A 57,671-nucleotide genomic window follows, 5' to 3' on the forward strand; every position below is an offset into this window, starting at 1 on the left:
CGTCGTGCGTCAGGCAAACTGGAAAAGGCTTCCACAATGGCAAGCGTTCTCATAGCTCGATAAGAAAAATTCGTTGAGCTTTAGCTTACTGGATTTCACCCTCTCTGTCTAGAATGAAATAGCCCTGACACCATCGTGATACAACTTTCCTAAATATGTGTGGATGGCTCGGTAAAAACTTTAACTCTGTTCAATGGGAGACTTTCTCTGAATCAGAGTTGCTAATTGTCCTTTCTTCAATGCTAGGACAGCGGTGTTGTTGCTGTTTTGGCTATCAGTAAAGTGCAAAATAACAGGATGATGAAACGATACCTCACCATGCCAAATATTTTGCCGTTAAAGTATTCGGTTTTAATTTTAGCAAATGCCGAAAATGCCAAATACTTCTACGGCAAATATCTTTTTCCATTTTGAGTGACATCGCTATTTCCTAGGGCACCCAAATTTAAAGTCCTGGCAAGGAGTTCTGAAAGTTGCGAGGACCTGTATAACTCGATAAATCAGCCAGTTTCTCTAAAGATTTCACACCTGGCTCGATCAATTTACCGTTGACTTCCCAGCTGGGGTAGCTTTGAATCCCTGCCTTTTGGCAGATTTCTGCCTGCTTCTGTGGCTCTTTGGGATCGGCGCACTCAATGTAATTGATTTGGCTGAATGCCTCTTTACCAAACAATTGCTTTTGATCGTGGCAGTGAGAACACCAGAAAGCACCGTACATCTTAGCTCCTGCTTCTTTGAGATGTTTCGCTAGAGCAACTTCTGCAACGCTAGAGACGGTGGTAATGGGAAACGTTTGCGATCCGGTAGTGGCGGAACCACCACCGGAAGCGACGGGTGACTTCACAGTGGCATAGACGCCCAGAGTACTAATCAGCGCTACCATTCCCACGACGATGCCAGTAAAAAATAGTTGTCCCCAGTCCTCCCAAGCGCGACCGATCAAGGTCAGCACTAACAAGCTAAGGGAGAAGAAAGCGGAGGCAAGACAGTAGAGACAAACAGCTTTGATTTCAAATGCCAGTAAATACATCAAGTAGCCGCTGAAAACCGTCATAGCGGTGCCACCGGCAAATAATAGCATCCATGTCCAGTTGTCCAGTTGAGAGTGCAGGTCTTTCTTTTCAACTGGGTTCACTGCCATCGGAGCGAGGGCGAAAGCAACCATGCTGACATAAGCCAGCAAGCCAAACAAAGTTAAGGGAAGACCAAAGACGCTGGCGTAGGGGCTGGAGAGGACTTGATTGCAACCGCTGGTGGGGCAGGCAGCAGAGCCTCCTGCTAGCTTGACTACGGTTAGATAGCCTGTTACTAAGGCACCTAAAATAGCGATCGCCGCAATCAGCAGACGGGACCAGCGATGAATCCAGGGAGTAGAACGTCGGCGGCTCATGTCAAAACTGAGGTAGGAGGACACAGAAGTGAGAATCGAAAACTGAAGATGTGAAACTATCGCCAGTTAGAGGACTCAGTAAAAAATTTGGGGATGTTAGTTTTTTGGAGTTAATTAGAAAACTAACAACTAAAAACTAACAACTAACAACTAATAAGTGACCGAAGAAACTGGCTTGGGTTCCGCTTTGGCGGCAAAACTGCGTCGGGTTGCTTCCACAAATTGGCTGACCCGAATCGGATCGATGGGCTGCTCGATCCGCCCGTGGCGCTTGAGAGAGCTGGAAACAATCACGCCATCTGCGGCTTGCATCAGTGTAGAAATATTTTCCCAGTTGGCACCACTGCCGATAAATACGGGCGTCCCGTTGGCAGCGGCGGTTGCCAGTTCCAAGTCTTCCAGACTGGGAGGGCTACCCGTCGCCCAGCCACTTAAAATGACGCCATCTGCTAAACCCCGCTCAATCGTCTCTTGCACTGCTGTGGTTAGATTTGGGGAACCTAAGGGGCGACCGTGCTTGACTAAGACATCTGCCAAAATTTTTACATTGCTGCCCAATTCTCGACGGTAACGGAGCAATTGATGCGCCTCTCCCTCAATCAGCCCTTGGTCAGTTGCCATGACGCCGGTGAGGACGTTGACGCGGATAAACTGAGCGTGGACGCAGGATGCAATGGCGATCGCGCTATGAGCATCATTGCGTAATACATTAATGCCCACAGGTAACGTCACCAAATTCATCAGCCGCTGCACAATCAGTGTCATCGCACTAACGACCGCTGGATCTACCTGGTTTTTAGTAAAAGGGGCGTCGAAGAAATTTTCCACAATAATGCCGTTCACGCCGCCCGCTGCCAACGCTGTCGCTTCCTGCTCAGCTCGATCGATAACCGTTTTCAGGCTACCTCCCCAGCGGGGAGATGTCGGCAGCGGCAGAAGATGAACCACGCCAACGATGGGATTCGGTGTCTTGAAGATTTGATTTAAGTCCACTTGTCTACCTGAAAACACCGGCGAATTCTTGCTACACCTGTCGGTTATTCTCCTCCAAGCGGCAAAAATGGCAGTGAAATGAATCGCATCTCGGATGATGCCATTCTAGAATTTTATCTAGAATGGAGACCGGGGAAGATACCACTATCCAGTTCCCTACTCTGGTTGGTGAGTGGAAGATAGATTCTTTAACTGCTCATCTCCCATCTCCATACCCCATCCCGATCCTCCCAGTTTGAGACTCACGTCCCACTGGGCAGTACACTGCTGTGCCTAAAATAGGGTATAATATTTTGGCTTCAGCTTTTCACAGATTTTCTTTAGCCGTATCTAAACCGCATGGGCAATAAGCCAACAATTGCAATTTCTCACTTGGGCTGCGAAAAAAACCGTATTGATACCGAACATATGTTGGGTCTATTGGTACAAGCAGGGTACCAGGTAGACAGTAATGAAGAATTAGCAGAATATGTTATAGTTAATACATGTAGTTTTATTGAGGCTGCAAGGGCAGAGTCTGTCCGCACCTTAGTAGAACTGGCGGAAGCGAATAAAAAGATTGTAATCACAGGCTGCATGGCGCAGCACTTCCAGGAGCAGCTGCTGGATGAATTGCCAGAAGCGGTTGCCGTGGTGGGCACCGGCGATTATCACCAAATCGTCGATGTGGTTCAACGAGTGGAAGGCGGCGAACGGGTCAAGCAAGTTTCAGAGCTGCCGACCTACATAGCCGATGAAACAACGCCTCGCTACCGCACGACATCGGAAGGTGTCGCGTACCTACGGGTAGCGGAAGGATGTGATTACCGCTGTGCGTTCTGCATCATTCCCCATCTCCGGGGAAATCAGCGATCGCGCTCCATTGAATCCATCGTCGCCGAAGCCCACCAGCTAGCATCCGAAGGAGTCCAAGAGTTAATTCTCATCTCCCAGATCACCACCAACTACGGTCTGGATATTTACGGGAAACCGAAACTGGCGGAACTTCTACGGGAATTGGGAAAGGTTGACATTCCGTGGATTCGGATGCACTATGCCTATCCCACTGGCTTAACACCAGCTGTCATTGAAGCAATTCAGGAGACTCCTAACGTATTGCCTTATTTGGATTTGCCGTTACAGCACTCCCATCCGGAAATTCTCCGCGCCATGAACCGACCTTGGCAGGGACAGGTAAACGATCAAATTATTGAGCGGATTAAAACAGCCCTGCCTGATGCCGTGCTGCGAACCACGTTCATTGTCGGGTTCCCTGGCGAAACGGAAGAGCATTTTGCACACTTGCTACAGTTCGTCCAGCGCCATGAATTTGACCATGTAGGTGTGTTTACTTTTTCCCCAGAAGAAGGAACCCCTGCCTACACCTTGCCCAATCAACTGCCCCAAGAAGTCATGGATATCCGCAGGGATGCCTTGATGGAAGTTCAGCAGCCAATTTCCTTGAGAAAAAATCAAGCTTGTGTCGGCAAGATGGTTGATGTCTTGATTGAGCAAGAACATCCAGAGACTGGGGAACTAATCGGTCGATCTGCCCGATTTTCTCCGGAGGTAGACGGATTAGTCTACGTCCAAGGCGACGCCCCATTGGGGTCGATAGCATCGGTGGAAATTACAAGCACTGACATCTACGACCTGTATGGTCATGTCGCCAAGCCCGAAGCATGAAGAATGACAACTCAAGAATGAAGGCTGAAGAACCAAGGCAAATATTAATTCATACTTCAAACTTCATACTTAAAAACTTCATACTTCGCCATTTACAATTCTCGAACACTAACAACTAACAACAAATTATGACCCTTTCGTTCACAAGCCTAGGCCTTTCAGAAGCTCGCATTCAGCAACTAGAAAAACTAGGCTTTACTGCACCCACCCAAATTCAATCCCAAGCCATTCCTCATCTGTTGGCTGGTCGGGATGTGGTGGGACAATCCCAAACCGGAACCGGCAAAACAGCAGCTTTTTCGCTGCCGATTTTGGAACGGCTCGATATTAAAAATCCCGCAGTCCAATCGCTGATTTTGACGCCAACGCGAGAATTAGCTCAGCAAGTCGCTCTGGCAATTCGCAGCTTTAGCAGCGATCGCCGGTTGGGCGTGCTGACAGTATATGGCGGTCAAGCCATTGACCGGCAAATCCAGCGCCTAAGACAGGGCGTTCAGATCGTGGTCGGAACCCCAGGACGGGTGATTGATTTGCTCCAGCGGGGGGATCTCAAGCTCGATCAAGTCAACTGGTTGGTATTGGATGAAGCCGATGAAATGTTGAGCATGGGCTTTATTGACGATGTGGAAACTATCCTCAAGCAAGTCCCCGCCGAACGTCAGACGGCATTTTTCTCGGCGACAATGCCGCCAACCATTCAAAAATTGATTGCGAAGTTCCTGCGATCGCCGATGAACGTCTCCGTCGAGCAGCCCAAAGCCGCTCCCTCCCGGATTAACCAGTTGGTGTACATGGTGCCCCGTGGCTGGTCAAAATCTCGCGCCTTGCTGCCCATCCTAGAACTGGAAGATCCCGAATCTGCCTTAATCTTCGTGCGGACGCGCAAGACAGCCGCTGAACTGACCAACCAACTGCAAGCTGCCGGTCACAGTGTAGACGAGTACCACGGCGACCTCAATCAACAAGCGCGGGAACGGCTGCTGATGCGGTTCCGGCAACACCAGGTGCGCTGGGTAGTCGCCACAGATATTGCGGCGCGGGGTTTAGACGTTGACCACCTGAGCCATGTGATCAACTATGATCTGCCCGATAGTGTGGAAAGCTACATCCACCGGATCGGTCGCACGGGTCGCGCTGGTAACGCAGGAACAGCCATTTCCCTGATTCATCCAATGGATCGACGGAAGTTGGTGCTAATTGAGCGCAAAGTCCGACAAACCCTGAAAATTGTCCAAATTCCCACACGGGCGGAGATTGAAGGGCGGCGTCTGGAAAAACTGCAAGCTCAAGTACGCGAAGTATTGAGCGGAGAGCGTATGGCTTCGTTCTTGCCCGTCGTGGCGCAACTGAGCGAAGAATACGACGCCCACGCGATCGCAGCAGCAGCACTGCAAATGGTGTACGACCAAACTCGTCCCTCTTGGATGTCAAGCGAACAAGAAATGCCAATGGACGATCGTGGAATGTCTAGCAAGCCAAGGCTGATCAAGCGTTCCAACCCAGAAGCTAAAAGCGAGAACATAGAAGTCAGAAGGCAGAAGCCCGAAGAAATCCGCAATTAAGTAGCGTAGGTAGCGAAAATTTCTCCTAGCTTCTGTTTAAAGAGAGAGAATAAGTGACAGGGGTGAACTTCTCCCCGTCCCCCTCTCCATTTTGAAAAGAGTGGGTTTAGTTCAAGGGTCAGTTTCTAAAGACAGGCTCTGGATCAAACCCACTCCTACAATCCCCTTTCCCCTCTCTGACTCCTGTGGCTTTAACTGTATCTGCTGCGAATTCCCCTGCCCTAAACAACCCTGTTGGACGGCAGTCCTGGCCTGGACTGATTCAGGCATACCGGCAATATCTGCCGGTGACGGACACAACGCCGGTCGTGACGCTGCTTGAGGGCAATACCCCGCTGATCCCGGTTCCCGCGATCGCTCAGATTGTGGGTAAACAGGTGCGCGTGTTGGTGAAGTACGACGGTCTCAATCCCACTGGTAGTTTCAAAGACCGGGGGATGACGATGGCGATTTCTAAGGCAAAGGAAGCGGGTGCCAAAGCCGTCATTTGTGCCAGTACCGGCAACACTTCAGCCTCTGCCGCTGCCTATGCCCGTCGGAGCGGAATGCGGGCGTTTGTACTGATTCCCGATGGCTACGTGGCGCTAGGCAAGTTAGCTCAGGCGTTACTGTATGGGGCCGAAGTTTTGGCAATTAAGGGAAATTTTGACCGGGCGCTAGAAATCGTGCGGGAGATGGCCCAAAGTTACCCCGTGACGCTGGTGAACTCGGTAAATCCCTATCGATTGGAAGGACAAAAAACTGCTGCTTTTGAAGTGGTAGAAGCGTTAGGGAATGCTCCAGATTGGCTGTGCATCCCCGTAGGTAATGCCGGAAATATTACAGCATACTGGATGGGATTTTGTCAATACCATCAGGAAGGGAAATGCGATCGCTTACCCCGAATGATGGGATTTCAAGCGGCTGGTGCATCTCCTCTGGTTACGGGTCAGGCGGTGGCTCATCCAGAAACCCTGGCAACCGCCATTCGCATCGGCAACCCCGTTAACTGGGAACGCGCGATCGCCACTCAACAAGCCAGCATGGGTCAGTTCAACGCGGTGACAGACGCCGAAATTCTAGAAGCCTATCGTCTCTTGGCATCCGAAGAAGGTATTTTCTGCGAACCGGCTAGTGCGGCTTCCGTTGCTGGGTTGCTGAAAGTAAAAGATCAAGTGCCCGCAGGCGCTACCGTGGTGTGCGTCCTGACCGGGAATGGTTTAAAAGACCCAGATACGGCAATTAAACACAGCGAAAATTCGTTTAAACAGGGAATTGAGCCAGATTTAGCGACCGTGGCTCAGGTGATGGGATTTTGAGCAGTTAGGCTCGGTTTCATCGCTTATTTCTGGCTTGTGCGCTCCCTCCAAACCTCCCTGATGAAGGCGGCAAGGAGGAAACTGCACGCGCTTTAAGCTTTTTGTCCGGGATTGCGCCCCTCCTCTTCTCCAGAAGACGGAGGGGTTTGTTTGTTGTTTTTGCTAGCTTGAGTACTAACCCCTACCCACTGACCGCGAGGAGCCGACTGACCTGAATTTGCCGCTGGTTGGCGGGTTATGCGCTCTCGGCTAAGCCGATCGAGGGTATCCCCAATCGCCGTAGTTAAACTTCTGCGGGTTTGTGCATGATTGGTCTGCTCAGATTTTAAAGCCTGGGCAAGGCGATCGCGCTCGACCATCGCCTCGGTCAGTTTCGCTTTCAAATCCTCCAGATTTTCTAGTTGTTCTACTTCGGCACGAATCGCCTCCACAGCACCCGGATCGTCCTCTGTGGGTTGCGGTGAACTCTGGAGTTGCCGTAGTTGGCTTTTGAGCTTTTCAATCTGTTGTTGAGCTAGCTTTGCCTCAGTTCGGCGTTGCTGCGCTTCTGTGGTGTACAGTTGACGCCAGTTTGCCGCACTTTCCAAAGCCGCATCGCGATCGCGCTCTAACTCTGCTAGCTGCTGTTTCAGCGTCTTAATTTCAGCCAACCACTGCGCTACCTCGTGGGTCATCAAAAACGACTCCTCATCGGTTACAACGATCAATTTTTAACAAAATTTGCCTGTTTGTAATAGACACTATCGATAGTTTGACAAAACCCCTGTAACCTTAGTAGTTGATTTGGCACAGTATAGAAAACGTTGTATACGGAATCAAACAATAATGCGCTCGTTCTTAGCCCATGCCGCTCTTAGAGGCTCCTCAATCCGTTTTTTCCGTTTCTTTCGACATCTCAGCTGGGCAACCTTAAAGAAAACCTTCCAGCGCGTAGGCCAACGGCGGTTAACCGGGCTTTCGGCAGAAATGGCCTACAACGCCATGTTAGCTTTGTTTCCAGCCATTTTGGCAATCTTGACGGCAATCGGTCTGTTTCAATCTTCATCAAACACTTTTGAAGGATTGGCTAAGCAATTGAGTGAAATTGCCCCCCAAGAAGCTCTTTTCCTCATTGAAGGTTTTGCCCACGAAATCAGTCAATCGCAAAATCAAGGGCTGTTTTCCCTCAGCTTCGTTGCTGCTATTTGGGCTTCTTCTGGGGCGTTGAGTGCTGCCATGACCGCCCTCGATCAAATCCATCAGATTCCTCCAGAACAAACACGACCCTTTTGGAAAGCCAAGTTAATTTCTATCGGTCTGACGATTGGCACCATTGTGCTACTGATCATTGCTTCCTTTTTAGTGTTTATTAGCGACCTGATTGTGAAGCTATTAATCAGCCAAAGTGGATTATTAGAATTGTTGAGTATTTGGCGGCTTTTTAGCTGGCCTTTGGCATTAGGCATCGTCGCCTCAGCCTTTGCCTTCATCTATCGCTATGGTCCCAGTCGCTGGGTTACTGGAACTCCCATTATGCCAGGAGCAATTTTGGCGGCGGTCTCCTGGGCTATCATATCAGGTTTATTTCGGCTTTACGTCTCTAACTTTGGTAATTACAACAAAGCCTATGGTGCAGTGGGTGCCGTTATTGTTTTAATGCTATGGCTGTATATGAGTTCTCTGGTACTCCTGATTGGCGATCAGTTAAACGTTACGGTGGGAGAGTCTATGCAGCACCACAGCAAGGCGTAATTAGCGTCTTTAGAGACATCGGCACCAGAATCAAAAGCTGGGTAAATCAAGATTTAAACTTTTTCTGTGTACTTCATTGAGGGAACCTCCGGTGTTTCCTCCTCAATGCGGATTTGCACTTCTTTGATATATGAACTCATGTAGGACATCAGCGCATAAATGAACAGAACCACACCTACCATCTCCAAGCATTCTTCCAGGTTCGACATCAGCATATATACGATTGCCTGTATTGTCTGCTTGCTTGAGGTGGCTCCCCAAATTAAACGACTATAGTTAGATACGTAAAATCCACTCACTATCTCCATGCCAATCGAGCCTCCAACAAAGACACCTCCGGCAATCAGAAATAAACGCCGTGTCTTTGCGGGAAGATGGGCGAGAAATTTTAAAAAGAATAGTAAGACAAGAACTACAAAAGCGATGCCGAAAAGTACCCAAGTATAGTATAAAAATCCGGTAGCTTTGAATGAATCTCGAAGTGGCTCAATCGTCTTTTCATGGAAACTCAGCCATTCGTCCGCCGATAAAAGTAGAAAAAGAATCGACAGAGCGCCCCAGTGGAACGCATAGCGATCGCTTTCCGTTTTCTTAGCGTAGGTAATAATCGCTAGCAAAATTGAACAAAGTAATAACAGCGATGCTGAAAACAACGCCGGAAAATTTTTCTCGCGATCGACGTTGAATAGCTCTACTAATTTATTCAACCATAAGAGCTTATAGCCTTGCTGGTACAGGAAGTGCCTAGTTAACTGACTGGCAAGGCTGGCAAAAATGAAACCCAGCACTGCGAAGCTCAGAAATTTCCTGGCTTTCTTTGGAGAGATGAAAAACTGCATTTTGAAACCTCTCTTAAAAAATTTAAGGTCGGTAAAACGGAGGATTGAAAAATCTCCCCTCATTTTTAGAGTGCTATTTGAGTGCTAATTGCGATTAAAAAGCAGGAAGTAGGTGCGATTTCTCCGCTGGCGATCGCTATATCCAGCACAACGGACACGAGGTGGCGCTCGTGTTTTTGTAGAAGCCCCGCGTTGGAATGATTAACAATAAGTTAATGATAGATTAAGCAAGATTTAACGAAGTGTCAAGTCAAAGTCTGTTGAGATTTCTGCCAAAGTATGGACACTGGCACCCAAAAGTGTTGCTAGGTTTGCTTTTCAGGAAAGTTTGGCTCTGAACTATTAATAATTAAAATAATAATTAAAACTAAGCTCTATCAAAAGCAAAAACCACCTTGTACTTTTGGGTAGAAGGTGGTTTGAGAAAGTAATTAGAAGTGGAGCCTACGGGAATCGAACCCGTGTCCAAATTGGGTATTAACCTATCGCTCATTCACAGGTTTAGCCTATCTAATCCTCAAGGCGGGAACCATCCATTATCCCGGATGACAGGATTCTCTGATGAGGTCTTAGCTAGCAAATCTACCAGAGACAACTTGCTATCGCATCCGTTGGGGTTGTTCTGTAGCCCTTAACGGAGTCAGACTACAGACGCTCAGAAACCTATGAGAGGTTTTTAGGCAACTACAGCTGCCTGACGAGCGAATGCTACGATGTTATTTTTCGCAGTTACTTTTTTTTGAGTCCAGTATTAACGAGAGAAGACTCACTCTCGACCTGAATCACGGGGCAGCGTTCGCCAACCTGTCGAAACCATTAAGGCCCCCTGTCTTACATATCCTATTATAGTTATTTGTTGAAGCAGTGACTGGATTTAGGAAAGTTTCCAGAGAGATTTTTGGGGTGTAATAGCCGAACGATTAAGTTCGGTTTAATAGCGGTTGGCATCTCAAATTGAGAGGGAAAGGCGATCGCTGTCAACTGCAAACGTCGATCCAAGCAGTAGCTAATTATCCTTCTGCTTGTCCAGCTTGTTCTGCTTGTCTGGTTTAGACTTCTTTTCCGATTCCGGTTGGGGTTGAGTTTCTGGTTTTGTAATCGGCACGATAACTGAACTCGGCGGTGCGGAAGTCTCTGGTGCAGAAGATGAGGGTGCAGGATTAGTCGGCTTGCGATCGCTGCGAGGGAATGGCGGAGTCACCTCCGAAGCGGGGGGAGGCTGCGGACTGGCAGCCGGGGATGGTGGCGGCTGTTGGGAAGCGGGAGAAGGTTGTGGATTGCCAGCAGCAGGTGGAGTTTGTTCGGATGTAGGAACCGGCTGTTTTTGCTCCCGACGTTCTATGTTTGCCTGTCCGGCGTTATTGTTCGTCTCACCACGGGATTGCGGCTTGTTCGAGTTCGAGGATTTCGATGAAGTGTTTGAGGCAGGAACATCGCGGTTAAGGCGCTGCTGCTGGGATTTTCTGCGGAAGGATTTTTGAACTTCAACGGGTTTCCGTTCAGACTCAGCAGGAGTGCTATTGACTTTCTCTACGGGTTCGGGAGTGACGATTTGCGCCTCTTGCGGCTGATTTTGCGGCTGAGAAACCGGGGCAACAGGGGAGGCGTCGGGCGGTTGAGGCTGACGCCAGATAGAACTCAACGCGATCGCTAAACCCGATGCTAGAGCGACTCCTGTAGCAATGAAAAGACTGCGGGCACTTCGGAAGGAGGAAGGACGGGATTGATGGTTTCTGGCTTCTGGTAGGGGCGAAGCGATCGCGTCCCCATCTCTTGAACCCGAATTTTTTCCCGCCAATGCTTCTCCTCTAGGCGGTGAGGGGAGGATAACTGGGACAGTTGCCGCCGTATGAGTTGGCGGCGTTGTTCCGGCAATGGAACCTTCAAACTGAAGATCGGGCAACAGAGACAGCCACTCATCTACACTGCCAGGTCGATATTGAGCATCAACAGCCATCCCGCGCATCACCGCCTGATTTACCGCCGGACTTAGGTAGGGTTTCAAGTCGCGGAGTGCTGGCATCGGTTGCCTGTCTCTCAGTACCGCAGGCGTCGGTACTGTCGCCGTCAACAGCGCGTAAAGTGTGGCGGCTAACCCATAAACATCCGTCGCTGGGGTGCGCTTGGCTTGGGGTAGGTACTGCTCAATAGGGGCATAACCTTCAGAAACAATACTTGTGTGAGTTTGGGTTGAGTCTGGCGTAAACTCCCGCGCAATCCCAAAGTCAATCAGCACCACCTCTTGAGTTCCTTGGCGCAGAATAATATTCTGGGGCTTGATATCCCGATGCAGCAGATTATTTTGATGCACCACTTTGACTGCTGCCCCAATCTGCTGCATGAAGTGGATGGCAGCTGACTCTGGCAGAGGCTTGTCCGGAAACACAACCTCTTGCAAAGTTTGACCGGCGATATAGTCCATCACCAGGTAGGGCAACCCTGCTTCCAAAAAGAAATCGTTAACCCGAACAATATTGGGATGGACGCACAACGCCAAACGTCTTGCTTCATCCTGAAACTGACGCCCAAATCGAGCAAAGTCAGGATGCCGACACAGGGAATCGTTGAGCGTTTTAATCACTACGGGTTGACCCAAGTAGTGGTGGGTGGCTTGAAAGGTAACGCCAAAACCACCCCGTCCCAGTTCTCGATCGAGAGTGTATTTGCCACCCTGCAAAGTTTTGCCAACTAGCGTGTCCATGCAATCACCAAGAATCAAGGATGAGCTAATTTGAACTCATTTTAAATTTCTCCTTCGCCTGCCGATGTTAGAACCTTTGACCGATGCCGAATTGGAGTCGGCTTTCACCGTGGTCGTTGATGCCAAAGTCAGCCCTGAGCAAGCCAATCGGGGACTGGACGCGCACACCGGCTCCATAGCCAAAGCCAGTTCCTTGTTTGCCGCGCACGGTTCCAGGTTCTCCCGGCACCGTATCGCCAGAGCCTAAGTCGGAGCCAAAGTCAGCGAATAAAACGCCACCTACCGGCTTAAAAACTGGGAAGCGATACTCGGCAGAGGCTAACACATAGCTGCGACCGCTGGCAACATCACCACTTCCGTAACCCCTTACAGAATTGATGCCGCCAAGATTAAAGGCTTCATAGGGCGGGAGATTGCCGATGGTTGTGCCTCCCTGCACGTTAAAGGCTAATACATCTGGAGTTTCACCGTTCGTTAAATTAAAGGGGACGTACTGGCTGTAGTTTGCCTGAACCCGGTTCATCAAAATACTGCCGTTCCCAACTGGAATCGATTGTTCCGTGCTGAGACTGACGACTGAGCCTTTCGTGGGGTTAATCGGATTGTCTCGTTTGTCTTGAGCGATACCAGCAGACAAGGAAACTTTGTCGTCAATACCGCTTTGGCTATAAGAAAGGCGATTTCCTAATTCATCTACGGGTGAGAGATTGCCTTTGCTATCGCGGATGCTGGTGCGGGCGTAGTTCACTCCTACCGATGCCTGCACATCCCCCACAGGTTTCGTGAAGGTGACGCCGCCGCCAAACTGCCCTTCCCGAACTTTGTCCCCATTCGGCAGCTTGACATCTTCATTAAAGGTTTCGGAAAGTTGCCGCTGTCGAAATGCCTCGATATTATATCCAGGGCGGTCTGGATTGCTGGCGCGATAGGGACTGGTAACATTCCCATTAAACTGCAAGTCGCTGCGGCTTGCTTGCACATTCAAACCCACCTGCTGGTTAATGCCGCCAAAATTCTGGTCTTTATAATTAATGCTGCCGAAGATGCCGCTGTTCTCGCTGTAACCACCACCGACGTTGACGGCGCGGGAAGTGCGTTCGGTAAGGTCGTAGCTAACGTCAACTTTTCGAGAATCGCCATTCAGAGAAACGTCCGCGTTGTCAAACAGCCCTAACTGATACAGTCGTTGCAAGTCTGTCCGTGCCGCATCGACCCGGAAGGGTTGACCGGGCTTCAGTTTTAACTCCTGACGGATGAAATTTTCTTGGGTGCGTCCTTTGGTTGGCTTGCCCTCCGTGTCTAAAAAGCGGATTTTCACATCCCCAACGGTGCCCTCAGCGACTTCAATGGTTATTACGCCGTCGCGGCTGGGTTGCACGGCTAGCACTTGTGCTACTACATAACCATTTTGCTTGTACCACTGGTTGAGTTGTTCGGCACTTTGGTTGAGGGCATTGGGGCTAATTTTTGCCCCTAGTTGGGATTTGAAAATGTCGTTGGCAACCGCTGGGGTCAGGACTTGGGCACCTGAAAGTTTGAGCGATCGCACGACGAGGGGTTTCACCTCGAAGATTGTCCTCAGTCCACTTGGCTCGGTATAAGTGGTTACGTTGGCATCAGTAAATAACCCGGTCGCTAAAATCGCCGTCACATCCTTTTGCAGCTGGCTTTGACTGGTATCTCCACCCGGACGAGTTTTAATCGTTTGACGGACAATTTGCTGCAACTCTGGTGTCGCTCCCGCTACCTCTATATCTGTTGCTGTTACTACCAAATCTGGTGAATTGATAGAGCCAGCAGGCGTTTTTTGGGGAATGCGAGTCGTCTGAGTAAATTGAGGCAGTGTCCGCGTTTCCGGTGCAGCAATGGCTCCCACGGAACGGATCGTGGCACGATTAACTGGAACTACTACCTGGGTATTAACTGGTTTTTGAGCTGGGGCGGTTGGCTGGCGCGTACCAGAATTAACCGGGACAACGACCTCAGCATCTGCTATTTTTTGAGTTGTGGCTGTTGAGGAGCGCACATCCGAAGTGACTGGGACAACCACAACTTCTTCAGTGTCTGGTGTCTGGGTCACAGAGGGAGAAGTTGTACTGGCGCTAGCAAGGAAACCGAGATCGCTTGCAGCCAAAACCGCTAAGGTACAAATAGCAACAGAAGGAACGCGCATTACAGAAAACCACACAGAGAGAGGAGGAGGAGAGGGAGATTGCATACAGATATCCAGCGAAATGGTATAAGACGGTAGCTAGTGTAAAATCGCTAATTGCTTATCGCTTACGAGGTTTTGTTAAATTTGACACTCGTTATTGCCGTCTGGTTCCATTCGTCGATTTTGAATTTGGAAATTTCCCCCTGGCTTCTCTGGAGCAAGGAAGGTTGGATTTTGGATTGGCGATGGAGAAACAATCAAAAATCTAAAATCTGTGGAGGTCTGGGATGAGGATACTGTGCCTCAGCAATGGTCATGGGGAGGACATTATTGCCGTCCGGATTTTACAAGAACTTCGGCAACATTCTCATTCTTTGGAACTAGCAGCCTTGCCATTGGTGGGTGATGGGCGAGCTTACGCTGAGTTAGATATCCCCATCATTGGCCCTGTGCAGACGATGCCCTCCGGTGGCTTTATCTATATGGATGGGCGTCAGCTGGTGCGAGATGTACAGGGCGGTTTACTACAGCTCACCCTAGCTCAGCACCGCGCGATCAGAAAGTGGGCGTCCCCAGGCAGAACCAAGGAGCGAGGTAGAGGGGTAATCCTGGCGGTGGGGGATATTGTCCCGCTGTTGTTTGCCTGGTTAAGCGGCGTTCCCTATGCTTTTGTGGGTACGGCTAAATCAGAATATTATTTGCGAGATGAAGCGGGGCCATTGCCACGCCGCGACCAACGAGGGCGCTGGGAAGGTTGGTCTGGGTCTGTTTACTTGCCTTGGGAACGTTGGCTGATGAGTCGGCGGCGTTGTAAGGCGGTGTTTCCCAGAGATGGACTGACAACTCAGATGTTACAGAAGTGGTCTATCCCGGCGTTTGATTTAGGGAACCCGATGATGGATGGTCTGGAACCACCCAGACCTAGGGCAATATTTTATTCGTCAAATGCTGAACAGGAAGAGATGAGGCGATCGCTAATTGTGACTCTTCTCCCCGGTTCTAGACCTCCAGAAGCTTACGCCAATTGGCAGCAAATTATGCAAGCTTGTGTGGGGTTAATGCAGGCGTTTGCACCCCGATCCGTCCTATTTCTGGGAGCGATCGCACTTGGGTTAAATTTAGACCCTTTGCGCCAAACTCTTGAAGCTCACGGTTGGCGAGAATCTAATGCACCGGCAGAAAGTACCTCACCGATTTCTGACCCAGAAGCACTGACTTTTACTAAAGAAAATGGCACTCTGATTCTGACTCAGCACGCTTATAACGATTGTTTAAATCAAGCAGATTTAGCGATCGCAATGGCTGGTACGGCAACCGAACAGTTTGTCGGATTGGGGAAACCTGCGATCGCGATTCCAGGCGTTGGCCCTCAGTTTACGCCCGCCTTTGCCGAAGCTCAATCTCGCCTGCTGGGACTATCCCTGATTTTGGTAGATCAACCAGCTAAAGTTGCCGGTGTTGTGCAATATTTATTACGCGATCCCGACCGGCTGCAACTGATTGTTGAAAATGGACGCCGCCGCATGGGAGAAGCAGGAGCCGCCGATCGGATTGCCGCTTGTGTGATGGAGCGCTTGTTGGGTTTTTACTTTTGAATTTAGGCTCAACTCATTGCTAATTGCCATCGGCAGTAGGGGAGCAAATTTGTTCCTCCCCTACTCTGATGGCGTAGCATTGTTGAAAGGAACGATTGCCCAATCCGTTTATTTAATTGAGTTGATGTCCAAACTATAATAGAGAATAGAGGATGAGGTTCTGTGAGAGTAGATTGCTTGACTTTAGCAAATAAATTTTAGGTTTGGGTTTCGCCCAGCTATTGATTAGAGAGGGATCAAAATCCATGTACAAGATAGGTGTATTGGATGATGATGAGAATTGGTGCTTGATCGTAGAGCGTTTTTTACGAAAAGATTTTGAAGTCCATATTTATAAAACAGTCTTTACATTTTTACAAGAAATAGAAGGTTACGATTTACTGATTATAGATTTTTCTCTTCCACCGGCTCCTTATGAAAAAGGTATGGATGGTTGCGAGATCATCAATCATATAAAAAATAATTTAATAAATCCTCCTTTATTAGTTTTAGCAACCGGATTTATTAGTGCCAACCAGTTAGAATTCGGTAGGGAAATTTGCCCAGAGGCGGATGCTTTTTTAGCTAAAGATGCAGGATTAGATACAATTTTGAATGAAATCAAACGACTGCTGGAGTCTAAAGATCGTGATGCATCCGATCGGGCGAACGCAAATCCACCCAGTTAGATGCTTCATGACTCTAAGCAACGCTAAATTTCCCGTTCGTATTAGCTTTATAAACTGCATTCTACCGGCGGGGAAAAGTGAAAAAGCGTGCTTAGATATTCTTGACCAACACTCCGAGTTCTCGCTGGATCGGCAGCACATCTAAAATATCGGTTTGAGAGCAATATTTCAGGTCTTCTTGACAGTCGAGGCGTAACAGCCGTTGACCGTGACTGGCGTTGTAAAACAGCTCTAGTAAATTATTCTGCCACTGCTGGTAAAGAGCGATCGCGGCAAATCCTTCATCATTACCTAATTCTAGCGACCCTTTTTCTTGTAAAGAGTGAGCGATCGCACCTGCACACACCGTATCCTCCAGGGAAAAACTGCCTTCCCAACCCGATCCCAGCAGCCAAACCGTCTCTGGCTGCTTGCTGAGAACGTACTCCACCACCGCTTGACGATTCACCAGCGCTGCTGCCAGAACCGCTGGAGCATTCTGCACGCGCTGTAGGGCGCGAGTGCCATTCGTGGTACTGATAAACAACCGCCGTCCCTGTACGCGCTCTGGAGTACAATCCAGGGGAGAATTGCCCAAATCGCAGCCAGACACTTTAGCACCACCGCGTTCTCCGGCACGCAACCGGAGATCGGCTTGCCACTGTTCGCTGACTTGCATCAAGGTTTCCATATCGCTGAAGACTTGGACAGCCTCAGCACCCGCATTCAGTGCGGTGGCGATAGTGGTAGTGGCGCGGAGTACATCGATCGCGATCGCGCACTCAGGTACGCTGTCGGAGGGCGTAAGTTCGGGCGTGTGGTAGACAAATAACTTCACAATTAAAGCTTTACCTGCAATCAAAACTATTGATTTAACATTTTAGGTAGCATTAGGTAGGAAAGCCTACCAATTTAGATTAAACTGCCGAAAGTCGTGCCAACGCATCCTTCATCGTGGGTGGTAACTGGCGCATAATCTTACCCTTCTCTCGATCTACTACCACTAACGTGACTTTGGCAGTGACGTACAACTCTTGTCCATCGGCAGATTGAATCTGATAATCCCAATTGATGCGGACGCCCTCGGTATCTGCCATGCGCGTCTTCAGCACAGCACTCATTCCCATCCGCAGGGGGCGGTGGTAGCGCACCGAAAGATCCACAACCGGCATATCGCATCCCAAGGCGACTAAATCTGCAAATTCGATGCCAATTGAGCGCAGGCATTCCACCCGCGCTTCCTCCATCCAGGCAATATATGAGCCATGCCAGACAATACCTGCATAGTCAGTATGGTGAGGTTGCGCTTTGACTGGGTATTCAAACCAGTTCTCCGTCGTAGCTGTTAGAGATACGCTTTCAATCGCGCCCGTAGGTGGCAGTGATGGCGAGGTTTGTGGTTCTTCTGACACGTTGCCTATCGTCCTCAGTACACCTAGAGGATTGTACCTCTAGACTGAGCGCGATCGCCTCCTGAGATCGTCAGATAACTCTTCTCCCTGATACCCATCAACAGCGACAGCCAGCCTGTACGCGATCAACCCGTTTCAACGAGTTGCGAGCTTTTAGCCCAAACTTTCGTTTAGGGCTTTAGTTCAGTGCGATTCGTCCGTAACGAGCGATCGCAAGCGTGGATCTCTTCCAGTAGCATAGAAATTTTACTGTCGCCAACCGTGATTTCCTCAGAAAGCATCTGGTTTTTGCCGATTCCCTACTGATGAAATTACCAATTTCTAAGCCAGCCATCTGCTAAACCGCTTGTGGAGGAGTCGTCCCATGCATCGTCGCGTCTATCACCTCAGCCTTGTCACTATCACCCTGCTTCTCTCCCTTCACCCTTCATCCTCCATCCTTCATCTTTTAGAAAGCGCTTTAGCACAGGCACCAACGTCTCAAGACCGGAAAACCGAAGCAGATCGACTTTTTCAACAAGGAGTACACCAATATCGCCACGGGCAATACCGAAAGGCAGTCGCTACCTATCAACGAGTGCTGGAGATACGCCAACAACTGAATGATAAAGCCGGAATTGCCCAAACCCTCAACAACATAAGCGAGGTTTACCTCGGTTTATCGCAACCTGACAAAGCCGAAGAAGTTTTGCCGCAAGCATTGACTATTCGTCAGGAACTCAAAGACCGCGCTGGAGAGGGAGAAACCCTGGATAACCTTAGCTCAGTTTACAACCGCAAAAACCAATATGACAAAGCCTTGAAAATTTTACAGCAAGCCTTAGCAATTCGTCTGGAAGTAAAAGACCGTGCTGGGGAAGCTAAGACACTCAGAAAGATAGGGGCGAACTACGCTGATTTAAAACAATATCCTAAAGCCTTAGAAACCTTAAACAAGCCCTAGCGATTCAGCAAGAAATCGGAGATAAATTTCAAGCCGGATTTACCCTGTCTGTAATAGCATCAACTTACTCCGATTTACAAGACTATCCCCGTGCCTTGGAATGGTACGAGAAAGCCTTAACCGCCCACCGAGAGGTAGGCAACCGCGCCTTGGAAGGCGTTACGCTACTGCAAATCGGGTTTGTTTATGTCTCCCAACATAAATATGACCAGGCTTTGGAAACTCGCCAGCAAGCACTACCTATATTTCGAGAATTAGGGTTGCGGTGGCACGAGTCCTTAGCGCTGTCGCAGATAGGCAACACTTACATCCTCAAAGACGACAAAGAACGTGCTGTGGAGTTTCTCCAACAATCATTGGCAGTTCAACGCGAAATTAATGACAGCACGTCCCAACTGCAAACCCTGGGGCTGATAATGCTGCTTGATGATTCTAAAGCACGTAATCTCTCCACAAAAGGATTACATTCTCAAGCCAGAACACAAGCAACCCGCGTGATTAAGTTAGCGCAGGAAGTTTTGACTTTTGCAAGAGAAGAGAAAAATCCTGAATGGGAAGCAGAGGCTTTGTCTAATTTGGGAAGTGCTTACCGAATTTTATATGACAACGACAAAGCAATCGAATTCTTGCAACAAGCAGTGAACATTGCTCGCCAAATTAAGGCATTACAGGCAGAATCAAATGCTTTGTCTGCTCTTGGCGTCATTTACTCTTTTCAAGGAGATGATCACAAAGTTATTGAGTTAAATAAGCGATGATTAGAAATTGCACGAGAACAAAAGGATACAGTGGGAGAAGTAAGTGGTTTAAACGGTCTTGGTAGCACCTATTATGTTTTAAGAAAAATTCAGAAAGGGATTGAATTATTCCAGCAAGCCTTAGCAAAGTCGCAAGAAATAAATTTTTATGAATTAGCTCCAATTCGACAAAAGGGTGCTTTGCAATTGCAGTCTAATGCACTAGCCGGGTTGAGTTTAGGTTATAGGAATCTAGGGGAATATGACACAGCCATTGAGTTTGCCAAGCAACGCTTAACATACGTGCAAACCCTCAACAAACCAGATTGGAAGGCAGAGGCGGTACTGAGTTTAGGCGAACTATACACAGATTTGCGGGATTTCCCCAAAGCTATTGAATCAACTCAGCAAGCCTTAACCATTGCACGGCAAATTAAAGACTCCAAACTAGAGACACAGGCGTTGCAACAACTGAGTCAAGCTTACACGAAACAGGGCAACCATCCCCAGGCGCTAGAGTCAGCAAACCAAGCATTGCAAATTGCCAAGCGTCTGGAAAACACCGATATAGAGCAGCGTATTTTGGATGAATTCAACGATATTTACAATAACCAAGGGAACTATCAAAAAGCGCTAGAATTTGCCCAACAACGCTTGATGCTGCTGCGACAAACTAACAAGGGTTCCTATGAAAACTCAGCTTTGTATAGTTTAAGCCGCAGTTTTCTTGCTTTGGGAGACACCCAAAAAGCAATTGAGGTAGCTAGCCAAGTTCTAGAAAACGCCCAACAACAACAAAATCCGGGTTGGGAACTGCAAGCTTTAGCAACGCTAGGGGAAGCATACACCTCTCAAGGAGAATTTGACCAAGCAATTGATGCAGGGCAAAAAAGTTTAGCTATTGCCCAAAAAATTAAAGACTTTCGCGGCGAAGCTTGGGCGGCTAGTGTATTAAGTCAGGCTTATCAAAAGCAGGGAGACTATCAAAAAGTAATTGCCGTCGCTGAACCCGGTTTGGTATCTGCACGCAAATACAAAAGGCGCGAACAGGAAGCAGAGTTGCTGATGAATTTGGGTGATGCTTACCAAGTTTTGGGAGAATACAGCAAAGGTAAGGAATTCATCGAACAAAGTTTGGCAATAGCACGAGAATTAAAAAATCCCGCTTTGGAATCAATGGCATTAGCTTATCTAGGTAATCTTTACAACAATAGCAACGAATTCCAAAAATCCCTAGAGTTGAATCAAAAAAGTTTAAAAATCGCTGACGAAATCAAAAGTCCTCCTGCCCAAGCTATCCCCCAATTTGAATTAGGCGATGTCTATTATAGCCTGGGAGATTACCCAAAAAGCCGCGACTATTACCAACAAGCACTTGCCACCATGCGGCAACTGAAAAACCGCCAAGGCGAAGGGGTGGCTTTATTGAATATCGCTTCTACCTACTTTGTCCGACGAGAACCACAAAAAACTGTAGAATTTGCTCAACAGGCGTTAGCAATTTTCCAAGAAATTAAAGTACCTGGATTAGAAGCGTTTGCCAATAAAATGCTGAGTACTGGTTACGGTGAGTTGGGCAATGATGCCACAGCAATGGAAACAGCTCAAACCTTTTTGGATTTTACTCGAAAAACCCAAAATTCCATTTGGGAAAAGCAAGCACTTACTCTTATTGGAAGTCTACATCGCAAATTCGGACGCAAAGAGCAAGCCATCGCCGCCTATCAACAAGCCTTAGCTATTACAACAGATAACCAAGTTACGGGTGGTGATGCTTACATATACGCCGGGTTAGCTCGCATTTACCGCGATTTAAATCAGCCTAACATTGCCATTGGCTACTACAAGCAATCCGTTAATAAAATCGAGGAAGTACGGCGCAATATCCAAGGTTTACCCCCAGAGTTACAGAAATCATTCTTGGAAGCTATCGTCGATTTTGACCGAGTTAAAATATCTGATATCTATCGCCAGTTAGCAGCCTTATTGCTCTCCCAAGGACGAGACAAAGAAGCACTGCAAGTACAACAACTGATGAGAGAACAGGAAATTCGAGAAGCTATTAGTCCTAGAGGTAATACGGGTGATAAGCCAAACATTCCACTCACTCCAACAGAGACAAAGATTCCTCCTCAAAGTGAGTCTATAATTGCCTTGGCAAGAGAAATTAATGAGTGTGAAAGCACTAAATGTAGTCAACTTAAAGAGCTTACGACTCGCCGCACCTCTCTGATCGTTGAATTTGACCAACAATTGCAAAAAATTGACCAAGAAATTCGCGCTAACCGTGCCAAAGATGACGCTTTCTTTGACCCTAACAAACTGGCAAAAGCTCAAGAAATTGTCGAAGCACAACCAGGCACGGTGATGATTTATCCCTTGGTGCTAGAAAATGAACTGTGGTTACAGCTATATGCCCAAGGGGGTGCGGTCAAAACCGTTAAAGTTAACGTCACAAGAGATGAATTAGGAAATGCAGTCAAAGAGTTTCGCGATTTAATGAATGAGTGCGAGAAGGTTGCTAATTGCGGTTCTGCTGAAGCTACCAAAGTGCAAGCAGTTAGCCTAAAACTTTATAACTGGCTAATGAAAGACTTAGAGGCGGAACTTCAAAATAAGAATAGCCAGGTGAAAAACTTAGTCTTTGCCCTCGATAGGGTGACGCGCTACATTCCCATGAGCGCCCTTTATGACGGGAAACAATATCTGATTGAAAAATACACAATCTACAATGTATTGACAGAAGATACGGACACCCGCGATAAACTACCTGTAGGTACTCAAAATAGCCCTGTTTTGGCAATGGGATTATCTGATGCTGTCCCTGGTTTCAGTCCTCTACCAAATGTGCCTGCCGAAATCGATGCCATTGTGCGTCAGGACACCAAAAATAATCATGGAATTTATCCAGGTCAAAAGTTCCTGAACCGCGCCTTTGACTTCGCAACCCTGCAAGACAATCTCAAAGGTTATAAAATTTTACACCTAGCGACTCATGGTGTATTTGTTCCTGATAGCGCCGATAAATCCTACATTCTTTTAGGAACCGGCGAACAACTCACTATTCCCCAGATAAAAACCTTAACCGGGTTAAGCAACATTCATTTGGTAGTGCTGTCAGCTTGCCAAACCGCCTTGGCTGGTCCTCGTCAAGACGGTATAGAAATTGCTAGTATGGCTTACCACTTCTTGAACCGGGGGGCAAAGGCGGTGATGGCTTCTCTGTGGCTCGTGGACGATGGCAGTACCAGTCTATTGATGCAACAATTTTACAAAAATTTAGCCAACAGCACCTCTGAAAAGCCGATGACCAAAGCCGAAGCGTTGCGCCAAGCTCAACTCAATCTGTTACAAGGTAATGTCTCAACAGCAGCCAATACCGAGCCTCGCGGTGGCATTCTTGTCGAACAAATACCTGACTCTCGACCGCCGATAACCCCTAGCAATGGCTCAGAATTTTCTCACCCCTATTATTGGGCACCCTTCATTTTGATTGGAAATGGACTTTAAAGAGTTTTGAGTTTTGAGTTAAGACAGTAACACCAATCTAGTTAAAAGTGATTATGCCTCACATTAAGCGCCGTCAGTTTTTGCAGTTTGCCGGATCTACTTTGGCAACGCTGGGTTTGAGCCAGCTGGATATTATGCAGCAAGGCGATCGCTTTGCTCGTGCGATCGCTCAAGGGACGCCTCGGAAGCTTGCCTTGCTGGTGGGGATTAATGCCTATCCAACAGCACCGTTGCGAGGATGCATCACCGATGTCGATTTGCAGCAGCAACTGCTGATTCACCGATTTGGCTTTCACCCGAAAGACATTCTGATCGTGACCGATCAACAAGCGACTCGCAAAGGCATTTTGGACGCCTTTGAAGAACACCTAATTAAACAAGCGAAGTCCGGGGATGTCGTGGTGTTTCACTACTCCGGGCACGGTTCTCAGGTCGCTGACCCCGACTGCGACTTCAAAGACCCGACAGGGAAGTGTCTCAATAGTACCTTTGTGCCCATCGATAGTTCGCTCCCTACCGGATTTCCCGGTGAAAGAGGCGTTGTAGAAGACATCATGGGGCACACTTTATTTTTACTGATGGACGCCCTGAAGACAGAGAACGTCACTGCGGTGCTAGATAGCTGTCACTCAGGTGGCGGCAAAAGGGGGAATTTAGTCGTGCGATCGCGTGATGGTGGCGCTCAACTTCAACCAGTTCCCGCCGAAATAGAATATCAGCAGCAATGGCTAAAGCGCCTGAATCTCTCACCCGCTGAATTTGTGCGCCGCCGCCGCGAGGGTGTCGCCAAAGGGGTCGTCATTGCCTCAGCCAAGCGCGACCAGTTTGCCGCTGACACCCCCTTCAGCGACTTTTATGCCGGTGCCTTTACTTATTTAATGACTCAATATCTGTGGCAACAAACCGGCAGCGAATCTTTCGCCAGCGCCCTCCCCAATATTGGTCGTAACATCACACGAATGTCATCTCGTCAAGATCCAGAATTTGAGGCGAAACCAGGCAGCAGTAATCTCAAGCAACCCATTTACTTTATTGGTCAACAAACGCCTCCAGCGGAAGCTGTAATCACTAAAGTAGAGGGCAACCAAGCTCAATTATGGCTGGGGGGACTCAACCCCCAAAGTCTCGTAGCCTTCGATCAAGATGCCATCCTGACCGTAGTAGACTCCCAAGGGCGCGAACAAGGAGTCGTGCAGTTAGAATCTCGTCAAGGCTTAATCGGACGCGGCAAATTGTTAAATACTGCCAAACCCGGATCGCTGTTGCAGGAACGCACTCGCGGAATTCCCAGTGATGTAACTTTAAAAATTGGTCTTGACCCCTCTTTAGGCAACGACACCGCGCCAGCGAAACAAGCTTTACAAGCGATCAAGCGCCTTGAAGCTCTACCTTTACAACAGCAAGAGGTGCAATACATCTTTGGAAGGATGAACAGTGGCGGCAGTTTAGGTTTATTTTCTCCAGCGATGGAGCCGATTCCTGGCTCCTTTGGTGCTGCCGGTGAAACCGTAGCCGATGCTGTCAATCGCCTGCAAGCCAAACTGAAGTCCTTACTCGCAGCCAGGATTGTCAAACTCACTCTGAATACCAATTCATCGCGCCTAAAGGTCACTGCTTCGATGAATCGAGCCGGTCAAAATGAAATTCTTGCCAGCGCCTTCACCGTTCGTGGTATCGGTCAAGGGACTTCTTCCAATAATCCTTCGCAGAATCTTCCCTCGGATGATCGCAAGTTACCGCTCGGAACGTCGGTGCAGTTCCAGATTACCAACAATGAGCCGCGCGACCTCTATTTCAGCGTCCTAGTAATTGACCCAACTGGAGAAATATCAGCGATCTTTCCGAATCAATGGACGGCGACCGATGATGTTACGCAGGTGAGGGCTGGGCAGACACTACAAATTCCTGGGGCTAACGATCAATTTAACCTCATCACCCAAGAACCCAAAGGAGTCGCAGAAGTCCTGATTGTTGCCAGTAGCACGCCCCTGCGAAAAGCCCTGCAAGCACTGCGAAACCTGGCACCACGGGATAAAAGAGGCCCCGTATCTCTTTCGGAGCCAACTCAAGTGGTCGGCGATTTGCTCGATGACCTCGCGGAAGGCACGCGCGGCACCTCTGGAACCTCACCCCAAGGCGTGAGCAACGTGGATACAACTCAGATGGCGGCGATGTCGATTACCTTTGAAGTTATTTGACCGTTCCGGCGATAACAGAAGGCAGTATCTTGAGAACCGATCCACTTGGGGTGTGGAGGTTGAGTGCTTCAGTCCTGAAAATACTGCTAAAGACGGAAATCTACTATTTAAACTAGCCCCATCGCAGAGACCGTGATACCTTTAGAAATAATGTAAATATCCTGCAATAATTGGGAGCAACCAAAAACGTCTTGCTTCGATACTGCTGTAGACAACTCGATATCCATAAAGGTCGAGTGCAAAGATTACAGTAATTTAGGATACAATTCTCTAATGAGAATCGCCCATCAGTATCGATTGCGCCCAACTCAGCAGCAGTTAGTTACAATGAAGGAGTGGATAGGAGCGCTCAGATGGCAGTACAATTATCGGTTGACTGAACGCTTTAACTGGTGGGAGCAAAATGGTTGCAACACCAACTGCTATTGCCAAAGCAGTTGTTCAATCGCATCACTTAAAGATAAGCCAGATTCTTGCAGCCAAAAGCGCAAATTTAAAAAAACAAACCCTTTATTTCCAGCCGATAAAAGACTTTTTTTTCAGCTATTACAAAACTGCGTTGAGCAGGTGGCAATCCCTCGATACAATAGGAAAGCCCAGAAGCGGATTGAGCGGTTACAGCGTCGGTTGTCTCGCCAGAAACAGGGCAGTAAGCGTCGAGTTAAAGCTGTCCAGCAGATTGAATTGTCACCGTTAAATGTTGCTTCCCAGCGTCAAGATTTTTCCCAACAAGTTGCCAACTGGCTATTGAAACAATTAATGGTCGTTGCCGATCGAGATTTGATCAATAATAAACTCGCCGGGAGCAAATTGGCAAAGTTTGTTACGGGTGCTGGATGGGAACAATTCTTGTCTATCTTGGCGCTCATCGGTGCTGGGAAGAAGCGCTATTCGGCGTTTAAATGGTTGATAGCAGGAAGGCGTTTCTATGGGCTGATACATCCATCTGGCACGATTCAAGAAGATTCTAGCTGTGAGGCGGAATTTTCCAAGACGCAGGCTGACAGATGGTTTTTCTATTCTGATGACGGATTGGCTCTTAATCGAGATGAAAACGTTTTCAGGAAAATGAAGAAAAAGGCGGCGGTCATCCCATCAGGCTGTCGGGTTGGGGTAGACCAAAAGGCTCTCGCTGAAACGAGAATCCAAATAAGCCGTAAGGTTGATTGGGAGAATCTGTCACCGAAGATCGGGTTTAGTGCGAGCAGCCCCATCGGGCATACGCTTTGCGATCGCAATTTTTGTTTAAAGATATTGAGTCTGGAGGTATTTTTCCATGTCTATCCGTTTGTATGTAGGCAATTTGCCCAAAGAAGAAGTAGACCGTCAGGAGTTACAAGCCATCTTTGGGGACATGAGCGATTCTGTTTCCACCAAGGTGATTAAAGACCGGAAAACCGGCAAATGTCGGGGTTTTGCTTTTGTAACCGTGAAGACGGATGAACTAGCTGATGAAATTATTGAAAAGTTCAACGGTCAGATGTTCCAAGACAGCCCTTTAAAAATAGAAAAGGCATTGCCAAGAGCTAAGGGTGAAGGAGAAGAAGAACCTCGCCCAGCAGCGCCAGCTCCTATCAAGGAAAGCAACAAAGCTGCTGGCGGTGGCGGTGGCGGTGGCGGTAGCGCTCCCGCTCCCACTCCCACCGGGGGTGGTCGTCGTGGCGGCAGTAACAAGAAGTCGCGACGCTCTGAAGGGTCAACATCTAATGAATCAGATACCTTTCAACCAGATCCCCGCTGGGCTGGCGAATTGGCGAAGCTGAAAGAACTGTTGGCTGCTCAAAGCAATTAGTCATTAGTCATTAGTCATTAGTCAAAGGCTAATGACTAATGACTAATGACTAACGACAAACAGCTAATTACTCAAAGGTACTTGCAACCAGTCTTGTAGGTAGCAGCGTAGCTGCTTGGCAAATTCTGGTCGCTGGTTAAATCGTTCGGTGCGAACGGGCTTGCGATCTTGATCGAGAGTCCAGCCATAATCACTGCTTAGACGCAATTTGCCTTGCCAGTCTGCTACTGAGACAATCAGCTGACTTGCAGGGCTGTTGTCTATCTCTAGAACCCGAAATACGTAGTTAAACGTATTCTGGCTGGCTGCGGCAATTGTAGAAGGCTGACCGTATTTGAGGTCGAGGCGCTCTAGCACTTGTTCTATTAAGCCCGGTTGCTCCACTTCCTCCAAAGTTTTTACGGCTAAGGTTAGTGCAAAATAAAATTCTTCGACTGGGATAAATTCAAGCTGCATAGATAAGAGTCAGTTGTAACAGGAAAGCATCTTAGCAGCATCTGGTTTTAACAGGTGCAGGGATCTGTGTAAGACAAAATCCTGAGCGACGACTTCACCAAATCGAGCCGTTGCTGCTGCAAAGTCACCTGTGGCATTGCCAACCCAAATCCCTGCCCGTAATCTACCTCTATCTCGCAGCAGAACTCAATATCTTCCATGTCTTCAAGTCCCTCAGCGACGACTCGAATGCCCAAGTTATGAGCAGAATTCACTAAACTTTTGAGCATCACCTGCTTGAGAGAATGCTGACTGCAACCATGTACCAATCGACGATCTATCTTGATCAAATCCGGGCAAAACTCCATGAAGTAGTTATCTGGGGAAACACAGGCGCACAAATCATCCACAGCAATCCCAAACCCCCATTCTCGCAGGCGGTTGATGGTTTTCAATAGTTTTGGGCAACTAACCAGCGCTTCTACTTCGGTTAATTCAAATACAATTTGTTCGGGCTGTAATCCCAGATCGAGAATTAACTTGATGTTCTGATCTAGGGATGCAGGATCTTTGCTAATTACATTGGGTAATATATTGATAAAAAAGGTTTGATGGCTCTTCGTGTCAGCAATTGATTGTAAACAAATTGTCCGAGCCAGTTCATCAAACTCGCAAGCCAATTTCGTCGAAAGAGCTGCTTCAATCAACTGATAACCGCTAAAGTGTCCTTCCCGATCATCTTTGGCGCGTGCCAAACATTCATAAGCAATTATTTCGCCTGTTGATAAATTAAAAATAGGCTGATAGTGAAAAAATATCTGCTGCTTCGCTAAAATCTGAAAAAACCAAGCATATTTAACCGCCTGGGTAATCGTGCTAATCGGTTGCGCTTTTAAAAAATCCCCTAGTAAATTTTGATAATCGCGTGGCGATGTCCCAAGGGAAGAATCTCTTTGCTCGGTTCGCGTCAGGAAAAAGCGTGAGGAAGCTTGACTGGTTTCTGAAAGTACTTGGCTGATCTTGAGAAAAATACTAACCAGTTCACGATTAGTTACAGTTTGATAGAGAAGCTGAGGCATGGCAGGAAGCTCCTGAAACCCAATGCTGGAAAGACAGCAGCTAGTTTCTTTGTCATCAGGTTGGATAACCAGATTAAGCGGATGAATCTGTGACATTACAGCAGAGACTACCAATATTTTCTTCTAACGAATAAAGATATATCAACCTAGGAAATACCCTGTATCAACTGAAACTGTCTTCTATCTGAGGGCGTAAGAGGTATTCCCAACGGTACTATAGGTTAGTTTTCAAAAAATGGGAAGCTCGTAGCAAACATTATTCGCTCCTAGGCTGCGATCAAGAAGCCATGAGCCGTTTTAGGCAATAACTTTGGCTTATCTATATTCGGGAACCCACAGGAGGTGTCCCCGCAAAATCATGCCGCAATTGGGCAACACCTTGGTATAGAGACTAAAAAATTTTACCTATAGCGGGCAAGCAGTTGAGTCCAATACAGACCTAACCCCTTCCCACCTCTCCCTAACCCTCTCCTATAAGGAGAGGGAAGCGGAATAAATATTTTTTACGGGGAAGGGGAGTAAGACTCAAAGCCTATCTCCTATAAGCAGAGAGGTCATGCACTGTACTGCACCCAACCAAAAACCGCTATAGTACAGGGAGGTTTCTTGCATAAATCCGCACGTAAGTAAAGAAGTCTGTTGTGGACAGATGGATGCTACCTTCGCCGCTGCTGGTGGAAGTGCTAGCTTAGTGCATCGCTTCTATGAAGGGAATACTGCTGGCGCGGCGCTAGGTGAGTGACATGAGAATAGAGAATGCGATCGCATCCTTATCTGATTACGCCGTTAACATTACAAAAACCAAAAAAGTTATCAGGATCGCATTGTAGATTGCATGATCTGCTGTACTTGCCTGAACTCCTGCTTCCTGAGCTACTTTTTCATTATTATTTTTTCTGAAAGACTTGTCATGTACAAATTTATAGCGACAAGCAAATAAGAAGCCAGGAATAATTAGCAGAAAACCTGCATAAATTGGAATTCCTACGGAGATATGCACTAAGCCAAAAGCTGTAGAATTTCCGATTATCTGCTTCCAGGTGTTAGCACCTTGACGAAAAATCTTTTCCTCCAATCCAGCCCAAAACGGAACCATTAAAATTAAACATAGCCAAAAAATAACCATTAAAACTTTTGTGTAATCAAAAGGTGCTTTCTGAGCCGTACTGTTGGTTGGGACTGCTTTATAAGTCTGAGTTGCAACCTTTTCATCGGGTAAGTTCTGGGGTTGAGTTGCAACATTTTCATCAGGTGACTCCTGGGGTTGAGTTGCAATCTTTTCATCAGGCGGTAAGCTTTTACTGGGGCTGGGAAGTTGAGAATTGAGATTTTCTGGTGGAGGCTGAATGCTTTTAATAGTATCAAAGGGTTGAAATATGATATTTCCCGAATTTCCGAAAACTGCACTAGCCCATCCCCATTGCATAAATTGGGGAACGTAAGGCGTTACTACTGCAAATGTCGTTAGGGTAACAAATAGAATAAAAACTGCCCGGACATAACTTAAAATGCCACTTTTAAAATAAATTCCTAATACCCAATTTAATTGGGACTTGTTTTTCCAAAGATCGCGGAGAATAAACCAAATGATTGCAATCGAAAACAAAGTAGAGAATAATTGCTTAAAATTTGTTGCCCAAGGCGATTGAGCAGAACTGATGACAAAAATAAAGGCGGCGAGAAATAATAATTGATACTTAAAGGCATTGACAATAATTTTCAGTTCGTTGAACAGGCGCTTTCTTTTTTCAGAATGCACTAGATGTGGAAAAACCTTACCTGTTACGAGCAAGCAGATCAGTTTATAGAAGGCAGCCGCAGGGTATTCTGGTTTAAGTTGTAGGGCTTTTTCAAAGCTAGCGATCGCTTCTTGATAGCGATGTAATTTTCCCAGGACAAAGCCGCGACCATACCAGGCTTGGGGAAACCAGAATTCTTGACAATCTGGTTGAATTGTGATAGCTTTTTCAAAACTAGCCAGTGCTTCTTCATTTCGTCCTAAATTCACCATTAACAAACCGCGATTGTACCAAGCTCGCTGGTAGTCTGGATTGAGTTCCAAAGCTTTTTCAAAATTGGAAAGTGCTTCTTGGCGGCGTTTGGGTAGCGGTAGCACAACCCCACGGGTACACCAGGCTTCATAGCTATCCGGCTGAATTTCCAAAGCTTTATCACAGCTAGCGATCGCTTCTTGACGGCGATTTAATTTGCTCAGCACCCAACCCCGCTTGTACCAGACTTGATAAGATTCCGGTTGAATTTTCAAAGCTTGTTCGCAACTAGCCAGTGCTTCTTTACCGCGACCTAACATCATCAGTGCATGGGCGCGATCGCTCCAAGCTTCGGAATAATCTGGATTTAACTTTATGGCTTTATCGTAACAACTAACAGCTTCGTTGTAGCGGCTTAGATAAAATAAGGAAAGTCCATAGTTGTATAGAATTTTATCAGAGTTAGGTTGAATATCTAAAGCTTCTTGATAACGGGCAACAGCCTCCTTATACTTTCCTAATTCTGCTAATTTTAATCCTTCTTCAAGCAGCAATAAGGCTTTGCGTGTAGTGCTTGTTTGCTCATCCTGAATTTTTTGACGGTGTGCTTCTGGAGTTAGATTTGAGTCGTGTTGATAATCTGAATGAGAAAAATTTTTACCCTGAGTCATAGGAAGGGAACTCCAGATAGTAGACTGATTGCAGCTGAGTTGGTTTAGGTTTACGCGATCGCCTACTTTTCGGATCGGATCGCACCCCTCAAACCCCCCTTCCATACACGGGAAAGAGGGAAATTGGACTCTCCTCAAAGCTAAAAACACTCTTCTTTTAGAAGTGGTGCATGGCAGAGGTGGAGAGGAATGGGGGAGAAATTAACCGAGTAGTATTGCTAAGCGATCCTAGCCTACAGAGCCAAGTTGTCAATATCGCCAGGAGTTTTCAGAATGACCGCAGAACAAGATCCCGTTAAGGTGATGAAGCAGGAAGTCGGGAAAGCCGCCGCCGCCCGCGTCCAGTCGGGTACGATAGTGGGGCTGGGCACCGGATCGACGACCGCTTATGCAATTGAATTTTTGGGCGATCGCTTGAAGTCCGGCGATCTCAAAGACATCAAAGGCATCCCTACCTCATTTCAAGCATCCGTGCTGGCTAAACAGTACGGAATTCCCTTAACCACCCTGGATGAAGCCGATCGCATTGATATTGCCATTGATGGAGCCGATGAAGTCGATCCGCAGCACAATTTGATTAAAGGGGGCGGTGCTGCTCACACTCAGGAAAAGATAGTAGATTATTTGGCAGAACAGTTTATCGTCGTGGTCGATAGTTCCAAGCTAGTTGACAGACTGGGTTCCAGCTTCCGCGTGCCAGTAGAGGTAATTCCGATGGCGATGACACCCGTGATGCGGGCGATCGAAAAGCTAGGCGGTAAGCCAGAATTGCGGATGGGCGTCAAAAAAGCGGGTCCCGTCGTCACCGATCAAGGCAATCTGGTAATTGACGTAAAATTTGACACCATCGATAATCCTGGAGAACTGGAAAAGACGCTCAATAATATTCCTGGCGTTTTGGAAAATGGTTTATTTGTGGGCGTCACAGATTTAGTGTTAGTGGGCGAAGTGGTAGATGGTAAGCCGATTGTGCGAGAAGCTTAATCTTCTTTTGTGATGCTCAGAGCAAAATTACCAATCTGCTCTATATCAGGATTTTGTCTCTTTTACCGTGCGAGACAAAATCAGGACTTACGCAACTTGCGCGACATCTCTTGGGCAACCACAGGGGGATTGAACCGACAAGAACGCTATATGTATAAGCTTTGCGTAAGTCCTGAAAATCCGACCCTATCCTAGTTTCAGGCGTTTTTTTGTTGACGCTAAATCCTAGCGATCGCATAAACTTAAACTCGGATTTTTAACGATTTCTCCTTAGCACGGCTACCTGATAGTTGCGCTTGAGAATCTCCTGTCCTCCCCAACTAATATTGCAATTGCTACCGACAATTTTTCCGGGATGGACGCCATTATTGTGAGATGCCCGACAGATAAATATATCTCGATCTGCTTCTATACCACCAGCGATCGCACCTGTTGGCACCCGTCCGTTCGATGCTTCTATCCAAGCAATCCGAACGTTTCGCGGCGCGGTTAAAACTTCATAGAAAGGGCTGAGAATTTCCTCTTCTCCCCAACCAAAATTACAATTGTTGCCGACAACTTTTCCCGGATGCACGCCACCGTTATATTCGGCACGACAGATGTACAAACGACGCCCTGATTCATACCCACCAACCACGGCATCGGGCGGAATTTCTCTATTCGATGCACCTACCCAATTCAAGGCTCCTTCAGGACGGGGGCTATTCTGAGCCAGGATAGCAGAACTTGATGCCAGCAGCAGGGTTGCTGGTAAAAAAGATAGCAAGGTAGTACGAACAACGTTTGCAAGCATACTGAATTACCCTAAAAATAGTTGTGCTTAACTACAAGCACAATTCAGCAGTTTTCTTATGTATTTAGAAAGATGCAGTATCGGCGCTTTGGGCGTACAGAATTACAAATGCCCGTGTTTTCTTGTGGGGGAATGCGCTATCAGTTTAAGTGGCAGGATGTCCCCGCCTGGCGAATTCCCCGCGATAATCAACGGAATGTAGAAGCAACGATTCGCCGAGCCTTAGAAGTCGGAATCAATCACATTGAAACTGCCCGTGGCTACGGCACCTCCGAGATGCAATTGGGGCGGATTTTGCCGACTTTTCCCAGAGAAAAACTGATTGTCCAGACGAAAATCAGCCCGAAAGCAGACGCTAAAGAATTTCGCCAAGAATTTGAGAAGTCGCTGGCTTACTTGAAGCTAGATTACGTTGATTTGCTGTCGCTACACGGCATCAATAACGCCGATTTGCTGCACGATAGCATTAAACCTGGCGGCTGTCTGGAGGTGGCGCGACAGCTACAAGATCGAGGCAAAGTTCGGTTTATTGGCTTCTCGACTCACGGACCGACCGATATGATTGTGAAGGCGATTGAGACGAACCAGTTTGACTACGTTAACCTGCACTGGTACTACATCAATCAGTTCAACTGGTCGGCAATTGAGGCAGCTTCTCGGCACGATATGGGCGTTTTTATTATCAGCCCTTCGGAGAAAGGAGGAATGCTGTTTAAACCACCGCAAAAATTGGTGGATTTGTGCTATCCCCTCAGCCCAATGGTGTTTAACGATTTGTTTTGCCTGAGTCATTTACAGGTGCATACTCTTAGTGTGGGGGCGTCACGACCTGAGGATTTTGACGAACACCTGAAGACCTTGCCGCTGTTAGAGAAGGCAGAGTCAGTTTTGTTGCCAATTCTTCATCGCTTGGAGAAAGAAGCGAAGTCTACCCTAGGAGAAGACTGGGTAAAAACCTGGCACATTGGCTTACCAAAGCCAGAAGCAACGCCTGGTGGACTGAATATACAAGTGATTCTGTGGCTGAGAAATCTAGCGATCGCCTACGATATGATTGAGTACGCTAAAATGCGCTACAACCTACTGGGCAACGCCAGCCACTGGTTTCCCGGAGCCAAAGCGGATCGGGTGCGAGAACTAGACCTCCGGCAATGTCTCGCCCATAGTCCCCACGCCGACAAAATTCCCGCATTACTGGAAGAAACTGACCGACTGCTAGGAGGTCAAACGCTCAAACGCTTATCCCAAACATAAGATGGTATTAGGTAATGGCTAATCGAAGAGTGCTTGAACAATCCTTCAATTAGCCATCAGCAATTAGCCATTAATATTTAATATTTAACAATGCCGCGATCGCCCAATTATACTCAGCTATCTGAGGCAGAAACTTACAGCGAAATTATTGATGTCCGCTCACCCAGCGAATTCGCTGAAGATCGGATACCAGGTGCCATTAACCTGCCCATTCTGGATGACGACGAACGCGCTAAAGTCGGAACGCTCTACAAACAAGTTTGTCCTTTCACCGCCCGTAAACTAGGCGCTGCCTTCGTCTCTCAAAATATTTCCCATCACCTCACCCATCACTTTGCCGAAAAAGGCAAAGACTATCATCCCCTTGTATACTGCTGGCGTGGAGGACAGCGTTCTAACAGTTTGGCGACAGTCTTAAGTCAAATTGGTTGGCAAGTTACTGTCCTCCAAGGTGGCTACAAAACCTATCGTTCCTTGGTACGAGAGCAACTGCAACACCTACCAGAACGCTTTACCTTCCGGATATTATCTGGAATGACTGGCAGCGGTAAAACCCACATTTTGCGCCGTCTGGCTCAGTTTGGCATTCAGATGCTGGATCTGGAAGGTTTAGCAAACCATCGTGGTTCTCTCCTGGGTGAAGAGTGGGAGAATGGGAGCCAAGGAGCTAAGGAGCAGCTTGTAGAGACAAGGGCGATCGCATCTGAAGCAGAGAGACAATTATCGATTACCCATCCCCAGCCTCAGCCATCCCAAAAACACTTTGAATCCCTGCTACTGCAACAGTTGCAAAGCCTCGATCCCAACTTTCCGGTGTGGGTGGAAGCAGAGAGTAATAAAATTGGGCGCATTTATTTGCCCCCATCTCTCTGGCAGCAAATGAAACAAGCAAGCTGTTTAGAAATTCAGCTGCCTGTAGAAGCTAGAATTCAGTGGCTTTTGCAAGAATATCCTCACTTAATCGCCCACCCAGAGGTTTTGAAAGGGAAGTTGCACAGACTGAAATCTCGCTATGGTTGGGAAAAACTCCACGAATGGTACCAGCTCATTGATGCTGGGCAGTGGGAAAAATTGGTGAGAGACTTACTAGAGTGCCACTACGATCCGAGCTACAACCATGCTATCCGCCGCTGCTTTCCCAATTTAGAGCGAGTGGTTTCCCTGGCGGATTTATCGGATGCCAGTGTTGATGCTTTGGTCGAAATTTTAGATTTTAGAGCGGGTTCTACGAGCGAACAACCAGAATCTATCCGTTGCTCAACCCCAGCCTAATCATCCAAAATCCCAAGTCGAAAATACGGAAGCCCCATTAGATGCTCTAAATTGTTCTGACATCAATGGGGCTGAGGACGCAGTTAGGAGGTATCTTGCAGTCCAAGTTATCCGCAGAAATTTCCCCAAGCCGAGACTCTTAATAAGTTCTTAAGAAGCTATCAATCAGTCATTCGTCATTTGCGCTTAGCTTCGGTCTTTTTGCAGTTCTCTGAGGGCGGAATTCGCTCTCTGAGAGCCTTCCGTCTGACCCTGACGCTGGTAAAGGTCGCGGGCTTGCTCAAAAGCAGCGATCGCTTCGGGTACCCTTTCTCTCCCTCTGAGCGCCATTCCCAAGTTGTAGAAAGCTTGGGCATTTTCCGGCGACATTTCCACCAGCCGCCGATAGGCAACAATTGCCATTAGGTAGTCCTGCTGCTTTAGCAAAATATCAGCGATCGCTGTCTGAGCTTCCACTAGATCGGGTTTGATCTGCACTGCCCGTTGATAAGCCTTTAAGGCATCATCCAGATTATTCCCGGTTTGGAAAATTTTGCCAATCTGGAGGCTAATCTGAGCATTGCGAGGTTCTATCTTGGCTGCCCGTTCTAAAGCCGCAATCCCAGCCGTGACGTTGCCTTGCTTCATGTAAGCGGCTCCCAAGTTCAACTGCACGCCGCTGTCATTAGGGGCGAGGGCGACAGCCTGCTGGAGAGCTTGAATGGCTTCTGCGGGACGTCCCTGCTTCAGGAGGGCGGAGCCGATAAATTCATAAGCTTGCAAATTTTTCGGATCGAGCTGGAGGGCAGTTTCATAGGCTTGCATCGCGCCTTGATAATCTTCCTGACGCTGTAATACCACCCCTAATCCTAGATAGGCATTCAGGTTCTTGTTGTTGAGCTGGGCAGCACGCTGGTAGGCGGTTGCGGCACTGGCATTGTCTCCAAGATTCGCGAGAGTGTAACCCAAAGCATACTGAAAATCAGCATTCTTGGGTTCGAGGGTGACAGCCTGTTGATAAGCTTTGGCTGCTTCTCGGTAGTTGCCCTGAACTGCTTGTAAATAGCCGATGCCGGAGAATATGCGGGCGTTTTCGCGATCGAGAACGGCAGCTTGTTGATAAACTGCCAAAGCTCTGGCAATATCTCCCGCATCCACCAACTTACGCCCCTGCCGCAGCAGTTCGCTCACCTGCTGTTGATTGTCCTGGGCTACCAGTTGAGCAGCTTGGACAACTGGCATTTTGACGGTGGCGATCGCTGGCACCAACAAGAGACTGGCTACTAATAAAGTCTGTTTTTGCACGGTCGATTTTATCTTGAGTTTCTACAATTTTTCAGTGTTTCCATTCCGGAAGCATAAATCCCGAAGCTTTAAACACAGCAGATAGCTTGGCTTTACCTCGTCTATGCCCCAAATTCCCAGAAAAAGAAATTTTTGACGAGGATAGTTAATGATTGTAACAACAACTGATGTCATTCAAAAAGCTGTGTTAAAAGCATTTTTAGCAATTGTCACCGTTGAAGTCGTCTAGGGTAGTCATGCCCTGCGGATTTTTTTGCTGGGATTCCGGATATTATCGGCGGACGGAGTGGCAGTTATTTGTTGTGTTTTTGAGCGGAACGGGATGCGATAGTACAGCGACCAGTCTGGCTTTTTATTGCTCATCACTGCCATCGAAACAGCCGTAAAGCTCAAATTTTTTGGCTCTTCATTACTTGGTATGCTAAAAAGTTGATTCCAAAACTTGAAAGGCTTACCTAGCAAGGTATAACGATTTTGGACTGTATTTTCTATTTAATAAACGCTAAATTGGCTTAAATTCATGGCTAGTATAGCTTGTGGCGCTTCTTGACTATAAATTTAGCATACCAACTACGGAAGAGCCAATATTTTTTTAATGATTGCGATCGCGCTTTTCAACTAAATAGAACACTTATTATTTCTAGCGATAGATATCATGATTCTTCCTACTGATAGATATACTCAGATAAATACCAGCATAAAGTATAACCCAAGGGTGAAAGTTAGAAAAAAGTAGCTCTATAAAAAATAAAAACAGGAAAAGCGGTGAGCTATGTCATACACAAATCGCGAAGACAGGGTTGTTGTAGAGCCAATTGCTGGCAATCAAATTGTTGAGTACCACGATCGTGTAAGGTGGGGTCCCATTTTTGCCGGTATTGTCACTGCTTTAGCCACTCAGCTAATTCTGAGTGCTTTAGGAGCCGCAATTGGTGCTACTAATATTGCCGGTTCAGGCGCACCCAGATCCTATGCCGATGATGTTGGGAGAGCAGTCGGAATTTGGTCGATTATCTCTTTGTTCCTTTCACTTTTGGTTGGTAGTTGGGTAGCCGCCCGTGCCAGTGGCCCGATGAACCGAAATACGGCAATGTTAAATGGAGCCATTCTCTGGGCGACTACTTTGGCATTGAGTTCCTGGTTATTGGCAAGTGGAATATCGGGTGCATTCGGCATCGTCGGAGCAAATGCTGGAGAAATCGTCAACCAAGCACAACAAGGTGGGGTAAATGTACCCAACAACGCGCCTAATGTAACGGCTCAGCAAACTCGTGATATTGCGGGTGCCACAGCTAAGGCAGGTTGGTCGTTTACAATCGGTTCTCTATTAGGTTTAGCAGCATCGCTAATTGGCTCATCTTTAGGTGCCCGGACTCCCCGGCATCATACATAAAAATTGATGACCAACATTTAAAACACCTTTTTCAAGGTGTTTTTTTTGCAGATTAATTGTGAACTGCGGCAAGATTATCGCTGGCGACTATAACGCCCAATGAGTTCTGCTGCTGCCAGAATATGACCATTCATTGCCGCTTCCAACTGGTTTTTAGTGGCACCCGCTGCTAAATTTAATAGTCGATCTAGTGCGTAGAGTTTGAAAAAGTATCGATGCGTACCACTAGGCGGGCAAGGGCCACCATAACCTAAATTGCCAAAATCATTTTTACCCTGGACTCCCCCTTCAGCTAGGTTTGCTTGACTAGGAATGCCTCCAGGCAGATGGCGAATTTCAGGCGGGAGATCGTAGAGAACCCAGTGGACAAAAATTTCTCCAGGCGCATCCGGATCGTCAACGATTAAAGCGAGGCTCTGAGTACCCTCTGGAGGGGAATTCCAGCTAAGAGATGGGGAAATGTTTGAGCCGTCGCAGGTGTATTTAGACGGAATTACACTATTTGCAGTAAAAGCCGTACTTTCAAGTTTCATCGTTAGTGTCAGTTTAGAATAAAAGTTGTTCGCATTCATTCATATATAACAATCCTATTTGAGTCGTGAGATGTCAGCCCTTCAGATCCGCGACAACTCTTACGAAGTCGCGGATCTCGCCTTCACGAATCTAGGACTGCTATAGAGATAGAGAAGGATGCGATCGCGCGTTGCGCTGACTTGTCAGTTCCCATCTTCCTCTAAACTTGGCGAATCCACCCCAGCCACTTCATCTGGCTTGTTTCCACAACCATAGCGTGAGACGCGATCGCCTTAGCTCAATCAAAATAAATATAGATAAGACAATCGATTCAGCACAACGAATGACCACAATCGCAGTCAATCCCTATCTAGATGGCAACTTTGCACCAGTACGGGAAGAAATCGCACCCACCAACCTGAAAGTAATTGGCAACCTCCCCCCCGACTTATCTGGGATGTTCGTGCGGAATGGCCCCAATCCCCAATTCTCACCTATCGGTCGCTATCACTGGTTTGACGGGGATGGAATGTTGCACGGAGTGCGAATAAACAACGGCAAAGCTCAATATCGCAACCGTTATATCCGGACGCGGGGATTTAATATTGAGCGCGAAGCAGGTAAGGCGATTTGGACGGGGTTGGCAGAACCGTCACCAGGCAACAATCCTTACAATTTCCCTAAAAATACTGCTAACACGGCTCTGGTGTGGCACGATGGACGACTGCTGGCGCTTTGGGAAGGAGGCGAACCTCACGCTATCAAGGTTCCCAGCTTAGAGACATCCGGCGCTTACACTTACGATGGCAAGCTGGTTTCTGCCTTCACCGCCCATCCCAAGGTAGATGCCGAAACTGGGGAGATGATGTTTTTTGGCTACTCCTTTGCCCCACCGTACCTGAAATACAGCGTCGTTTCAGCTAACGGTGAGCTTTTGCGGACAGTTCCCATCAACTTGCCGATGGCGGTGATGATGCACGATTTTGCCATCACCGAACACTACACCATTTTTATGGATCTGCCGCTAACTTTCAGCATGGTACGAATGCAGCAGGGTAAACCACCGTTGATGTTTGAGCGCGATCGCCCTAGTCGTTTTGGTATTGTCCCCCGTCATGGCGATAACAGCAACATCCGCTGGTTTGAAAGTCCTCCCTGCTATGTCTTCCATACTCTCAATGCCTACGAGGAGGGGGATGAAGTGGTGCTTGTCGCTTGTCGCATGAGTTCCACCAGTGTCTTAACGACTGATATGACCCCCGGTGAAAATGAGGGAGACGCTGGTCGGTTGTATCGCTGGCGCTTTAACCTCAGCACGGGTACGGTAAAAGAGGAAATGCTGGACGATGCGCCTTCTGATTTCCCGCGTCTGAACGAACAGCGAATGGGACGACCAATGCGCTACGGTTATACGGCAAAGATGGCAAATAATCCCATGCCTCTATTTGAAGGTGTCATCAAGTATGACTTCAATAGTGGTAAGTCCGAAACTCACAAATTCGGACGGGAACGCTATGGTGGCGAGGCGGTATTTGTTCCCCGTCCCAATGCTACTGCTGAGGATGACGGTTGGCTTATGACTTTCGTCCACGATGATCGGGCAGATACTTCTGAACTGGTGGTCGTAAATGCCCAGGACGTGACTGCTGAACCAGTGGCGCGTGTCCTCATCCCCCAGCGAGTGCCTTACGGTTTCCACGGTGCTTGGGTTTGGGAGGAACAGTTAGGCGCTTCTGTCTAGCTTGTGGTGAGACGCGAACTGACAAGTCAGCGCAACGCGCGATCGCATTCTTGCCAAAATTATCTTAACTTGACAATATTCAGCTAGGTTTGGGACTGTAGCAAGGTTTTTATGGGGAAAGCGAATCTCCTTCGGAGACGCTTCGCGATCGCATTTGGTTGCGCTGGTATGATGCCGATGATAACTGGATTCCTACTCCTCAAGAGCGAGAAAGTCAACTACTTGAGCGAGAAAGGCGACGAGTAGAGAGATTAGCATCACAATTGCGCGCCCTTGGCATTGAACCGAATTTAGATTTTGAGACAGAGTTATGGAAGGAGAGAATGAAAATTGCAATTCCAAGAAACACTCTAGAAGAATTCTTACAACTTTCGTATATTGATGAATCACCAGCTTGGGAATATATCAATGGAGAGGCTGTTCAGAAACCTATGGGAGGCGGTAAACATAGCCTATTACAAAAACTTTTAGTTGCCAAAGTTGATGCAGCAGCTACTAATTACGAAGCTTTTCCAGAATTGCGTTGTAGTTTTGGTAATCGTTCGGTAGTTCCTGATGTCGTTGTCGTAGCTAGCGATAAACTACCATTGGATGAAAGCGGTGATATTTCTAGCACTGGTATTAATTTTGCACCAGAGTGGGTAATTGAAATACTTTCACCCGACCAAAGTCAAACTAAGGTTACTGGTAACATTCTGCACTGTCTGCGACATGGTACTCAGCTAGGATGGTTGCTCGATCCCAGCGAACGCTCAATTTTAGTTTATCAGTCGAATCGCCTACCAGATTTGTTAGCTAAAGCAGATGTTTTGCCTGTTTTAGAGAGTATAACTTTGACGCTTACAGTTGATGAAGTATTTGCTTGGTTGAAGCGGAGATAATGTTTTAAGACAAAGAGTAGAGAGATTAGCAGAACAATTGCGATCGCTTGGCGTTGAAGCCAATCTAGATGCTGAGGTGGAGTGATTGGAGGAGAGAACGCGAACTGACAAGTCAGCGCTTCGCTATCGCATTCTTGAAATCGTAAAAGATGCGATCGCTCATGTCTTGTTCGTACTCAAACAGGACTTACGCAACATCACTAGATATGGGGGCAACCACAGGGGGATTGCCCCTACAAAACACTATATGTATAAGCTTTGCGTAAGTCCTGTCAAATTCTAATTTTCTACCTCTTTTGTCGCCTCGCGCAGAATCGGTTTACCCATTGCCTTCTCAATCCGATCTAAAAGTGCATTTTTTCTAGCTTGGAAGAAGGTATCGAAGTTATCTATACGTAGTCTAGCTGGCTCTATAACGTGCGATCGCAAAATCTCATCAAGATTTTCTACTGAGATGTCGGATTTCTTCTGAATATCTGTTAAGTAGATGCTTGGTGCTTTACCTCCAATCATCTTATTAGTTTTGGCTGAAAGTGGGGTTTTGTTGATCGCGCAGTCGTAAACCTCGGCTGCAATGCTGTTGTTCTTACACCACTGTCGCGGAAAAATGTGATGGATATCAATAGCTTTATTAAAGTCCATCAAAGTGTCAATGGGATAACTTGTAAAGAAGTCGCACCCACCATCCCTCAACAACAAAGCAGATAAACCTTTATAAGCAGCACTTCTGCGAGTATACAGGCTTAAAAGACGATCGGGAGTAAAGTTAGCATCTCTGATAGTGTCAGGTTCAGCACCACCATTAATCCAGTCCCGCACTTGTGATACATCTTTCGCTAAACGACTTTCAATAGCACTACTGTAGAGTTCGCCAAAAACTCCACACCAATACCAATTAGCTAATTTTGCATTTGCTCCCGCTCCAATAGCGCGATCGCTAAGTGCTGCGAAAATAGCTGCAAGGGCTGTAAGTTGAGTTTGATAAGGCAGATCGCGATCGCTAAATATCTTTTGCGTGTGGAGAAATTTTGCTGCTTGCTCAAACCCTTGAGTAACTAAATCAGCCCATTCCTTGTATTGCTTCAAAGTCAGGTTTAGAATATCCTTGCGCTTACAACTTACTGAGGAATCTTCTAAGGTAGCAAGCAAAGTCACCGCTTGTAAAAAATCAGTTTTTTGAATATTTTTTAGTACCGAATGCTTCTTCAATTCCTTCTCCCGCTTAGTCCAATCTTCTCGGAGTTTGAACTTATAAATAGCAAAAGTTGCTGTAACTAATTCAAAAACATCAAGAGGTACGCCACCTGTATTCATTTTCTCAAAAACTTTACATACTGCCTCTCTAGGTGTTTCCTTATGTAGCAGAATAACTGGTACGTCGTAATGCTCAAACTGCTTTAAGATGTCATTATTAAATTTATTAAAAAACTTGACTTTTTCCTTTTCGTAATCCCAGTATTCGTTATGACTTGTCATCCAGTCGGATGAGTCAAAAATTTGTGAAACCGGAAACATTTCATTTTGGTACTCTTTTTCAGAGGTCGAGTAGTCTGATACAATTTCTTTACCAAAATTGCGGATTATCTTGTCCTCTGGTACGCTGACAATCGCTTCCTCCCGGTCAATACTTGGGTTGAGCGCTTTGGCGATATCAATGTAATACCATCTGTAAATTTCTTTGCCTCGTATATCTTTTGTTTTGACTGGTTTTCCTGATAGCAATGTCTGAAAAAGCGAAGTCAATCGCTGCTGTCCATCTAGAATTAGTTGCCCTGGTTCTGTCGGATTATTCAGTGTCACTCCTTCAATTGGGCGAGGTTGAAATCGCACATCAGGATTACCTGTTTCGAGCATCATCACTGCCCCAATTGGGTAAGAAAGTGAAATGCTGGCTAACAAGCTGCATATCTGGTCATCGTTCCAAACCCAGCTACGCTGAAAATCTGGCAGTTGAGTTTTTCCTTCTTTAGCGCTTCGCAACAGGTCAAGTAATGGCATACTGTCGCTGTCAAATTTTTTAACTGGTGGCATATCGTTTCTAGTATTGATTGCAGCAGAACTTATCAAAAAGCTCTATTTAAAGTATTCCCAAGAACAGGCCCCAGCTAACAGTAACAAAAATTAATAAAGCACTCATATAGAGGTTTATGCGATCGCTACAATTAAAATAACCACCCTCAAGCTCCAAACAAAGCAAGATGGTACAACAACTACCAACCGATACCGCAGCAGCGATCATCTACCCAGACAGCGACGGTCAACCAATGGCAGACAATACCAAGCAATTTGAGTTGATAGTGTTGATCAAAAAAAACTTGGATCTGCTGTTTGCTAATGACCCAAATGTATTTGTCGCTGGAGATTTACTTTGGTATCCCGTCGAAGGAGACAATAAAACTCGCCAAGCGCCGGATGCGATGGTTGCCTTTGGCAGACCAAAAGGCGATAGGGGTTCCTACAAGCAATGGGAAGAAGATAATATTCCACCACAAGTAGTATTTGAAATCTTATCTCCTGGCAATCGTCTTAAAGCAATGGCTCATAAATTCAAGTTCTACGAACGCTATGGCGTAGAGGAATATTATGTTTACGATCCAGATGACATTGAGCTAATCGGTTGGCTGCGCTTAGGAGAGGATTTAGAGATAATTGAGGAGATGAATGGTTGGGTTAGTCCTCGTCTAGGAGTGAGGTTTCAGGTGACATTTGAGAATCTGGAAATTTATACACCCACAGAAGAACGGTTTCTGAGTTTTGTGGAATTAGCTCAACTTAGGGAACAAGAACGCGATCGCGCAGATGAGGAACGCGATCGCGCAGATGAGGAACGCGATCGCGCAGATGAAGCGCTAAATCAATTGGAACAAGAAAGACAGCGCTATCAAGCCTTAGAGGCGCTACTGCGAGAACGAGGGATTAACCCGGAACAGTTGTAAAGTGTCATGGCGATGCTTGCAACGGCATCGCCACCCGCTTACGCACTGAAATATTTTGCTGCTGGATGATAGGCGATAATCGCCGTTGTAGATTGTTCGGGATACAGTTGTTCGCTTTCATCCATGTGAAGGTTGATGCGATCGCTTCCCAGTAACTCCAACAACTTATACTGATCCTGAATATTCGGACAAGCCGGATACCCAAAACTATACCGAGAACCCTGATAACGCTGCGCCAGAATATCCCGAATATTATCCGGTTCTGATGCCGCCAAGCCCAACTCCCGTCGGATTCGGGCGTGAAGCCACTCCGCCACCGCCTCCGCCGTTTGTACCGCCAAGCCGTGGAAATACAGATAATCGCTGTATTGATTATTTACAAACAACTTCTGCGCGAACTCCGTCGCAATATCCCCCACAGTCACCGCCTGCATCGCAAACACATCAACCTGTCCCGACTCAACAGGTGCAAAGAAATCAGAAATACACAGACGACGCATAGACTTTTGACGAGGGAAATTAAAAGTAGCAATTACCTCTTTCCTCTCTTCCTTGGCGTCCTTCGCGTCTTGGCGGTTCATTCCTTCTTGACTATAAATGTGCAAAGAATTTCCCTCACCCTGACACGGAAAATACCCGTACACAACTTGCGGATGCAGCAAATTCTCCTCTACAACCCGTTGCTTCCACTCCTTCAAAATCGGGTAAACCTTATCCTCTAAAAACTGATTGTACTCCTCGCGAGACTGTTCCTTCGGCTTGCGGAATTGCCACTGTCCAGCAATCAAAGCCTGCAAATCCAGATACTCAAACACCTCCTCTAATGGGATATCTTCAGGCTGTAATAATTTCGTACCCCAGAAAGGTGGAATTGGACGATCGATGTCAATCGCCACAGCCTCAGAACGCCGCGTATCTACTTCTACAGGTTGAGTTTCTTGAGTGCTATTCTCTAATGGCAGACGAGACGCTTCCTCTACAATAGGTGCATGACCAGTTTCCTCAACTTCATCCAAAAATCCCTGCAAATCATCCCAATTTCCAGTGGATTTAGCAGGCATTAATTTATCCATGAAATGCAGATCGGAAAAAGCATCTTTGCCGTAAATAACTTTACCTTTGTAAGTGTTTTGGCAATCTTCATGGACGAATTTAGGAGTCAGCGCCGCACCGCCTAAAATTACTGGGACTGTAATTCCTTTTTGGTTGAAAACCTCCAAATTATCTTTCATAAAAGCAGTTGATTTTACCAGCAAGCCGCTCATCGCAATACAATCAGCTTTGTGCTGCTCAAAAGCATCAACAATTTTATCAACAGGCTGTTTGATGCCAATATTAACCACCTTGTAACCGTTATTTGACAGGATGATATCCACCAAATTTTTACCGATGTCGTGGACATCTCCTTTAACGGTGGCAATTACTACAGTTCCTTTGGCATTATTTCCAGCATCTTTCTTTTCCATCAATGGTTCTAAATATGCCACCGCTGCTTTCATCGTTTCCGCAGATTGCAATACGAAAGGCAACTGCATTTGTCCGGAACCAAACAACTCGCCTACAACTTTCATGCCATCTAGCAAGAAGGTGTTAATAATATACAGAGGCGCATATTTCTCTAAAGCTTTGGTAAGTTGTTCCTCTAAGCCGATGCGTTCGCCGTCGATAATGTGACGCTTCAGACGTTCTTCTACGGGGAGATTTTCGTCATTAGAGCGATCGCGCTTCGTCGTTTTCCCTTCAAACAGCGTTGTCAACTCTCCCAGCGGATCGTAGGTGCAGATGTCTCCATCAAATTGCCGCTCATCGTAGATTAACTTGCGGCAGACTTCTTGATGCTCTGGCTCAATTTTCGCTAGCGGCAGAATTTTGCTAGCGCTGACAATTGCCGCATCCATCCCCACCGCGATCGCTTCGTGCAGAAACATGGAATTGAGGACGACTCGCGCCGCTGGGTTTAAACCGAAGGAAACGTTAGAAACCCCCAACATAACGTGGCAACCTGGAAGTTCTTCTCGAATGCGACGGATGGATTCAATGGTAGCTTTTCCATTAGCGCGGTCTTCTTCGATACCCGTAGAAATAGGTAGAGCGAGAGTATCAAAAAATATCTCGTAGGGTGGAATGCCATATTCGACAGCGGCGCGATAGGCACGTTGCGCGATCGCAAACTTCTTTTCAGCCGTCCGTGCCATCCCATCTTCATCAATCGTGCCAATAACGACACCGGCTCCGTACTTCTTCGCCAACTCCAGCACCTTGAAGAAGCGCTCCTCTCCATCTTCATAGTTAGTCGAATTCAGCAGGCACTTGCCCCCGGCAACCTTCAATCCTGCCTCCATCTTTTCCCATTCTGTGGAGTCGAGCATTAGCGGGATTGTCACATTTGTTACCAGCCGCGACACTAATTCATGCATATCTCGAACGCCATCGCGCCCGACATAGTCCACGTTGACATCAAGGACGTGCGCCCCTTCCCGCACCTGCGACTTCGCCAAAGAAACCAACCCATCCCAATCTTCCCCATTCAGCAAGTCGCGGCACTTCTTAGAACCGCTAGCATTCAGCCGCTCGCCCACAATCAGGAATGAATTATCCTGGTCATAAGGTTGGGCACTGTAAATTGACGCCGCCGCAGGCTCATAGCTAAAGTGCCGCTCTTTTGGCTTCAGAGTTTTGCCAATTTCTGCTAATTGTTGAATATGCTCAGGGCGCGTGCCGCAACAGCCGCCAATTATCTGCACGCCCCAATCTTCTACAAAGTGCATCAGCGCCATCCGCAATTCCATCGGCGTCAGCTTATAGTGAGCATGACCGCCAATATTTTCTGGTAAGCCAGCATTGGGAACGCAGGAAACCACAAACGGGGAGTGCTGGCAAAGATACTTGATATGCTCAGCCATCCGGTCTGGTCCCGTGGCACAGTTAAGTCCGAGAATATCAATCGGGTAACGTTCCAAAATCGTCACTACGGCGCTAATCTCAGAACCGACTAGCATCGTACCCATGACTTCCATCGTTACCGACACCATCAACGGGCGTCGTTCCCCCTTGCGCTGAAAGACTTCCTCAACCGCATTCAGTGCTGCCTTAATTTGCAGCACATCCTGACAAGTCTCGACAAGAAATAAATCAACGCCGCCGTCGTAAAGCGCCTCAGCTTGCTCTACAAAGGAAGCTTGCAGTGTGTCAAAGTCAATATGTCCCAGCGTTGGCAGCTTGGTCGTTGGACCTATCGAACCAGCCACAAACCGGGGTTTCTCCGGCGTCGAAAATTCCGCCGCCACGCGCTTCGCCAGTTCCGCCGCCTTCTTATTCAAATAGTAGGCTTGATCCGCCAGGTCGTACTCTGCCAGCACAATCGAGGCACCGCCAAAGGTATCTGTTTCAATCACATCGGCACCAACTGCCAAAAAGTCCCGATGCACCTTCTCCACCGCTTCTGGTTTAGTGTGTACCAGATATTCATTACAGCCTTCGTATTCTGGTCCCCCAAAGTCAGCGGCGGTCAGGTTTTGCGTTTGGAGGTTGGTTCCCATTGCGCCATCGAAGACGATGACAGGACGTTCAGGACTGTGGAGGCGAGTCAGGAAAGGGCTGTTCATAGATGACGAAGGCTTTTAAATAGGTGTTTGGGTTAAGCTTTGAACGATCAGCTTAATCTATTTTGCAGAATTTCTCGCTTTCGGGAGTAATCAAAACTATGAATGTACAGAAAGTAACGGCGTCTTCTCTCCCACAGCAGCAAGTTCCTCCCGAAGTCAGAGTCATTTTAACAGGCGTCACCTGGCAAACCTTCAAGGCACTACTAGCGGATCTCGGAAGCGATCGCGCCTGTAGACTCGCTTATGACCAGGGAATACTAGAAATTATGGTTCCATACCAAGAACACGAAGAATCTAAAATACTTATAGCGGAAATTGTTACAGCCTTAGCAGATGAGTTAGAAATTGAAATCATCCAACTCGGTTCTCTTACTCTAGAACGAGAAGATTTAACCCGTGCCGTGGAACCGGATACTTGCTTCTATATACAGAATGAAGCGTTGGTCAGAGGAAAAAAAATAGACTTGCAGACCGATCCACCACCAGATTTGGTTGTAGAGGTTGACTACACAAGTCCCTCTCTCAATAAGTTTCAAATCTATGCTTCTCTGGGCGTTCCTGAATTCTGGAGATACGAGAATTAGCGTCTTTATGTCTATCAATTAGGTGGTGGACAATATAATTTTTGCGCTCAAAGTCTGGCTTTTCCATTTCTACCAATTGCAGAAATACCAGCCTTGATTGAGCAAAGCAAAATTATTGGTCAGAGAGCCGCAGTCCGTTTATTTAAGGCAAGAATTCGAGAAATTTTGCAAAATTCTGATTTGGGGTGAGGCTAATGAGTAAAAACTTGGAAGCGATCGCGTTGCGCTGACTTGTCAGTTCGCTACCTGCTTCCCTCACCCTCCCTGTCATCTGTCCTATACTAAGCATGAATACTTACCTACATTGAAGGAAGCAGCGAACTGACTTTTTGGAGCGCTTCGCGATCGCTTTCCAATGTAGTTAAACTGAGATAACAACGCAGCAAAAGCGCCCCAATGTAGCCTATGTCTCCTGTTACTTTTGACCGCACTCCCTGTGTTTTACTCGTCGAAACCGACGAAATTCTTGTCCAACGTGTCAGCATGGATTTGCGAGAAGCTGGATATACTACTGTTGTTGCGCCAGACACCACCAGCGGTTTCCATCAAGCTTGCGAACTTCAGCCAGCTTTAGTCGTCGTAGATCGAGTGCTAACAGGAGATTCTGGACTGAAGTTGTGCAACCAACTGAGGAATGCCGGATCTCGCGTGCCAGTGCTGCTGTTGATGGCTCGCGATACCGTAGAAGATCGGGTTGCTTGTCTAAATTCGGGTGCCGATGATTACTTCCTCAAACCTTATCGCACGGACGCTTTTTTGCAACTGGTGCGTCTCTACTTACAGCCAGAAGCAGGTGCTAGCGAACAGTTACGGTTTGGCGAACTGGTTTTAGACTTGTCCACCCGCAGAGCAATGCGGAACGGGCGAGTGATTGACCTGACAATGAAGGAATTTGAACTCCTAAAGTATATGATGTCGCATCCCCGCGAAGTCTTGACCCGCGAACAGATTCTAGAAAATGTTTGGGGATACGACTTTATGGGAGAGTCAAATGTGATTGAGGTGTATATCCGTTATTTGCGTCTCAAAATTGAAGAAGAGAGCGAAAAGCGCTTGATTCAAACAGTGCGAGGTGTAGGATACGTTTTGCGAGAAGCTTAGAAAGGATTGAGTTTTGAGTTTAAATATCAAGGATAAAGGATGAATTTGGATTGGAGCGAACAGCACTTACGCGCATCCGCCAAAGGCGATCGCAACGCCAGAAAGCAGGCAAGTTTAGTGGTAATGATGCTGGCAGTTTTGCTGATGGGATGTTCAGCATCGGTGCCATCAACCTCCTCTCAGAGTGGGGAACCCGCACAACCATTGCAGCAGGCGTCGCCAGTATCAGCACCGACAACCCCTGCACAACCAGCGCTGTCATCATCGGAGGCATCACCCGCACAGAATAAGATGGGTCAAACTTTGCCAATTTCAGCTAAGGCAACGATGGCAAGTCAGGTGATTCAGCTGGAAGTGGCGCGGACACCCCAACAACAGCAAATGGGGTTAATGTACAGGAAGTCTTTGGCGGACGATCGCGGGATGCTATTTCTTTTCAACCCACCGCAACCGATCAATTTCTGGATGAAGAATACGCTCATTCCGCTGGATATGGTTTTTATGCTGGATGGAGTGGTGAAAGCGATCGCTGCCAATGTTCCTCCCTGTACAACCAGTCTTTGCCCCACTTATGGTCCGAATACGCCTGTTAACCAGGTGATTGAACTCCGAGGAGGACGAGCGGCGGAACTCGGTTTGAAGGCGGGCGATCGCGTCACCATTCAGTAACTCGATGCCAATACAGACGGACTTCCTGGCTCTCTTTTATAGTCCTTATCAAGGTGATTTAAAAATTTACTCGCTCTTTAGACGTATTTGTCGCCAAAATAAGGTACTCTTTCCCAAGATAGAGTTTGAGGCGGCAAATTTCAATTATTGTTACGCTTAAACCTAGATTCTCGCTTCCAGAGACATGGTTCTTCCAAGGATGAGAGCGCTTTGCCTGGAATTTGGTGTGAGGTTAGTGGAATAGACGCTCTAGGCAAGCAAATCTCTCCTATTACAGAGGAATTTCAGTGAATTGCTGAAGAAAATATTAAGCAAAGTTCACTCTTCTAGAGTCGGCTAGGATTTCAGAAAAAAGTGGAGTGAGCCTAAGTTTTTAGTCTCATTCTCTAGGTCAACCCGGAAGGGATGCCTAAAGTGCTGAATCTACTATGAACATTCTTCTGTTAATACCCATACCGGCTGCCGTAATTGTCACACCAGGCTGGTGATCTGTGACACTAGCGTTCCAGTGGGTAGCGGCAAAATAGTATAAAAGGAGCCGAGTAAAGGTGGACAGATAAAATACTGACTACTATCACTCAACAAACCAAGGTTTCAATTACAAAATAGATTCTACAAAGGAGGTAAAAGCCATCATGGCACCTACGAACTTTTCTCGATTTCTCCGTTTTCTTCAAGAAGATTTAGCAATATCCAAGGCATCGATTGCGATCGCTTTGCGGCGTCGAGAACAAGATCCCGGTCCATTGCCGATGATCTTATGGCAATACGGTTTAGTAACGCTGGAACAGTTAGATCAAATCTATGACTGGTTGGAAACTGCATAAGACTTGATGATTCGGCGAGGAGCAAGAAAGTTATGTCAGAGCAATTGGGCGTTGGTACTTTCCCGACCCATCAGCGAAGACTCAACAAATGTTGTCAATTACAATTTACTGCACCAAAAAGAGCGGGTCAAGTATTTGACCCGCTCTTTTTAGTTGTTAGTTTTTAAAAGCTAGTTTTACCACATAATATGCCTCGATTAATTAAGCTTTATTCTACATTTTGCCAATCCATGAATCAAAAACTGTTCGTAAATATAGCAATTCTAAATAAATTGTGAGAAACAGCCATAGGTGAAAAGCTTTGGAAAGTCAAAGAATTGACGATAAGTTACGAACTCAAATAAATACTTCACGACACCAAAAGATTTGCACAGGCGATCGCACTCTCGGATACATTGCTTTGCTTGCAACCAAATATCCTCAATTGGGTTCTGCTGGGAGTTATGGGGCGCAAAGCCTAACTTGTGGATAGAGGAGGGGATAGGTGAAAGCGATCGCTATTGGTGGAGGTGTACTAGCGATCTACTTTGCACGAATGAGTTAGAAATGATGACGTATATTCCACAAGCCCCTATATTTACAACAGCTAAGCTAATTCTTACATCATCTGACAAACTGCAACTTCAAGGCTGATTATTTTAATTCAGCGAAAGTCTCCCTTGCCAGTCTTAGCCTTTCCTTTACATTATATTCGTTAGTTAGATCGCGTATTTTCACGGATACGCCTAGAAATTCTTCATCACTTATTAGACGTTGATAGATTTGTTGGAATTCCTCAATATTCTGAATAGTACCTTTTTCTAGCCTTTTCGCTGTACCGACCATGACTGCCTCAAACCAAGTAGGAACAAATGCCTTTTCTCGTCTGAAAGCTTTATTGCCAACGCATTTATAAATTATTTCAATTGTTGGGATAAATGCTTTGATAATTCTATCCCTAGACTGCTGCTTGAGTTGTCTGTTTTTGGTCATATATCTATTTAAAAATTCCTTCATTGATGGCTTGTAATTATTCCCTTCAAAATAAATTGCCAGGAAGCGTAGAATAAGTTCTTGGTCTTTTTTATTCTTATCACAAATGCCAAATATGTTACGCCATGCTCCGTTCTTGTTCATTTCCTCAAGCAAATCATTGAATTCTCCGTGATAAATGCAACCCCGAATTTCCTGGGGTTTTAATAAAGTCCCACCTGTATTCAACCTTTCAAAAATATAGTATATGCTTTCTTCGTTGTTATCATGTGGTTGAACAACAGTTGCAGATAAAACCGAGTTGTCTAATTGCCGCCGATAGGTATCCGCGAGTGTTTTATATGTCTGGCGCTCAAAGTTTGAATGAACCCCTTTCAAGGAAAACGATGTCCGACCTTCTGGAAATTTACCATCGTAAAAAGATTTAAGACTAATTAATCTTTGCTGACCGTCAAGTACTAGCAACTTGTTCGTTTCTGGCTCTCTTGCCAGGAAAATCCCTGGAACCGGCAGACCAAGTAAGAGAGACTCTATCAAACGCGAAGCTTGTTTGGGTTTCCATACATAGGCACGCTGAAAATTAGGAATATATATATCATTATTTCTCAGACGCTTAACTATGCCATCAACATCAAAATCTGTTCGAGAAACTGATATGGAGAACCTGGAAGGGAGGATGTCATCATCATCTTCCAAGCTTTCTTCAATTTGTGTTTCCTGTTCCTCATCTGCTAAATTTTCTGGGTAGTCTGCTTCATTATTCGGTACAAATGTACTCATACTGTAGCGTCGCTTGTGCATGGGTTATTACCGATTATATGGCGATCGCTCTCACCGCCCAAACCTCACCGAAACGCGATCGCTTCTTATTCAAACTCCCCTTGTCCTGGTAAATCTAAAGCAATTAGCAACGCTTGTTCTAGTTGCGCCAACGATGAGGATGAAAGCATCCCACGCAGACGTAAAAAACGAGTTTTAGCTAAAGTGCGAACTTGCTCTCCCAGTGCCACCGAATCTCGCTCCAGCCCACCATCCGGCGCTTGCAGGAGTACCTGACTCGGATAGATACGCTTTCCAATGCGATAAGTTGTACAGGGAACTGCCAGCACAACCTGACTGGCAGCATTGATGGCATCACGGCTGACAATAATTACAGGTCGAATCTCTGCCTGTTCAGAACCTTCAGTCGGATCGAGACGAGCATCGTAGACTTCCCCTCGCCTCATTGCTGAGATTCACCTATCTGAAATGATTCCCAATCAGCCGTAGCAAATTCATTACTAATTTTCACAACTTCCGCCTGATATTCGACATCATCAGCCATTCCCGCAAAAGCTGCATCAATATCAGCTCGTTTTTGAGCCGCCAACTCATGACGCAATGCTAGGGCAACAAACTCATTACGACTCTTGGCTTTTCCTTCCCGCACAGCCCGATCGGTTGCTTCTAAAAGCTCAGATGGTAATGCCAGTGTTGTTCTGACAGTAATATTTTCCATATAACGATGGCATATTGATGCTTAGTTGGATGCCTATTATGACATCAATTACGGTTTGCAGGCGATGAATTACACTGTAGCCACTTCACAGAGTGATGCAAAACATCAAGTTTTGGGAACCTTCCAGCCCTAACCGGAGCTTGGTGGTAATATTGTCAATCAAGCTAGGGGTGCCTGGATTTACAGGCTGAGATTACACCCTTAGAACCTGAGTCCGGCTAATACCGGCGGAGGGAAGCTGTTAATTGAGGAATTCAATATGCGGACTGAATGGATCGCTAAGCGGCGTGGACAGAGCAACGTCTCTCAAATGCACTATGCCCGTCAAGGTGTGATTACTGAAGAAATGCAGTATGTAGCACAGCGGGAAAATCTCCCAGTTGAGCTGATTCGGGATGAAGTGGCGCGGGGACGAATGATTATCCCCGCCAACATCAACCACACCAACCTAGAACCGATGGCGATTGGCATCGCCTCGAAGTGTAAGGTGAACGCCAATATCGGCGCTTCCCCCAACTCTTCCAATCTGGATGAAGAGGTCGATAAGTTAAATCTGGCTGTAAAATATGGCGCTGATACCGTCATGGACTTGTCCACCGGCGGCGGCAATTTGGATCAGATTCGCACGGCAATTATCAACGCCTCGCCCGTTCCCATTGGCACAGTGCCAGTTTACCAAGCCTTAGAAAGCGTCCACGGCACGATTGAAAACCTCACCGCCGATGACTTTCTCCACATAATTGAGAAGCACGCACAGCAGGGAGTAGATTATCAAACCATCCACGCCGGGATATTAATTGAGCATTTGCCTTTAGTGCGCGATCGCATCACCGGGATTGTTTCTCGCGGTGGCGGCATTCTGGCACGGTGGATGTTGCATCATCACAAGCAAAATCCGCTTTATACCCACTTCCAAGACATCATCGAAATTTTCAAAAAATACGATGTCTCCTTCAGTCTGGGAGATTCCCTGCGTCCCGGTTGTCAGCACGACGCCTCAGATGCCGCTCAATTAGCCGAACTCAAAACTTTAGGAAAATTGACCCGCAAAGCCTGGGAACATGACGTGCAGGTGATGGTGGAAGGGCCAGGACACGTCCCAATGGATCAAATCGAGTTTAATGTCAAAAAGCAGATGGAAGAGTGTTCTGAAGCACCCTTCTATGTGTTGGGACCACTGGTTACAGACATTGCCCCCGGTTACGACCACATCACCTCTGCGATTGGTGCAGCAATGGCTGGTTGGTACGGTACGGCGATGCTGTGCTATGTGACACCCAAAGAACACTTAGGGCTGCCGAATGCTGAAGACGTGCGGAATGGATTAATTGCCTATAAGATTGCGGCTCATGCTGCCGATATTGCACGGCATCGTCCGGGGGCACGCGATCGCGATGATGAACTTTCCAAAGCGCGTTACAATTTCGACTGGAACCGCCAGTTTGAATTATCCCTCGACCCCGAACGCGCTAAGGAATATCACGACGAAACTCTGCCAGCAGATATTTATAAAACTGCTGAATTCTGCTCAATGTGCGGTCCGAAATTCTGCCCGATGCAGACGAAAGTGGATGCCGATGCTTTGACAGAACTGGAGAAATTTTTGGCTAAGGAACCCGTAACTCAAGGCTAAAACAATGTTAAACATCGTTACCAAGTTGAGCATGGTAACGATGTTTTAGGTAGCACGCTATTAAGTAAAATTATAAAATGGAATTCTTTCTATGGCTTTAGATTTTGAAACTGCAAAAGCAGTAGCTGCTTTTGGCGGTTTTATAATAGCTATAGTTAATTTCTGCTATAGCATTTGCTATAAAGAGTTTTTGTTGCAACCTATCTTAAAAGGAAGAATAATTAGCATTGTTTACATAAGTCCAGAAATGATGTTTAATTATGATAATTTTGGTGTGCATAAGCAAATAAAAGGTATTGGATATGCACTAAAATTATCTATAACTGCCTCGAACAAAGCTTTTAATATCAAGCAAATTAGGATGAATTTTAGATATAAAAATGATTCTAACTTGTACGAGGGTTTGATTTATACAAATCCCCGTTTGTCTTTATCATTAATAGATGGAAAAAAGAAGGATTTATGTATTCCAAACTCAGAGCTTCTTCCTTTTTTAAATGTATTAGAAAAAGATAAAAATAATGTATGTTATGTAACTTGCATAGTTGAAAAGCCAATTAATGAAGAAACAAAAAGAAAATTAGATTTTAAGATTAGTGAATCTAATCCTAAACAGATTTTGCTACAGACTGAATTGTTTTTATTTTCAGAAGTAGAAATATTTTTTTATGATTATGATAATAACTGTAAATCTTTAACTTTGAAGCAAAAAGATATTGATCCAAAGCTTCAATTTTATGAAGAGCGTCTATGGGTAGATATGGGTGATGCTCACTAATTTAGGTTTACTTCGTCAACCCAAAATATTCAAAGCTTATTGTAATAGGAAATACTGGGTTGTGTTTCTTAGCCCAACTTGGGGCAATGGGCTTTGGCGTAGCGTACCGTAGGCGATCGCGCTATCTCGCACTACACATAAGTGCGATCGCGCAATTTTTAACAGCAATAGAATTCGCTCAAGTTACGGGAATATTCACTCGGCGAACATCTCAGCCAAGCTATCGAGAACAGCTCTTTGCTCATCGGGGCTAATTTGACCAAGGTGTTTAACTAATCGAGTTTTGTCTACTGTGCGGATCTGGTCGAGAATAATTTGTCCATCTTTACTTTGAAATTGAGAAGCTATACGGGTAGGATATGTTTGACCCTTTGTCGTCATTGGTGCAATGATGACTGTAGCAATATTGCGGTTCATTTCATCTGGAGAAATCACTAAACAGGGTCGTGTTTTCTGAATTTCACTACCAACAGTAGGATCGAGATTAAATAGGAAAACATCAAAACGTTTGACTATCATTCCCATTCAACCTGTTCCCAGTTAGTAGGGATAACATCGTCAAGCAAAATATCATCGTGTCGTTCGGACATTTTGGCAAAGGCTTCATCCCATCCCACACGAGATCTTGCCGCTGGGCGAATAATCAAGCTCGCGCCTTGCACTTCAATTTCAACTTCTGTATGAATACCGCTTTGTTCTAAAAGCGGTTTAGGAATACGAATTCCCTGAGAATTACCAATTTTAACAATTCTGGTTTTGATAGCTGCATTCATATCTAAGTAGCTTTAAAAGGAAAAGTAGCTACATTGTACTTACAACAATCAGACTCGTCAATAGTCGTGGGTGAGAGTGGCATAGTGCGATCGCGTAGCTTACCGTAAATAATCACCTAGCATTGCCAGTGGCGAATACTGAGTTTATTTTAGGTTTAGCACTGCTCAAAAGTCTTTCTCATGAGCAGGATTATCAGTCAGCTAAATGTAAACTTGAGCGACAATATTAAGCCTGCATCTGCTTATATCGTTCCTGAAGATCCTGAATCGAAAACACCGCCTGAAACTTTAGCCCAACTGACTGGTATAACTCGGCACCGCCTTGTTGTCTATCTACCAAAGAAATTACCTGTTCAACCTCATAACCGGCATCTCGCAGACGCTCAACTGCTTTCATTGCAGATTTACCAGTTGTAACCACATCTTCCAAAACTACCACTTTCGCACCCGCAGGGAGAGTAGGACCTTCTATATATGCCTGTGTTCCGTGTCCCTTGGCTTCTTTCCGAATAATTAACGCCGGTAAAGGTCTATTTTCATAGGCGGAAACTACGCTTACTGCTGTCACAATCGGGTCGGCTCCCAGCGTCAATCCGGCAACTGCCTGGGTATCCATCGGCAGCAGCGATAACAGAATCCGACCTGTTGCTAAAGCTCCTTGGGGATGAAGCGTTACTGGCTTGCCGTTAATGTAGTAAGAACTGCACTGCCCCGATGACAGCACAAAATCTCCCTCTTTATAAGCCAGATGGCAAAATAAATCCAGCAGTTGCTGGCGTAGCGTTGTTAGCTCGGCAGTAGCATAAGAGCCAGTTAAATCAGTCTGGGGTTGGATT

General features: G+C 46.7%; 49 protein-coding genes, 1 other RNA gene, 3 pseudogenes and 1 riboswitch (1 of these 54 running past the window's edge). Of the genes and pseudogenes, 27 read left to right on the forward strand and 26 right to left on the reverse strand.

Features of this window, described 5'->3' with window-relative positions:
* Positions 1-445: 445 nt before the first annotated feature.
* Complete coding sequence (locus AC2VDX_RS18930; RefSeq protein ID WP_378174093.1) at positions 446-1,390, reverse strand: vitamin K epoxide reductase family protein; 945 nt, start codon at positions 1,388-1,390, stop codon at positions 446-448.
* A gap of 150 nt (positions 1,391-1,540) precedes the next feature.
* The gene (gene btpA / locus AC2VDX_RS18935) at positions 1,541-2,383 is read right to left on the reverse strand and encodes a photosystem I biogenesis protein BtpA (RefSeq protein WP_378174057.1); all 843 of its coding nucleotides are present in this window, start codon (positions 2,381-2,383) and stop codon (positions 1,541-1,543) included.
* Between the two features lie 339 nt (positions 2,384-2,722).
* On the opposite strand from btpA, the gene rimO reads away from it, so the two are divergent.
* The 3 genes from rimO to thrC all read left to right on the forward strand — a co-directional run bounded on the left by rimO (position 2,723) and on the right by thrC (position 6,908).
* Entirely contained in the window at positions 2,723-4,048 is a 1,326-nt protein-coding gene (rimO, locus tag AC2VDX_RS18940; RefSeq protein WP_378174055.1) for a 30S ribosomal protein S12 methylthiotransferase RimO, read from the forward strand.
* A gap of 128 nt (positions 4,049-4,176) precedes the next feature.
* Positions 4,177-5,610: a DEAD/DEAH box helicase gene (locus AC2VDX_RS18945; protein ID WP_378174052.1), complete on the forward strand. Its 1,434-nt coding sequence runs from the start codon at positions 4,177-4,179 to the stop codon at positions 5,608-5,610.
* Positions 5,611-5,795: 185 nt separating this feature from the next.
* A complete protein-coding gene (thrC, locus tag AC2VDX_RS18950; protein WP_378174049.1) occupies positions 5,796-6,908 on the forward strand; it encodes a threonine synthase in 1,113 nt (370 codons plus the stop codon).
* Positions 6,909-7,000: 92 nt separating this feature from the next.
* On the opposite strand, the gene AC2VDX_RS18955 is transcribed toward thrC, so the two are convergent.
* Complete coding sequence (locus AC2VDX_RS18955; protein WP_378174047.1) at positions 7,001-7,582, reverse strand: hypothetical protein; 582 nt, start codon at positions 7,580-7,582, stop codon at positions 7,001-7,003.
* A gap of 151 nt (positions 7,583-7,733) precedes the next feature.
* On the opposite strand from AC2VDX_RS18955, the gene AC2VDX_RS18960 reads away from it, so the two are divergent.
* Positions 7,734-8,639 carry a YihY/virulence factor BrkB family protein gene (locus tag AC2VDX_RS18960; protein ID WP_378174044.1) on the forward strand — a complete coding sequence of 302 codons (906 nt, stop codon included), beginning with the start codon at positions 7,734-7,736 and terminating at the stop codon, positions 8,637-8,639.
* 53 nt (positions 8,640-8,692) lie between these two features.
* On the opposite strand, the gene AC2VDX_RS18965 is transcribed toward AC2VDX_RS18960, so the two are convergent.
* The 4 genes from AC2VDX_RS18965 to AC2VDX_RS18980 form a co-directional block, all read right to left on the reverse strand.
* Positions 8,693-9,478, reverse strand: a complete 786-nt coding sequence (locus tag AC2VDX_RS18965; protein ID WP_378174041.1) for a hypothetical protein — start codon at positions 9,476-9,478, stop codon at positions 8,693-8,695.
* A 435-nt stretch (positions 9,479-9,913) separates the two neighbouring features.
* Positions 9,914-10,304, reverse strand: a transfer-messenger RNA (tmRNA) gene (gene ssrA / locus AC2VDX_RS18970).
* 180 nt (positions 10,305-10,484) lie between these two features.
* Positions 10,485-12,179, reverse strand: coding sequence for a serine/threonine protein kinase (locus tag AC2VDX_RS18975; RefSeq protein WP_378174039.1), 1,695 nt, complete (start codon positions 12,177-12,179; stop codon positions 10,485-10,487).
* A 67-nt stretch (positions 12,180-12,246) separates the two neighbouring features.
* The gene (locus AC2VDX_RS18980) at positions 12,247-14,352 is read right to left on the reverse strand and encodes a BamA/TamA family outer membrane protein (protein WP_486928226.1); all 2,106 of its coding nucleotides are present in this window, start codon (positions 14,350-14,352) and stop codon (positions 12,247-12,249) included.
* Positions 14,353-14,621: 269 nt separating this feature from the next.
* Here AC2VDX_RS18980 and AC2VDX_RS18985 point away from each other — a divergent pair, with 269 nt between their 5' ends.
* Both AC2VDX_RS18985 and AC2VDX_RS18990 read left to right on the forward strand, forming a co-directional pair.
* Positions 14,622-15,929, forward strand: coding sequence for a lipid-A-disaccharide synthase-related protein (locus tag AC2VDX_RS18985; RefSeq protein WP_378174033.1), 1,308 nt, complete (start codon positions 14,622-14,624; stop codon positions 15,927-15,929).
* Between the two features lie 245 nt (positions 15,930-16,174).
* Positions 16,175-16,597, forward strand: coding sequence for a response regulator transcription factor (locus tag AC2VDX_RS18990; RefSeq protein WP_378174030.1), 423 nt, complete (start codon positions 16,175-16,177; stop codon positions 16,595-16,597).
* 91 nt (positions 16,598-16,688) lie between these two features.
* On the opposite strand, the gene AC2VDX_RS18995 is transcribed toward AC2VDX_RS18990, so the two are convergent.
* Positions 16,689-17,414: a 2-phosphosulfolactate phosphatase family protein gene (locus AC2VDX_RS18995; RefSeq protein ID WP_378174090.1), complete on the reverse strand. Its 726-nt coding sequence runs from the start codon at positions 17,412-17,414 to the stop codon at positions 16,689-16,691.
* A gap of 79 nt (positions 17,415-17,493) precedes the next feature.
* Positions 17,494-17,988 (reverse strand): acyl-CoA thioesterase, encoded by a 495-nt coding sequence (locus AC2VDX_RS19000; RefSeq protein WP_378174028.1) that lies wholly within the window; start codon positions 17,986-17,988, stop codon positions 17,494-17,496.
* A 364-nt stretch (positions 17,989-18,352) separates the two neighbouring features.
* Here AC2VDX_RS19000 and AC2VDX_RS19005 point away from each other — a divergent pair, with 364 nt between their 5' ends.
* The 7 genes and pseudogenes from AC2VDX_RS19005 (at position 18,353) to AC2VDX_RS19035 (ending at position 27,168) form a co-directional block, all read left to right on the forward strand.
* Positions 18,353-18,931: a tetratricopeptide repeat protein gene (locus tag AC2VDX_RS19005; RefSeq protein ID WP_378174025.1), complete on the forward strand. Its 579-nt coding sequence runs from the start codon at positions 18,353-18,355 to the stop codon at positions 18,929-18,931.
* Positions 18,932-18,984: 53 nt separating this feature from the next.
* A complete protein-coding gene (locus AC2VDX_RS19010; RefSeq protein WP_486928227.1) occupies positions 18,985-19,689 on the forward strand; it encodes a tetratricopeptide repeat protein in 705 nt (234 codons plus the stop codon).
* Between the two features lie 30 nt (positions 19,690-19,719).
* A complete protein-coding gene (locus AC2VDX_RS19015; RefSeq protein ID WP_378174022.1) occupies positions 19,720-23,178 on the forward strand; it encodes a CHAT domain-containing protein in 3,459 nt (1,152 codons plus the stop codon).
* Positions 23,179-23,231: 53 nt separating this feature from the next.
* Positions 23,232-25,376 (forward strand): caspase family protein, encoded by a 2,145-nt coding sequence (locus AC2VDX_RS19020; protein WP_378174020.1) that lies wholly within the window; start codon positions 23,232-23,234, stop codon positions 25,374-25,376.
* 273 nt (positions 25,377-25,649) lie between these two features.
* Positions 25,650-25,772 (forward strand): annotated as a pseudogene (locus tag AC2VDX_RS19025) (helix-turn-helix domain-containing protein); the annotation flags it as partial.
* Between the two features lie 171 nt (positions 25,773-25,943).
* Positions 25,944-26,762 carry a nuclease/transposase family protein gene (locus AC2VDX_RS19030; protein WP_486928228.1) on the forward strand — a complete coding sequence of 273 codons (819 nt, stop codon included), beginning with the start codon at positions 25,944-25,946 and terminating at the stop codon, positions 26,760-26,762.
* Positions 26,653-27,168: an RNA recognition motif domain-containing protein gene (locus tag AC2VDX_RS19035; RefSeq protein ID WP_378174014.1), complete on the forward strand. Its 516-nt coding sequence runs from the start codon at positions 26,653-26,655 to the stop codon at positions 27,166-27,168. The genes AC2VDX_RS19030 and AC2VDX_RS19035 overlap by 110 nt, the downstream gene beginning before the upstream one ends.
* Before the next feature lie 63 nt (positions 27,169-27,231).
* On the opposite strand, the gene AC2VDX_RS19040 is transcribed toward AC2VDX_RS19035, so the two are convergent.
* The 3 genes from AC2VDX_RS19040 to AC2VDX_RS19050 all read right to left on the reverse strand — a co-directional run bounded on the left by AC2VDX_RS19040 (position 27,232) and on the right by AC2VDX_RS19050 (position 31,344).
* The gene (locus tag AC2VDX_RS19040; RefSeq protein ID WP_378174011.1) at positions 27,232-27,624 is read right to left on the reverse strand and encodes a hypothetical protein; all 393 of its coding nucleotides are present in this window, start codon (positions 27,622-27,624) and stop codon (positions 27,232-27,234) included.
* A gap of 47 nt (positions 27,625-27,671) precedes the next feature.
* Entirely contained in the window at positions 27,672-28,778 is a 1,107-nt protein-coding gene (locus AC2VDX_RS19045; RefSeq protein ID WP_486928225.1) for an EAL domain-containing protein, read from the reverse strand.
* A 682-nt stretch (positions 28,779-29,460) separates the two neighbouring features.
* The gene (locus AC2VDX_RS19050; RefSeq protein ID WP_378174006.1) at positions 29,461-31,344 is read right to left on the reverse strand and encodes a tetratricopeptide repeat protein; all 1,884 of its coding nucleotides are present in this window, start codon (positions 31,342-31,344) and stop codon (positions 29,461-29,463) included.
* A gap of 273 nt (positions 31,345-31,617) precedes the next feature.
* Here AC2VDX_RS19050 and rpiA point away from each other — a divergent pair, with 273 nt between their 5' ends.
* Entirely contained in the window at positions 31,618-32,328 is a 711-nt protein-coding gene (gene rpiA, locus AC2VDX_RS19055; protein WP_378174003.1) for a ribose-5-phosphate isomerase RpiA, read from the forward strand.
* Between the two features lie 256 nt (positions 32,329-32,584).
* Here rpiA and AC2VDX_RS19060 read toward each other — a convergent pair whose 3' ends face one another.
* Positions 32,585-33,121 (reverse strand): DUF3421 domain-containing protein, encoded by a 537-nt coding sequence (locus tag AC2VDX_RS19060; RefSeq protein ID WP_378174001.1) that lies wholly within the window; start codon positions 33,119-33,121, stop codon positions 32,585-32,587.
* Positions 33,122-33,193: 72 nt separating this feature from the next.
* Here AC2VDX_RS19060 and AC2VDX_RS19065 point away from each other — a divergent pair, with 72 nt between their 5' ends.
* Together AC2VDX_RS19065 and mnmH are read left to right on the forward strand one after the other, a co-directional pair.
* Positions 33,194-34,375 carry an aldo/keto reductase gene (locus AC2VDX_RS19065; protein WP_378173998.1) on the forward strand — a complete coding sequence of 394 codons (1,182 nt, stop codon included), beginning with the start codon at positions 33,194-33,196 and terminating at the stop codon, positions 34,373-34,375.
* 90 nt (positions 34,376-34,465) lie between these two features.
* A complete protein-coding gene (gene mnmH / locus AC2VDX_RS19070; RefSeq protein WP_378173995.1) occupies positions 34,466-35,647 on the forward strand; it encodes a tRNA 2-selenouridine(34) synthase MnmH in 1,182 nt (393 codons plus the stop codon).
* Between the two features lie 186 nt (positions 35,648-35,833).
* Here the strand turns inward: mnmH and AC2VDX_RS19075 are convergent, their stop codons facing one another.
* Positions 35,834-36,931, reverse strand: a complete 1,098-nt coding sequence (locus AC2VDX_RS19075) for a tetratricopeptide repeat protein (protein WP_378173992.1) — start codon at positions 36,929-36,931, stop codon at positions 35,834-35,836.
* Positions 36,932-37,079: 148 nt separating this feature from the next.
* Between AC2VDX_RS19075 and AC2VDX_RS19080 the strand changes: the two are divergent.
* Positions 37,080-37,228, forward strand: a pseudogene (locus AC2VDX_RS19080) (heavy metal-binding domain-containing protein); the annotation flags it as partial.
* Positions 37,229-37,703: 475 nt separating this feature from the next.
* Complete coding sequence (locus tag AC2VDX_RS19085; protein WP_378173990.1) at positions 37,704-38,324, forward strand: hypothetical protein; 621 nt, start codon at positions 37,704-37,706, stop codon at positions 38,322-38,324.
* Positions 38,325-38,398: 74 nt separating this feature from the next.
* On the opposite strand, the gene AC2VDX_RS19090 is transcribed toward AC2VDX_RS19085, so the two are convergent.
* Positions 38,399-38,857, reverse strand: a complete 459-nt coding sequence (locus tag AC2VDX_RS19090) for a YbhB/YbcL family Raf kinase inhibitor-like protein (protein WP_378173987.1) — start codon at positions 38,855-38,857, stop codon at positions 38,399-38,401.
* 323 nt (positions 38,858-39,180) lie between these two features.
* Here AC2VDX_RS19090 and AC2VDX_RS19095 point away from each other — a divergent pair, with 323 nt between their 5' ends.
* Positions 39,181-40,578: a carotenoid oxygenase family protein gene (locus AC2VDX_RS19095; RefSeq protein ID WP_378173984.1), complete on the forward strand. Its 1,398-nt coding sequence runs from the start codon at positions 39,181-39,183 to the stop codon at positions 40,576-40,578.
* A gap of 323 nt (positions 40,579-40,901) precedes the next feature.
* Positions 40,902-41,459, forward strand: coding sequence for a Uma2 family endonuclease (locus tag AC2VDX_RS19100; RefSeq protein WP_378173981.1), 558 nt, complete (start codon positions 40,902-40,904; stop codon positions 41,457-41,459).
* Between the two features lie 279 nt (positions 41,460-41,738).
* On the opposite strand, the gene AC2VDX_RS19105 is transcribed toward AC2VDX_RS19100, so the two are convergent.
* Positions 41,739-43,490, reverse strand: a complete 1,752-nt coding sequence (locus AC2VDX_RS19105; protein ID WP_378173978.1) for a GmrSD restriction endonuclease domain-containing protein — start codon at positions 43,488-43,490, stop codon at positions 41,739-41,741.
* Between the two features lie 167 nt (positions 43,491-43,657).
* On the opposite strand from AC2VDX_RS19105, the gene AC2VDX_RS19110 reads away from it, so the two are divergent.
* Entirely contained in the window at positions 43,658-44,395 is a 738-nt protein-coding gene (locus AC2VDX_RS19110) for a Uma2 family endonuclease (protein ID WP_378173974.1), read from the forward strand.
* A gap of 38 nt (positions 44,396-44,433) precedes the next feature.
* On the opposite strand, the gene metH is transcribed toward AC2VDX_RS19110, so the two are convergent.
* A complete protein-coding gene (metH, locus tag AC2VDX_RS19115; RefSeq protein ID WP_378173971.1) occupies positions 44,434-48,000 on the reverse strand; it encodes a methionine synthase in 3,567 nt (1,188 codons plus the stop codon).
* Between the two features lie 98 nt (positions 48,001-48,098).
* Between metH and AC2VDX_RS19120 the strand changes: the two genes are divergently transcribed.
* Positions 48,099-48,584 carry a Uma2 family endonuclease gene (locus tag AC2VDX_RS19120; RefSeq protein WP_378173968.1) on the forward strand — a complete coding sequence of 162 codons (486 nt, stop codon included), beginning with the start codon at positions 48,099-48,101 and terminating at the stop codon, positions 48,582-48,584.
* A gap of 142 nt (positions 48,585-48,726) precedes the next feature.
* Here the strand turns inward: AC2VDX_RS19120 and AC2VDX_RS19125 are convergent, their stop codons facing one another.
* Entirely contained in the window at positions 48,727-48,873 is a 147-nt protein-coding gene (locus AC2VDX_RS19125; RefSeq protein WP_378173965.1) for a hypothetical protein, read from the reverse strand.
* Positions 48,874-48,989: 116 nt separating this feature from the next.
* Between AC2VDX_RS19125 and nblR the strand changes: the two genes are divergently transcribed.
* The 3 genes from nblR to AC2VDX_RS19140 all read left to right on the forward strand — a co-directional run bounded on the left by nblR (position 48,990) and on the right by AC2VDX_RS19140 (position 51,181).
* Positions 48,990-49,685 carry a response regulator transcription factor NblR gene (gene nblR / locus AC2VDX_RS19130; protein ID WP_378173963.1) on the forward strand — a complete coding sequence of 232 codons (696 nt, stop codon included), beginning with the start codon at positions 48,990-48,992 and terminating at the stop codon, positions 49,683-49,685.
* Positions 49,686-49,829: 144 nt separating this feature from the next.
* The gene (locus tag AC2VDX_RS19135) at positions 49,830-50,354 is read left to right on the forward strand and encodes a DUF192 domain-containing protein (RefSeq protein WP_378174083.1); all 525 of its coding nucleotides are present in this window, start codon (positions 49,830-49,832) and stop codon (positions 50,352-50,354) included.
* Positions 50,355-50,989: 635 nt separating this feature from the next.
* Positions 50,990-51,181 (forward strand): DUF2949 domain-containing protein, encoded by a 192-nt coding sequence (locus AC2VDX_RS19140; RefSeq protein ID WP_190411931.1) that lies wholly within the window; start codon positions 50,990-50,992, stop codon positions 51,179-51,181.
* Positions 51,182-51,444: 263 nt separating this feature from the next.
* Here AC2VDX_RS19140 and AC2VDX_RS19145 read toward each other — a convergent pair.
* From AC2VDX_RS19145 to AC2VDX_RS19160, 4 genes and pseudogenes are all read right to left on the reverse strand, one after another.
* Positions 51,445-51,636, reverse strand: a pseudogene (locus tag AC2VDX_RS19145) (IS630 family transposase); the annotation flags it as partial.
* Between the two features lie 178 nt (positions 51,637-51,814).
* Positions 51,815-52,954, reverse strand: coding sequence for a GmrSD restriction endonuclease domain-containing protein (locus AC2VDX_RS19150; protein ID WP_378173960.1), 1,140 nt, complete (start codon positions 52,952-52,954; stop codon positions 51,815-51,817).
* A 65-nt stretch (positions 52,955-53,019) separates the two neighbouring features.
* On the reverse strand, positions 53,020-53,379 hold the full coding sequence (locus AC2VDX_RS19155) for a type II toxin-antitoxin system PemK/MazF family toxin (RefSeq protein ID WP_378173957.1): 360 nt from the start codon (positions 53,377-53,379) through the stop codon (positions 53,020-53,022).
* On the reverse strand, positions 53,376-53,651 hold the full coding sequence (locus AC2VDX_RS19160; protein WP_378173954.1) for a ribbon-helix-helix domain-containing protein: 276 nt from the start codon (positions 53,649-53,651) through the stop codon (positions 53,376-53,378). The genes AC2VDX_RS19155 and AC2VDX_RS19160 overlap by 4 nt, the downstream gene beginning before the upstream one ends.
* 156 nt (positions 53,652-53,807) lie before the next feature.
* Positions 53,808-53,904, forward strand: a riboswitch (TPP riboswitch).
* 6 nt (positions 53,905-53,910) lie between these two features.
* Here AC2VDX_RS19160 and thiC point away from each other — a divergent pair.
* Both thiC and AC2VDX_RS19170 read left to right on the forward strand, forming a co-directional pair.
* Positions 53,911-55,284: a phosphomethylpyrimidine synthase gene (gene thiC, locus AC2VDX_RS19165; protein WP_378173951.1), complete on the forward strand. Its 1,374-nt coding sequence runs from the start codon at positions 53,911-53,913 to the stop codon at positions 55,282-55,284.
* Between the two features lie 91 nt (positions 55,285-55,375).
* The gene (locus AC2VDX_RS19170; RefSeq protein WP_378173948.1) at positions 55,376-56,062 is read left to right on the forward strand and encodes a hypothetical protein; all 687 of its coding nucleotides are present in this window, start codon (positions 55,376-55,378) and stop codon (positions 56,060-56,062) included.
* 36 nt (positions 56,063-56,098) lie between these two features.
* Here AC2VDX_RS19170 and AC2VDX_RS19175 read toward each other — a convergent pair whose 3' ends face one another.
* The 4 genes from AC2VDX_RS19175 to pyrE form a co-directional block, all read right to left on the reverse strand.
* Positions 56,099-56,230 (reverse strand): hypothetical protein, encoded by a 132-nt coding sequence (locus AC2VDX_RS19175; protein WP_378173946.1) that lies wholly within the window; start codon positions 56,228-56,230, stop codon positions 56,099-56,101.
* Between the two features lie 27 nt (positions 56,231-56,257).
* Positions 56,258-56,587, reverse strand: coding sequence for a type II toxin-antitoxin system PemK/MazF family toxin (locus tag AC2VDX_RS19180; RefSeq protein ID WP_378173943.1), 330 nt, complete (start codon positions 56,585-56,587; stop codon positions 56,258-56,260).
* Positions 56,578-56,835, reverse strand: coding sequence for an AbrB/MazE/SpoVT family DNA-binding domain-containing protein (locus AC2VDX_RS19185; RefSeq protein WP_378173940.1), 258 nt, complete (start codon positions 56,833-56,835; stop codon positions 56,578-56,580). Before AC2VDX_RS19185 ends, AC2VDX_RS19180 begins: the two co-directional genes overlap by 10 nt.
* 226 nt (positions 56,836-57,061) lie before the next feature.
* Positions 57,062-57,671: the 3' portion of an orotate phosphoribosyltransferase gene (gene pyrE, locus AC2VDX_RS19190; protein ID WP_378173937.1), read on the reverse strand. It continues 11 nt past the right edge of the window; 610 of the gene's 621 nt are visible here — the last part of the coding sequence; the start codon falls outside the window, past its right edge; the stop codon is at positions 57,062-57,064.

This window comes from Coleofasciculus sp. H7-1, from assembly GCF_057473865.1.

Excerpts from the sequence above, each read along its gene's own strand:
- AC2VDX_RS18930 (WP_378174093.1), bottom strand. The coding sequence starts at position 1,390 with ATGAGCCGCCGACGTTCTACTCCCTGGATTCATCGCTGGTCCCGTCTG.
- rimO (WP_378174055.1), top strand. The coding sequence starts at position 2,723 with ATGGGCAATAAGCCAACAATTGCAATTTCTCACTTGGGCTGCGAAAAA.
- AC2VDX_RS18945 (WP_378174052.1), top strand. The coding sequence starts at position 4,177 with ATGACCCTTTCGTTCACAAGCCTAGGCCTTTCAGAAGCTCGCATTCAG.
- AC2VDX_RS18955 (WP_378174047.1), bottom strand. The coding sequence starts at position 7,582 with ATGACCCACGAGGTAGCGCAGTGGTTGGCTGAAATTAAGACGCTGAAA.
- AC2VDX_RS18960 (WP_378174044.1), top strand. The coding sequence starts at position 7,734 with ATGCGCTCGTTCTTAGCCCATGCCGCTCTTAGAGGCTCCTCAATCCGT.
- AC2VDX_RS18965 (WP_378174041.1), bottom strand. The coding sequence starts at position 9,478 with ATGCAGTTTTTCATCTCTCCAAAGAAAGCCAGGAAATTTCTGAGCTTC.
- AC2VDX_RS18975 (WP_378174039.1), bottom strand. The coding sequence starts at position 12,179 with ATGGACACGCTAGTTGGCAAAACTTTGCAGGGTGGCAAATACACTCTC.
- AC2VDX_RS18980 (WP_486928226.1), bottom strand. The coding sequence starts at position 14,352 with ATGCGCGTTCCTTCTGTTGCTATTTGTACCTTAGCGGTTTTGGCTGCA.
- AC2VDX_RS18985 (WP_378174033.1), top strand. The coding sequence starts at position 14,622 with ATGAGGATACTGTGCCTCAGCAATGGTCATGGGGAGGACATTATTGCC.
- AC2VDX_RS18990 (WP_378174030.1), top strand. The coding sequence starts at position 16,175 with ATGTACAAGATAGGTGTATTGGATGATGATGAGAATTGGTGCTTGATC.
- AC2VDX_RS19005 (WP_378174025.1), top strand. The coding sequence starts at position 18,353 with ATGCATCGTCGCGTCTATCACCTCAGCCTTGTCACTATCACCCTGCTT.
- AC2VDX_RS19020 (WP_378174020.1), top strand. The coding sequence starts at position 23,232 with ATGCCTCACATTAAGCGCCGTCAGTTTTTGCAGTTTGCCGGATCTACT.
- AC2VDX_RS19035 (WP_378174014.1), top strand. The coding sequence starts at position 26,653 with ATGTCTATCCGTTTGTATGTAGGCAATTTGCCCAAAGAAGAAGTAGAC.
- AC2VDX_RS19040 (WP_378174011.1), bottom strand. The coding sequence starts at position 27,624 with ATGCAGCTTGAATTTATCCCAGTCGAAGAATTTTATTTTGCACTAACC.
- AC2VDX_RS19045 (WP_486928225.1), bottom strand. The coding sequence starts at position 28,778 with ATGTCACAGATTCATCCGCTTAATCTGGTTATCCAACCTGATGACAAA.
- AC2VDX_RS19050 (WP_378174006.1), bottom strand. The coding sequence starts at position 31,344 with ATGACTCAGGGTAAAAATTTTTCTCATTCAGATTATCAACACGACTCA.
- rpiA (WP_378174003.1), top strand. The coding sequence starts at position 31,618 with ATGACCGCAGAACAAGATCCCGTTAAGGTGATGAAGCAGGAAGTCGGG.
- AC2VDX_RS19060 (WP_378174001.1), bottom strand. The coding sequence starts at position 33,121 with ATGCTTGCAAACGTTGTTCGTACTACCTTGCTATCTTTTTTACCAGCA.
- AC2VDX_RS19065 (WP_378173998.1), top strand. The coding sequence starts at position 33,194 with ATGCAGTATCGGCGCTTTGGGCGTACAGAATTACAAATGCCCGTGTTT.
- mnmH (WP_378173995.1), top strand. The coding sequence starts at position 34,466 with ATGCCGCGATCGCCCAATTATACTCAGCTATCTGAGGCAGAAACTTAC.
- AC2VDX_RS19085 (WP_378173990.1), top strand. The coding sequence starts at position 37,704 with ATGTCATACACAAATCGCGAAGACAGGGTTGTTGTAGAGCCAATTGCT.
- AC2VDX_RS19090 (WP_378173987.1), bottom strand. The coding sequence starts at position 38,857 with ATGAAACTTGAAAGTACGGCTTTTACTGCAAATAGTGTAATTCCGTCT.
- AC2VDX_RS19095 (WP_378173984.1), top strand. The coding sequence starts at position 39,181 with ATGACCACAATCGCAGTCAATCCCTATCTAGATGGCAACTTTGCACCA.
- AC2VDX_RS19100 (WP_378173981.1), top strand. The coding sequence starts at position 40,902 with ATGAAAATTGCAATTCCAAGAAACACTCTAGAAGAATTCTTACAACTT.
- AC2VDX_RS19105 (WP_378173978.1), bottom strand. The coding sequence starts at position 43,490 with ATGCCACCAGTTAAAAAATTTGACAGCGACAGTATGCCATTACTTGAC.
- AC2VDX_RS19110 (WP_378173974.1), top strand. The coding sequence starts at position 43,658 with ATGGTACAACAACTACCAACCGATACCGCAGCAGCGATCATCTACCCA.
- metH (WP_378173971.1), bottom strand. The coding sequence starts at position 48,000 with ATGAACAGCCCTTTCCTGACTCGCCTCCACAGTCCTGAACGTCCTGTC.
- AC2VDX_RS19120 (WP_378173968.1), top strand. The coding sequence starts at position 48,099 with ATGAATGTACAGAAAGTAACGGCGTCTTCTCTCCCACAGCAGCAAGTT.
- AC2VDX_RS19125 (WP_378173965.1), bottom strand. The coding sequence starts at position 48,873 with ATGCTTAGTATAGGACAGATGACAGGGAGGGTGAGGGAAGCAGGTAGC.
- nblR (WP_378173963.1), top strand. The coding sequence starts at position 48,990 with ATGTCTCCTGTTACTTTTGACCGCACTCCCTGTGTTTTACTCGTCGAA.
- AC2VDX_RS19135 (WP_378174083.1), top strand. The coding sequence starts at position 49,830 with ATGGGATGTTCAGCATCGGTGCCATCAACCTCCTCTCAGAGTGGGGAA.
- AC2VDX_RS19140 (WP_190411931.1), top strand. The coding sequence starts at position 50,990 with ATGGCACCTACGAACTTTTCTCGATTTCTCCGTTTTCTTCAAGAAGAT.
- AC2VDX_RS19150 (WP_378173960.1), bottom strand. The coding sequence starts at position 52,954 with ATGCACAAGCGACGCTACAGTATGAGTACATTTGTACCGAATAATGAA.
- AC2VDX_RS19155 (WP_378173957.1), bottom strand. The coding sequence starts at position 53,379 with ATGAGGCGAGGGGAAGTCTACGATGCTCGTCTCGATCCGACTGAAGGT.
- AC2VDX_RS19160 (WP_378173954.1), bottom strand. The coding sequence starts at position 53,651 with ATGGAAAATATTACTGTCAGAACAACACTGGCATTACCATCTGAGCTT.
- thiC (WP_378173951.1), top strand. The coding sequence starts at position 53,911 with ATGCGGACTGAATGGATCGCTAAGCGGCGTGGACAGAGCAACGTCTCT.
- AC2VDX_RS19170 (WP_378173948.1), top strand. The coding sequence starts at position 55,376 with ATGGCTTTAGATTTTGAAACTGCAAAAGCAGTAGCTGCTTTTGGCGGT.
- AC2VDX_RS19180 (WP_378173943.1), bottom strand. The coding sequence starts at position 56,587 with ATGGGAATGATAGTCAAACGTTTTGATGTTTTCCTATTTAATCTCGAT.
- AC2VDX_RS19185 (WP_378173940.1), bottom strand. The coding sequence starts at position 56,835 with ATGAATGCAGCTATCAAAACCAGAATTGTTAAAATTGGTAATTCTCAG.